Source organism: Ideonella sp., from assembly GCF_044358605.1.
In the GTDB taxonomy this organism is placed as follows: domain Bacteria; phylum Pseudomonadota; class Gammaproteobacteria; order Burkholderiales; family Burkholderiaceae_C; genus Ideonella.
The window spans coordinates 1-54,832 of sequence record NZ_JBIKNQ010000033.1 but is presented as its reverse complement, the minus strand read 5'-3'; the positions used below and the strand labels follow the sequence as shown (position 1 = coordinate 54,832).

Below are 54,832 nucleotides of genomic sequence, written 5' to 3'. Positions count from 1 at the left end.
TCGGTGAAGGTGTCGGCGCCGCGCATAGGTCTCTCTCAGATCGAGATGCTCACATTGTCCTCGCTGCGCCTCGCTCGACCATCACAACCGGTCGGTATTTCAGCAGCCTGTTAGGCGCAATACTTCAATGGCTGAGTCGCGTAGCTTCTTTCCAACGGAAGTTTCGAAAAACACTGTTGCCTCTTGCAGTCGTCGTGCATCTGAAAAATTGGCCTGTACAACTTCAGCGGCTAATTGATTAAATGTGGTCGGGGTTAAATTGGAATTAACGCAAGCATAATACTGCTTATGTGGGCCATCTTGCATCGAATCTTCATATATTACATCCTTCACCAAAAATGCGATGGATTCATCAGCTCGGTATGCAGCCACAAATCTCTTTACGTCACTCTCCAATGGAGGAGCTGCCATAGATGGCGTGGTTAATAACAAAAGAATTACGGCGAGCACTTTCCGAGTTGAAGTTGTTATTGAGTAATTCATGATTTCCATTTCCTTTCGCAACCTATTTAAGTTTTAAATACAAAATTCACAAAGTCGCCGTGTTTTGCTTGGGAATTTGGTGGAGCAACCAACCACACCAAAGTGAATGCGATAGCGTAAATATGCAGCAGCCTGAATGATTCAGCAGCTACCAATGATTCCAAATCAGCTGTTTTAGCCTGCGTGGATTTTAGCAACTATTGCCAAGTGCCACACAGGCAATAGTCAAGACATGACCCAAAATTCTCTCCTTAAGTACCATCTCCGCCGCTTCTGCTTACCGTTGGGGATGCCACCTCGGGCAAATCCAAATCTCTATAAAGTGCGCTCATCACATCACTTACTCTGCCAGCGACTAGGTCGAATAGTTGCGCCGCATTCAGCTCGTTTTCACTATGACCTGAAGCAAGCCACAACTCTAGATTGAATCCGAGCCCCATTTTGCCGAATAGGTCGTCAAAGCTTTTGCGCGCGTTTGGACTAAGGAACAACTCTCGCTCCTCTAAAGCACGAGCAATCGTTTCTCGATGCTGCAGAAGCGACATATTCTCTTCTGTCGACAAAGATTCAGTACGCGACTCAAAATCAGATTCGCTCCGAATTTCGGCACTTCTCGCATTACAGTAACGTCGCAGTGCCAGCAGCTTTGCAGTCAATGCCTTCAGCGCCGCTAGACGCTCCGTATGGAGAAGATCTGAACGACGTTGCTGAGCCTTGAACTCCTCCAAAAGTCTGTCATATTCATGCTTGATGGAACTATCGAGGCGGGACTTCAACCACCAGCGGAGGACCGTAGCTATCGCGCCCATGATTCCAGCGATAGTAATGAAATCTGTTGCGTTCATATGTGTGCTTGAAAAACTGGCTTGCAATGCTCAACGGACAAATAAAGCAATCATTGCATGCGTGCTACTAGGGCAATAAATAGGGAATCACTTGCTTTTCGCGCGGATGCAAAATTTGGGCAGGTTTCAATCCTATACCTCCCAAAGGTTACTCCCGACACATTCGTCGCGCTCAAGCACTCGGCTGACGTACTCAGCCCGAGAACTGCTCGACTTCCTTGGGCGCCGCAGCACACTTGTTCACTGGATTGACAGGGGCCATGGACTAAAGCCCTGACTTCGATAAACCATGAGAATCAAGACCTCAAAGAGCCCGCAATACTTCTCCCAACATCTGGCGGAACGTCGCAACATTCAAGCCTTTTGCCTGCCGTTTTCTAACGATGGGGCCGACGATTTAAGCTGTGACGCGCAAGAAGGCTAGGAGAATTCAATAGACGCCTCACCATACACACCCATGGTAAAAGCTAGAGAAGGTCTCTTCTGCAGCACTCCGAAGCACAGTATATAGCGACGGCGAGAAAAAAGCCCCATGGTCCTTAGCACTAAAAAACATATCATCCCCTTGTATTTCCTCATTCTTCCTGTATTCAACGAAAAAGTTCCTCCGCAGATCGGTTCGGACCATCCAATCGAGATCTACCTCCTCTCCAGTCAAAGGGTGAGGCTCTTCGGAAATTAGCATTCTCTTAGACACCCCTAACAAAGTACATTTAAGGAGATAGGAACAGTGATATGCAACGAAGTCGGCCAGTTGAATTCCTGGAATAACTTTTGAATCGCAATCTGGCATGACAACAACATCGTTGAGTAATCGAGTTCTGCCAAGAATTCCTTGATCTAACTGCACTGATTGCGGAATCTTCAATCTGTTCCGGTGAGTAATCTGTTGTGCTATCTCCGAAATCGCTTGGCGCAGCTCAGGCCGTTCTGAAGTTGGGGCGATGTAGACACCATACCTGCAATACTGCAAGACAATACCCCTCACTTTGTCTCGCAACTCATGCCTACGAGGCGAGTTCGCCATTCGGTAGCCGCTTTTGTATTCGTCGACACCCGGAGTAAGCCCGACATCCTTGATTGCCCCATTCACCAGCCCTGAGGGGTCTTCTTCGCAATGGACGAAGCCGACACAGATGTATCCGAGAGAATCCTGAATGCTTTCGTCCACGAAAATCAATCTCGTGCATCCTAAGGTTTGTAATGATCCACAACGGTACGAATCGGCTCGAACAAGATGACAAACCTCACCGACGGCTGTAGAACTGAAGTTCCCATTGTGGAAGGGAGAGGTCAGCAGCCTTGGCGACGATGCGTATAGCATTGATCGCGTCTTTGTACTCTGATGCGGCCGTAATCTCGGTCCAGTTGAGCTTGTTGCGGTGCGAGGTCTTGGCGAGGATCAGGCGATCTACCGGACAGTGGGGCGGCTCTGCGACGTGCCCCAAACACCAAAGGTACTTCAATAGAAGGTTCAGCAGTTTCTGAGCCACCCCGAACTTGTAGCCGTCGGGGCCTAGCAGCTTGCCACCTTCGGCGGTGGCGAACTCGACGAGGCGTTCGATGTTCGCAATGTGTGCAGCCTCACTGCACCCCGTCTTGTAGCTCGAAAGTAGCTGGGTCTCGATGAAGCTGAGTACGCTTGCTCTGAACGAATCGCTGGCACGATCTTTGGCGGGAATCGCAGAATTGTAGAGGTTCGCGCGCTGGACTGATGCACCCCACGCCAGTATTGCGACTTCGCTGTAGAGGAAGCGTTGTTGCGCATTGCGGGTGAAGGTGGGCATATTTGTGAGGCCAAATCTATAGGTGTAGCGACAAACGAAAGTTTCCCGCAAAGCTCTGTCGCCCCCAACACTCTGGGCGAAACGCCAACAATTGCTTCACCATGTTGACCCATCACGCACCAGGCAGTACGGAAATACAAAATCAACAGATTGGCATCTAGACGCAAGGCTCTAAGCCACTATAGCCACTCAAGCCCTCCACCTCAACGTTCAGTTGAGCAGATCATCATCAGCATGATCCCCTCACCCTCCTCACCCTCCTCGCCCCCCTCACCCAAGCCAAGCTCCGCCACCGCCGCCACATCAGCAGCCCCCGCAGCCACTCATCCGCCGCGTAAGCCAACCACACGCCAACCAGGCCCCAGCCAAGGCCTAGGCCCAGCAGCCAGGAGCCGCCGGCCAGCACGATGAGCATGACACCGGAGCCGACGAAGACAGGGTGGCGGGCGTCGCCGGTGGCGCGCAGGGCGTTGATGACGACGAGGTTGAAGGTGCGGCCGGGCTCGACCAGCACGTGGCACCACATCAGCGTCACGCCCATCTGGATCAGGGCTGGGTCTTGGGTGAACCATTGCAACCACCACGGCCCGGTGGCGGCCATGGCGGCGGCCAGCAGGGTGCTGAAGATGAGGCCCAGGCCCAAGGCGCGGCGCAGCAATTGGTCGGCCTGGCGCAGGGCGCCTGCGCCCACCAGGTGGCCCACCACCACTTCGGCGGCCAGGCCTGCGGCCAAGCCACCCAGCATGGCCAGGGTGCCGAGTTGAAACACAAAGCCGTGCACGGCCATGGCCCCCGTGCCCAGTTGGCCCACCACGGCCATGCTGGCCAAGAAGGCCAGGCGGTAGGCAATGTTCTCGGCGGCGGCCGGGGCGCCAATGCGCAGCACGTCGCGCAGGGGCTCGCGGGGCAGGCGCCACAGGTCAGAGGCGCGCAGGTGCAGGCCCACGCCGCGCCACAGCAGCCAAAGCGCCACCAGCGCGGCGATGCGGCTAACAGCAAAGGCGGCCGCAAAGCCAACCAGGCCAAACTGGCCTGCAGGCATCCACCACAGGGACAGGCCGAGTTGCAGGGCCAGCATCAGCAGCACCACGCCCAAGGTGCGGCGGGCGGCCAGATGGGCGCGCAGCACGGCCACACCGCAGGCCACCCAGGCGTCCAGCAGCATGGCGGGGGCAAGGGCTTGCAGCAGGGGCGTGGTGTGCTGGGCCACCTCGGGCGGGCTGTTCAGCCACAGCGGCCAATTGGCCGCACCGGCCCAGGCCAGCAGCGCCGCCGAGCCACCCAGCGCGGTGGCAGCACCCATCGATGCGCGGGCCACTTGGGCAGCCTCGCCCGCCCGGCCAGCGCCCAAGCGCTGGGCCACCACCACGCCCACGCCAGCCCCGACGATGCGAAACAGCAAGAACAACAAGGCCACCACTTGCATGGCCAAAGAGAAGGCCCCGGCAGCGGCGGGCCCCAGCCGCGCGGCCCACACCGTGCCCAACAGGCCCACGCCCAGGCCCAGCAGCAGCTCGGTGAACAGCGGCCAGGCGATGGGCCAGATCCGGGGGGTGGCGGGCGGTGCGGCGTGCGTGGGCTTCAGCGCAGGCAGGCTCAAGATCTATCCACCCGGCAGGCCGAGGCCTCTTGCACCCACTGCGCCAGTTGGGCGCGCAGGGCTTGGCGGCTGGTCTCGTCGCACAACGCGGGCACTTCCGTGCCCAGCAGCTCGGCCTGTTGCAGGCTGGCTTCGCGCAGCCAGTCTAGGCGCGCCAGGGTGGTGGCGGTGCAACTGCGGCCACTCAAGTCGTCCTGTACGTCGTGCCAGTGGGCGTGCCAGCTTTGGCGCAGGTAGAAGGCTTTGGCAGCAGCGTCGTCGCGGGTGGCGGCGGCGCGCTGGGCGGCCAGTTGCTGCCAGGCGTTCATCACCGGCGCTTGGCCGCCCTTGGCCACCACGGCCATGGCCGCGTGGGCATAGGCTTGGGCCACGGCGGCATTGAAGTGGCGGGCGGCCTCCACCGCAGCGGCCAGGCCACGGCGTTGCTCCAGGTCTAGCCAGGCGCCAGAGAGCCAGCGGGTTTCAATGCGCTCGGCCACATGGTGCGCCGGCAGCTGGCCTGCGGGCAGCACGCCATCACCCGCGCTGTTCAAGCCCAGCCGCGCATCAAAGCGGTAGCAATAGCCCAGGTCAAAGCGCCACACTTGTTGGCCATCATCCAGCAGGTTGCCGGGGCTTGGGTCCCAGTCGAAAAAACCATTCACGGCCAGGGCGCAGCCGCTGTTGAGCACTTGGGTCAGCATGCGGGGGTCGGTGGCCGACGGTGGCTGGGCCCGGGCCACCCAGGGCGACACCAAGAGCCCATGGCGCAGCGAGCCCCACACCGGCAGGTGCACGCCGGTCAGGCGCGCGCCCTGGGCTTGCAGCGCGCGCAGCTCGCCATGGCGCAGCAGCTCGTTCACAAAAGCGGTTTCGCCATCGGCATTGCGCACACGAGATTGCGGCCGGGCCTGCTTGATGGCCCAGCGCCGCCCTTGCTCGTCTTGCCAGCAGCGCACCACCGCCGTCAAGCCGCCATCGCACACCTGTTTGACGCCGGGGCTGTCGTCTTGCAAGGCGGCCAGTTGGGCCACGGGGGCGGGCAAGGCGCGGGCGTCGCCCAGCAGCAGGTTTTCACCAGCCTGGGCGCGGGCCAGCCAAGAGCGGGCCTCGGCCAGACGCTGGGCGTCCAGTCCGGGGGCCATGAATGCATCGGGCGCGTTCACTGGACCCGCTTATAAGTGCTGTAGCCGGTGATGGGCGTCACATCGGGCTGCAGCACGCGCACACCGCCAGGGGGCAGGGTCACCTCCAGCATGGCGGCCAGTGGGTTGGGCGTGGCGCTGCCGGGGGCGAGCAGGTCGCGCAGGGGCGCGTTGCTCATGACCTTGGAATTGGGCAGCAAGAGCACCTCAGTGATGGTCTCGTGGCTGGGGTTGGCGATGACAAACACCGACTCGCCAATGCGATCCGTGTGGCGCTCAAAGGCCAGCAGGCGGGTGGCTTCGATGAGGCGGAAGTCGCCCACGCGCAGCGCGCGCTGGGCCTTGCGCAGGGCAATCAGTTGACGCGTCCATTGCAGATCGGCTTGCTCGTCGTGCACCAGGTCCCAGCGCATGGGGGCGCGCATGCCGGGGTCGTCGCCACCGGTCATGCCCAGCTCCGAGCCGTAATACAAATTGGGCGCCCCCGGCAGGGTGAACTGCAGCAGTTGCGTCAGGCGGCGCAGCGTGGGGTCGGGCACGGTGGTGGCCAGGCGCGGGGTGTCGTGGTTGTCCAGCATCAACCAGCTCTTGAGCAGGTTGTCCACGCCGGCATCGGCAATCAGGCGGTTCAACATGCGGGCGGCGGTGGCCACCGGCAGCTTGCCTTGCACCATGCGCAGGATGATCTCGCGGGTGCTGAAGTTCATCACCCCATCCACGCTGGGGAACCACTCTTGCGGATAGGTCCACAGCTCGCCCACCACCAGCGAGCCGGGCTTTTCGTCATGGGCGTGTTGGGTCAGGTCTTCCAGCACATTGAAGCCGATGTCGTGGCCCACATCCAGGCGCCAGCCGTCAATGCCGTCGCGCAAGTAGCTGCGCACCACAGAGTCTGGCCCGGCATACAAATGCTCGCGGGCGGCCGGGTGCTCCATCACCAGCTCGGGCAGGTTTTGGGCGTTGTACCAGCAGCGCACGCCGCCAGGGTAGGCGGGGTTGAACTCAAACCAATCGCGATACGGGCTGGCCGCATCGGCCTGGGCCTGCTGAAAGATGGGCGCATTGCGGCCCATGTGGTTGAACACGCCGTCCAGCACCAGCTTCATGCCCCGGCCATGCAGGTCGGCCGCCAGGGCTTTGACGTCGTCGCGCGTGCCGTATTCGGGCGACACCTGCTGGTAGTCCAGCGCGTCGTACTTGTGGTTGGTGTAGGCGCTACAGATCGGGTTGAGGTAGAGCACGTCCACACCCAGGCCTTGCACATGGTCGAGGTGGGCGCGGGTGCTGGCCAGGTCGCCACCCCAAAAGTCGATCTCGTGGCTCCAGACCTTTACGTCCTCCAGGTACTGGCCTTGGGTGGGCAGCTCGCTCCAGTCGCGCAGGCGCTTGGGCGCGGGGTAGAGGTGGCGCTTGGCATCCAAGTTGCTGCTGGGCGCAAAGCGGTCCACCAGCACTTGGTAGACGATGGCGCCGTTGCGCCAGTCGGCCTCGCGGGCTTCATAGCGGCCGTGCACGGCGCGGTCATGGCGGTTAGCGCGGGGGTCTTGGGAGGACATAGACGTCATGGGTAATCAAACTCAAGGGGTGCGCTTGTAGGGCGTGTAGCCCGTCACGGGCTCAAACACCGGGCGCAGCACGCGCACACTGCCTGCGGGCACGGTGATGCGCAGCAGGCCGGCATCCAGGCTGGGGCGCTCCGCAGGCTGCGGGCCTAGCAGGTCTTGCAGGCCGGTGGCGTTCATCAGGCTGGAATTGGCGATCATCACCGTCTCAGTCACGTCTTGCTCGCTGGGGTTGGCCAGCACCAGCACGGTGTCCATGGCGCGGTCGGTGTGGCGCTCAAAGGCCAGCAGTTGGTCGGCTTCAACGGCACGCCAATCGCCCACCCGCAGCGCGCGGTGGGCCTTGCGCAGGGCGATGAGCTGGCGGGTGAAGGTGAGCGCGGGGTGGCCCGCCTCGACCACGTCCCAGCGCATGGGGGCGCGCTGCTCGGGGTCGCCGTCACCCAGGGTGTCGATCTCGCTGCCTTGCCACAGGTTGGGCGAGCCCGGCAGGGTGAACTGCAGCACCTGGGCCAGGCGGCGCTGGCGCTCGTCGGGCAGGCGGCTGGCAATGCGCGGCAGGTCGTGGTTGTCCAACAGGGTCCAGCTTTTAAGCAAGGGGGCGATGCCGCTGTCGGCCACCATGCGGGCGATCATGCGCTGGGCTGTGGCGGGCTTGAGCTTGCGCTCGGCCACATCCAACAAGATGCGGCGCAGGGTGAAGTTCATCACCGCGTCCGCCGCTGGGGGCTGCTGGCCCTGGGGCGTGAGCCAGCCGGCAGGGTAGTTGACGATCTCGCCCACCAAGAGCGAGCCGGGCTTCTCGGCGTGCGCGGCCTGGGTCATTTGGCCCAGCATCGTGGTGCCAAACTCAAAGGCCGTGTCCAGGCGCCAGCCGTCCACGCCGTCGCGCAGGTAGCTGCGGATCACCGAATCCCGCGCGGCAAACACATGGTCGCGCACGGCTGGGTTTTCCAGGTTCAGTTCGGGCAGGTTGATGGCGCCCCACCACACGCGGGCTTGGGCCGTCTTTTCAAACTGCGGGCCGATGTAAAACCAATCGCGGTACGGGCTGCGTGGGTCAGCCAGCGCGCTTTGGAACTTGGGCGAGTTGCGGCCCATGTGGTTGAACACGCCGTCCAGCACCAGCTTCACGCCCTTGGCATGCAGGTCGGCGGCCAAGACCTTCACATCGGCGCGCGTGCCGTACTCGGGCGAGACGGCTTGGTAGTCCAGCGCGTCGTACTTGTGGTTGGTGTAGGCCAGGTGGATGGGGTTGAGGTAGAGCACATCCACCCCCAAGCCCTGCACATAGCCCAGCTTGCTGCGCAGGCTGTTCAGGTCGCCGCCCCAAAAGTCGATCTCGTGGCTCCAGACCTTGGCCTCGGGCAAGAACACGCCTTTGGTGGGCAGCTCATGCCAAGCACGCAAGCGCTTGGGCGCGGGGTAAAGGCTTCGCTTGGCCTCTAGGTTGGCCGCCGGCGCAAAGCGGTCCACCCACACTTGGTAGACCACCGCGCCGTTGCGCCAATCTTGCTCGCGCTGCTCATACACCGAAGGCGCGGCGTTGGCGGCCACGCTCACCCATGCAGCGGCCACACTGGCCCACAGCTTGATGCTCATCCCTTGACTCCACCGGCCGTCAGGCCCGAGACAATCCAGCGCTGGGCCAGCAAAAACACGGCAGTGATGGGCAGGCCCGAGAGCACCGCCGCCGCCGCAAAGTCGCCCCACAAATACTTCTGTTCATACAGGTAGTACTTGGAGCCCACGGCCAGGGTCAGGTTGGGCTCTTCGCGCAGCAAGATGCTGGCAATGGGGTACTCGATGATGGTGCCGATGAAGGCCAGCACAAACACCACCATGAGGATGGGCACGGCCATGGGGAGCAGCACCAAGCGGAAGGCCTGCCAATGCGTGGCGCCGTCAACCTTGGCGTTTTCTTCAATCTCGACGGGGATGGTGTCGAAGTAGCCTTTGATCGTCCAGACATGCGTGGCCACGCCGCCCAGGTAGGCGACGATCAAACCGGTGTGGGTCTCGACACCCAACCAGGGCACATGCTGACCCAGGCTGTCGAAGATGGCGTAGATGGCAATCAGCGCCACCGCCACCGGGAACATCTGCAGCAGCAGCATGCTGTTGAGCAGCCCCGCCTTAAATCGGAACTTGAGCCGTGCAAAGGCATAGGCGGCGGTGGTGGAGATGGTGACGATCAACAGCGAGGAGATGGTCGCTATCTTGATGCTGTTCCACAGCCACAGCAGCACTGGAAATGGCGGCTGCACCACCACGCCATCGGCGCGCGTCCAAGGGATGCCCAGCGCCAACGCCCAGTGCTCAAAAGTGATGTCGCGCGGGATGATGTCGCCCGTCGCAAAGTTGCCTGGCCGCAGCGAGATGGACAGCACCGCCAGCAGCGGCATCAGGGTCAGCGCAATCAAGGCCCACAAGGCCACATGCGTGGCCCAGACGCGAATGCGTTGGCGTTTACCAGTGACGATGGCCATTTATTTGGACGCCTTGGTGAGTCGCAGGTTGATCAGCGCCATGGCCGCCACGATGATAAAGATCATGGTGGAGATGGCGGCCGCCAGGCCAAAGTTGGCGCCAGCGTCGGTGAAGGCAATGCGGTAGGTGTAGCTGACCAGGATGTCATTGGTGCCTGCGGGCAGCTTGGAGTTGAGGATGTCCGGGCTGCCATTGGTCAGCAGGGCGATCAACACAAAGTTGTTGAAGTTGAAGGCAAAGGCCGACACCAACAGCGGCGTGAGCGGCTTGATGACCAAGGGCAGCGTGATCTTGAAGAAGTTGGTCAGCGGGCCCACACCGGCCAGGGCGCTGGCTTCATACAAGTCGGCCGGGATGGCTTTGAGCAGGCCCGTGCACAGAATCATGATGTAGGGATAGCCCAGCCAGGTGTTGACGATGAGCAGCATCGCCTTGGCCAAGAAGGGGTCGGAGAACCAAGCGGGGCGGATGCCGAAGAGCGCATCGAGCACGGCGTTGATCTCGCCAAAGTTTTGGTTGAACAAGCCCTTGAACACCAAGATGGAAATGAAGCCCGGCACCGCATAGGGCAGGAACAGCAAGGTGCGGTAGAGCGTGCGGTGGGCCAGGGCCTCCCAGTTCAGCGCCACGGCCAGGGTCATGCCCAGCGCAGTGGCAAACAGCACCGTCAGGGCTGAGAAGACCACCGTCCAGATGAAGATCTGCACAAAGGGGCCACGGAAGTCCGGGTCGCCCAACATGCGGGTGTAGTTGGCCCAACCCACGTCCACCTTGAAGGCGGGCGAGAGGCGCTCGCCGCTGGCAGCATGCTCAAAAAAACCTTCGTCGCGGTTGACGCCAAACAGCAGGCCATCGGCTTGGCGGGTCAGGCTGCCATCCTCTCCCGCCACCCATAGCGGCCGCAGCGGCGCAAACTCACCCACGCCGGCATAACGCCAAACATCAGCCGAACCCGGTGCTTGCAGGCTCAGGGCCATCAGGCCGTCGCGCTGGGCGATCTGCTCACGCAGCGGCAGCGCAGCACTCGGCAAGGCGGCGCCTTCAGCGCGCGGCTCCAGCGTCACGGTTTGCGCAGGCCCCAGCTTCAGCGCGGGCGTTTGCCAGCGGGCCACGCCGTCAGGGCCGCTGAGCACCAGGCGGTGCTGCCCGCCTTCAGTATGCAGGGTAAAGCGCTGCAAGTGCGCCTCGTCCACCTGGGTTTGGGCCAGCAGGTAGGCGCGGGCGCGCTCTTCGCTGAGCAGGTGGGTGGCCGAGTAGTTGGTAAAGCCAATGCGCACCGTCAAGACCAGCGGCAAGGCCACAAACAGCAGCATGCCAGCCACGCCGGGAAAGAGGTAGCGCGCCGCCAGGGTCTTGGGGGAGAGATAGATATAGCCCGTGACCATGCCGCCCACACCGGCGGCCACGGCCCAGATGGGCTCACCCGCGAGGTGGATGCGAAAGACCAGCCAGGCCCAGGCCAGGGCGCCCAGGGCGGCCAAGGCCCAGCCCAGGGCTTTGGTGAGAGAAAGAGATGAAGATGCAGCAGTACGCATGGTGATCAGCGTTTCTCCATGCGGGCGGCCGCGCCCTTGAGCGCGTCGGCCGGGCTTTGGCGGCCTTGGGTGATGGCCTCCAGCGCGGCGTCCATGGCGGGCCAGAAGCGGCCCGTCTCGGGGATGTTGGGAATGGGCTGGCCCAGGCGCGCATTGGCCATGGTGGCGGCAATGGCGGGGTCGGCAGCCAGCTCGGCGTAATAGGCTTTGTTGGCCGGCGTGCCCAAGGGCACATCGGCGGAGACCACCTTCAGGCTCTCGACCTTGAGCAGGTGGTTCTCCAGGAACTCGCGGGCAATGTCCTTGACGGGGCTGGGCGCGGCAATCATGCAACCCAGCACGCCCACAAAAGGCCTGGAGGGTTTGTCGGCACTGAGGCCCGGAATGGGGGCGACGGCAAAGTTGATGCCGGCCTTGCGGGCGTTGTCCCAAGCCCAGGGGCCGGAGATCATCATCGCTACCTGGCCCTTGGCAAAGCTGGCCTCCATTTCGGCATAGCGTGCCCCACGCGCCATCACGCCATCGTCCAGCAGGCGGCGCAACAGGGTGGCCCCCTTCAAGGCGCCCTCGTTGGCCACGCCCACTTGGCTCGGGTCCAGCTCACCTTTGGCGTTAAGGCCAAAGATCTCGCCGCCCGCCCCGGCCAGCAGGGGCCAGGTGAAGAAGCTCTTGTTGTAGTCCCACAGAATGGCCTTTTTGCCTTGGGCACTCAACTGTTTGTCTAGCGCGATGACCTCGTCGAAGGTCTTGGGCACTTTGGGCACCAGGGCGGTGTTGACGATCAGGCCCACGGCCTCGATGGACAGCGGATAACCCCAGACCTGGCCTTTGAAGGTGAAGGCTTGCCAAGCGGCCTCGTCAATGCCTTCGCGCACGGCTTTGGAGGGGCGCAGCGGCACGATCAGGCCGCTGCGGGCCCATTCGCCCGTGCGGTCGTGCGGCCAGCACATGATGTCTGGGCCTTTGCCCGCACCAGCGGCCGCCTGGAACTTGTCGGGGGCGCCTTCAGGGTGCTGCACCACCACCTTCACGCCGCTCACCGCCGTGAAGGCATCGCCCACTTTTTGCAGGCCGTTGAAGCCCTTGTCGCCGTTGATCCAGACCAGCAATTCAGGCGGGGCAGCCTGGGCGGTGCCCTGCAGCGCGCACAGCAAGGCGGCTGCGGCGGTGAAACGCTTGCGCATCATGCGACCCGCGCTTGGCGCATGGCCCCGGCGCTGGCGGCCAGGCGGTGGTAGGCCAAGCCTTCTGCATTGAAGAGATAACACCACTCGGGCGGCACTTCAAAGGCCAAGGCCTGGCCGGCGGCCAAGGGGGTGCGGCCGTCCAGCAGCACCGAGAAGGGCTCGGGCGTGTCGGTGCCCACAGCGCAAGTCGCCACGTCTACATAGGCCTGGGTGCTGCTGCCCAAGGCCTCCACAAAGGTCACCGGCGCTGTCAGGGTTTGCGCGCCGCTGGCATCGGCCCCCGCCAGCGCCAAGTGCTCGGGGCGGATGCCCAGCGTCACCTTGTCACCCGGCTTGGCGCCTTGCGCATTGACGGTGGCGTGCAGCACCTCGCCGGTGCTGAGCTTGACCCGCGCCCCGGCGGCATCGGCCGCAACGATCTCGCCGACCAAGAAGTTCATCTTGGGCGAGCCGATGAAGCCCGCGACGAACAAGTTGCAAGGGTGCTCGTAAAGCTCGATGGGCGCGCCCACCTGCTCCACCTTGCCTGCGCTCAGCACCACGATGCGGTCGGCCAGGGTCATGGCCTCGACCTGGTCGTGGGTCACATAGATCATGGTGGTCTTGAGCTCGTCGTGCAGCTTGGCAAACTCATAGCGCATGCGCACGCGCAGGGCGGCGTCCAGGTTGGACAGCGGCTCGTCAAACAAAAAGACCTGGGGCTTGCGCACGATGGCCCGGCCAATGGCCACGCGCTGCCGCTGGCCGCCCGAGAGGTCTTTGGGCTTGCGGTCCAAGAGGTGGTCGATGTGCAGCACTTTGGCGGCGCGGTGCACGGCGTCGTGGATCTCTTGCTGGCTCATGCCCGCCAACTTCAGGCCAAAGGCCATGTTGTCGAACAGGTTCATGTGCGGGTAGAGCGCATAGGACTGAAAGACCATGGCGATGCCGCGCTCGGCCGGGGGCACGTCGTTGACGCGGCGCCCGCCAATGGACAAGTCACCGCTGGTGATGTCTTCCAGCCCGGCGATGGTGCGCAGCAGCGTGGACTTGCCGCAGCCCGAGGGGCCGACAAAGACCATGAATTCGCCATCGCGGATGTGCAGGTCCACCCCTTTGAGAATGGTCACATCGCCATACGCCTTGCGCACACCAGAGAGCAACACCTCAGCCACAGAACTTCCTTTCAAGCCCCCAGCCCTCGGGCGGCGGCGTATGTTTTGGATTGACGCAAAGGCGCAGACAGACCACGGGTACGGCAAGCCGAAGTCACGACGCCATGCCCGCTTCGCGTCAGTCCAATGTAGATTAAGTACAGCGATAGATGGCATTTCACAACGAAACAGCCCAGCAAATCAAGAGGTCATTCCCCGCTGAATCAATAACTTATTGGACACTCCGGGAATACCAGATGTAGTCAAACTACATTTGGACTACACAAAGCGGAGCGAGACACCGATACTTCCGTCTGTCCACTGAGGAGTCCCCCCCTGCCATGTCATCCATGACCTCGACTGCCCCCGTTGCCGCTGCGGCCAACCCGCTGGTGCCCGCCTTCCATGCCGCCTTGCAGCGCGTGCTGGCCCAACAGACGTCTCAGGGCAGCGCCACGGCCCCGGCCGCGTTCTCGGCCGCAGCGCTGGCTTGCCGCGATGTGCTGATGCAGCGCTGGGCCGACACCCAGGCGCAAGACGCCCAAGCGGCCACGCCCGGCGCCGTCACCACCTCGCGCCGGGTGCATTACCTGTCGATGGAGTTTTTGATGGGCCGCGCCCTGGGCAATGCCGTGGCCGCCCTGGGCCTGACGCCTGCCCTCGACGAAGCCCTGGCCCAAGAAGGCTTGAGCCTGGGCGACGCGCTGGAGCGCGAGCCCGACGCCGCCCTGGGCAACGGTGGCCTGGGCCGCCTGGCGGCTTGCTTCTTAGACAGCTTTGCCGAGTTGGGCCTGCCGGCCTTTGGCTATGGCTTGCGCTACCGCTTTGGCATGTTTGCCCAGCGCATTCAAGACGGCCGCCAAGCCGAAGTGCCCGACGACTGGCTGCGCCTGGCCGACCCCTGGGATGTGCCACGCCCCGAGCTGCGCTACACCGTGGGCTTTGGCGGCCGCATGGTGACGGAAGGCGGCTCGCGCCGCTGGGTGCCAGCAGAGCGCGTGGTGGCCGAGGCCCATGACTTCATCGTCCCAGCCCACCACAGCCAGCGCGTAGCCACCTTGCGCCTGTGGCAAGCCAGCAGCGCCGAGCCCATCGACCTGCAAGCCTTTTGCCGCGGTGACCATGCCGCAGCCGGCCGCCACCAACTGGCCGCCGACACGCTCAACTGGGTGCTCTACCCCGACGACAGCACCGAAGCCGGCCGCCTGCTGCGCCTGAAACAAGAGGCCTTCTTGGTCAGCGCCTCGGTGCAAGACATGGTGGCCCGCCACCTGCGCCAGTACGGCAGCTTGAACCAGCTCGGCCGCTCGGAGGCCATCCACCTCAACGACACCCACCCCGCGCTGGCCCCGGCCGAGCTGATGCGTGTGCTGCTGGATGAACACGGCCTGGGCTGGGACGAGGCCTGGAAGATCACCCGCGATGCGGTCTCTTACACCAACCACACCCTGATGCCCGAGGCGCTAGAGACCTGGCCCGTGCGCATGATGGAAGCCTTGCTGCCGCGCCATCTGGAGGTGATTTACGAGATCAACCACCGCTATCTGCAAGCCGCCCGAGCAGCCGGCGCCGACGAGGGCATGGTGCAGCGCATCTCGTTGATCGACGAGCAGGGCGAGCGCCGCGTGCGCATGGCCGCGCTGGCGGTGGTGGCCTCGCACCGCGTCAATGGCGTGTCGGCCTTGCACTCAGAGCTGATGGTGCAGACCTTGTTTGCCGACTATGCGCGCCTGACGCCTGAGCGCTTTCACAACGTGACCAATGGCGTCACGCCGCGCCGCTGGCTGGCCCAGGCCAACCCCGGCTTGAGTGCGGTGCTGGACAAGCATGTGGGCAGCGGCTGGCGCCAAGACTTGGCGCAATTGCAAACCCTGGCACCTCTGGCCAAGAAGGCCAAAGTGGTGGCCGAGGTGCAAGCCGCCAAGCGCGCCAACAAGCAACGCTTGGCCGAGCGCATCCGCCGCGACTTGGGGCTGGTGGTCAGCCCTGACAGCCTGTTTGATGTGCAGGTCAAGCGCATCCATGAGTACAAGCGCCAACTGCTGAACCTGCTGCATGTGGTGGCCCGCTATCAGGCCATCATTGCCAACCCTGATGCGCCCTGGGTGCCGCGCACCGTGGTGCTGGCGGGCAAAGCGGCTTCGGCCTATCACGCTGCCAAGGGCATCATTGCGCTGGCCCATGACATTGCCCGCGTGGTCAACAGCGACCCGCGCGTGGGCGACAAGCTCAAGCTGGCTTATCTGCCCAACTACGGGGTGAGCTTGGCCGAGATCATCATGCCGGCGGCTGATTTGTCAGAGCAAATCTCCACCGCAGGCACCGAGGCCTCGGGCACCGGCAATATGAAGTTCAGCCTCAATGGCGCGCTGACCATCGGTACCTGGGACGGTGCCAACATTGAGATGGCCGAAGCCGTGGGCGAAGAACAGTTCTTCATCTTTGGCCTGCGCACGGAAGCCGTGGAGCAGCTCAAAGCCCTGGGCTACGACCCGCGCCTGTATGTGGAGCAAGACCGCCGCCTGCAGCGCGTGCTGGCCGCCATTGGCGACGGCACGTTCTCGCAGGGCGATGCTGAGCGTTATCGTTGGCTGGTGGACAGCCTGCTGCAGCGCGACACCTACTTGCTGATGGCCGATTTTGCCGACTACCTCGCCGCCCAAGAACGCGTGGATGCGCTCTATGCCAACCCCGCCGAGTGGGGCCGCAAGGCCGTGCTGAACATCGCGGGCATGGGCAGCTTCTCCTCAGACCGCACTGTGGCTGAATACGTCGAGCGGGTGTGGTCGGCCAAGAGCTTGCCTGCGGGTGCTTGAAGACTGTTTTTTGAAGACCGTTTCGAAGACCGCCACAGAGGCACAGAGACACTGAGGAAACACAATGAGACAACGGCCATTGACGCTGCGCAGAAGCCCGTACTCGCCATCAGGCTGCGGTGGCCCTTGTTGAATTTCTCTGTGCCTCTGTGTCTCTGTGGCTAAGTATTCATGCCCCCCCCACATGCCCGCACTCACCCCTGACGCGCTCACCGCCCTGATCCAAGCCCGCCACCCGGACCCCTTTGCGGTGTTGGGCATGCATGCTGACGAGCAGGGCTATTTGTGGGTGCGCACCGTGCAGCCCGGCGCTTTGGGGGTGGAGGTGCTGAACGAAGCTGGGGACAAGGTGCTGGCGGCACTCAGCAGCGTGCAGGCCGAGGGCGTGTTTGAGGCGCGCTTGCCCAAGACACGCGCCAAACTCAGTTCATCAGGCCACAAGCCTGCGTATCTGCTGCGCATCACTTGGCCCAGCGCCAGCGGCCCGATCACCCAGACCCTGCCCGACCCCTACGCCTTTGGCCTCTTGCTTCATGAAACCGACTTGATTGCCTGGCGTGAGGGCCGCCTGCTGCGGCCTTGGACGGCGCTGGGGGCTCACCCCATGAGCCTGGCCCCGCTGCACAGCACGCGGGCCGTGGCCGGCGTGCGCTTTGCCGTCTGGGCGCCGCACGCCCAGCGGGTGAGCGTGGTGGGCGACTTCAACGGCTGGGACGGCCGCCGCCACCCCATGCGCCGCCGTGTGGAGGCCGGTGTCTGGGAGGTCTTTGTGCCGCAGGCCGAGATCGGCCAAGCCTATAAATTTGAGATCGTCAGCGCCCAGGGCCAACTGCTGCCCCTGAAGGCCGACCCCTTTGCCCGCGCGGCCGACCTGCGCCCAGCCAATGCCAGCCGCGTGGCCCCCGCGCTCACGCCGCCCGCGCCCCGCTGGCCCGCCGCCGCCCGTGCCCAAGCACCGCAGGCCGCGATCAGCATTTATGAGGTGCATGTCGGCTCTTGGCGCCGGAGAGATAACGGCGAGTTCTATGACTGGGACCGCCTGGCCGCTGAGCTGCCCGGCTATGCCGCCAGCCTAGGCTTCACGCATGTGGAGCTGATGCCGATTGCCGAGCACCCGTACGACCCCTCTTGGGGCTATCAGTGCCTGGGCCTGTTTGCGCCCACCGCGCGCTTTGGCGATGCCGCCGGTTTCGCTCGCTTTGTGCAGGCCTGTCATGCGGCAGACCTGGGCGTGATCTTGGACTGGGTGCCCGCCCACTTCCCCACCGACGCCCACGGCTTGGCGCTGTTTGATGGTGCGCCGCTGTTTGAATACGCCGACCCGCGCGAAGGCTTTCACCGCGACTGGAACACCGCCATCTATGACTTTGGTCGCAACGAGGTGCGCAACTTTTTGTGTGCCAATGCGCTGTACTGGCTGGAGGTGTTTGGTGTGGATGGGCTGCGTGTGGACGCGGTGGCGTCCATGCTCTACCGCGACTACTCCCGCAATGCCGGTGAGTGGGTGCCCAATATCTATGGCGGGCGCGAGAACCTGGAAGTGATCTCGCTGCTGCGGCACATCAACGGCACGCTGCGCGCGCTGGTGCCCGACGCGATCGTGGTGGCTGAGGAGTCCACCGCCTTCCCAGGTGTGACGGCACCACCCGAGCAGGGCCTGGGCTTTCACTTCAAGTGGAACATGGGCTGGATGAACGACACCCTGGCCTACATCCACGAAGACCCGGTGTACCGCCGCTGGCATCACGACAAGATGCGCTTTGGCCTCACCTACGCCTTCTCTGAAAAATACGCCCTACCCATCTCGCATGACGAGGTGGTGCACGGCAAGGGCTCGCTGCTGGGCAAGATGCCGGGCGACGAGTGGCAACGCTTTGCCAATGTGCGCGCCTACCTGGGCTTTATGTGGGGCCACCCGGGCAAGAAGCTGCTCTTCATGGGCCAAGAGTTTGCGCAAACCCACGAGTGGCGCAGCGATGAAGCCCTGCCTTGGGAACTGCTGCAACAGCGCACCCACAAAGGCGTGCAGCACCTGCTGCGCGACCTCAACCATTTGCTGCGCCATGAGCCCGCACTGCACCAGTGCGACGACAGCCCGCAAGGCTTTGAGTGGTTGGTGGTGGACGACGATGCGCAAAGCGTTTACGTCTGGCTGCGCCGCGACACGCAAGGGCGGCCGCTGATGGTGGTGTGCAACTTCACGCCCGTGCCGCGCGTGGGCTACCGGATCGGCTTGCCAGGGCCTGAGGAAGGTAGCGCCAGCGCCTGGGTGGAAGTGCTGAACACCGATGCCGGGCTGTATGGCGGCAGCGACACGGGCAATGCATCGAGCCCGCAAGCGGTGCAGGCCTTGCCCTCGCACGGCCGCTCGGCCTCGCTGGTGCTGACCTTGCCGCCGCTGGCCACGCTGTTCTTGAGTCCGGCCTCTTGAGTGGCTGAGGCTTGTTTGTTGTGACGCACTCCTCTACCCCCACCACTGCGCCTGGCTTGGCCGCCGTGCTCGCCTGCCCGCAGCTCTTGGAGGGACGGCCCGAGCCCCTGGGCAGCACGCCCCTGCCCGGCGGCGTGAACTTTGCGGTGTGGTCAGACCATGCCCAGCGCATCGAGCTGTGCGTCTTCAGCGCCGATGGCCGCACCGAGCTGCGCCGCTGGCCGCTGCATGGGCCGTTCGCCGGTGTGTTCCATGGCTTTTTGCCCGGGGCCGCACCGGGCTTGGTGTATGGGCTCAGAGCCCACGGCCCCTGGGCGCCTGACCACGGCCACCGCTTCAACCCCGCCAAGCTTTTGTTGGACCCTTGGGGCCGCGAGATCATCGCCCCCACCGAGGGCTTTGCTTGGCGCGAAGAACACCTGGGCCATGCTGCCCACCACACCCAGCAGCGTGATGAGCGCGACAACGCGGCCTGGGCCCATAAAAGCCGCGTGGCCGCCCCGGCGGCCGATGCGCCCGGCCACCTGAACCGGCCCCATCGTGCGCCGCATCAGCGCGTCTTGGCCGAGGTGCATGTCAAAGGCTTCACGGCCCAGCACCCCGACGTCCCCCCCGCACTGCGCGGCACTTATGCCGGCATGGCCCACCCGGCGGCCATTGCGCACTGGCAGCGCCTGGGGGTGACCACCTTGTCGCTGCTGCCAGTGCAGCAGTGTTTGTCGGAGCCGCATTTGCAGCCACTAGGGTTGCCCAATTACTGGGGCTACAACACGCTGGGGTTTTTCAGCGCGGACCCGCGCTGGTCCACCACACCGCATGACCCACGCGCGGCGGCCAGCGAGTTTCGCGCCATGGTGGCCAGCCTGCATGCGGCCGGGCTGGAGGTGGTGCTGGACGTGGTCTACAACCACACGCCGGAGGGCAGCGAACAAGGCGCCACCTTGTGCTGGCGTGGGCTGGACCACCGCCAGTGGTATGCCCACGAGACAACCGCCGCCGCGCATGACCCCACGCGCCTGCGCAACCTCACCGGCTGCGGCAATGCGCTGAATGTGGCCCACCCCATGGTGAGCCGCTTTGTGCTCGATTCTCTGCGTTACTGGGTGCGCGAGATGGGCGTCGATGGCTTCCGGTTTGATTTGGCCCCGGTGCTGGGGCGCGACCGCAGCGGCCGCTTCAACCCCGAGGCGGCCTTCTTCACCGCGCTGCGCCAAGACCCGCTGCTGAGCCAAGTGTTGATGATTGCCGAGCCCTGGGATGCCTCGGGCGATGGCTATCAGTTGGGCCAATTTCCGCCACCCTTCATGGAATGGAATGACAAGTTCCGCGACACCATGCGCGGCTGGTGGCTCAACACTGCCGTCAACAGGGGCCAGATGGCTCAACGCTTTTGCGCCAGCAGCACGGTGTTTGGGCCCAGCCAGCGCAGGCCCTCTGCCAGCATCAACTTCATTGCCGTGCATGACGGCTTCACCACCCACGACGTGGTGAGCTATGCCGGCAAGCACAACGAGGCCAACGGCGAAGGCAACCGCGACGGCCGCGACGGCGAGCTCTGCCAACCCTTTGGCCCCGAAGGCCCGAGCGCCGACCCTGCCGTGCAGCAGCGCCGCGAGCGCACTCGCCGCGCCCTGTTGGCCAGCCTGCTGTTGGCCCACGGCACGCCCATGCTGTGCGCGGGTGACGAGCTGGCCAACAGCCAAGGCGGCAACAACAATGCCTACAACCAAGACAACCCGACCACCTGGCTGGAATGGGCCCAGGCCGACCACGGCTTGATGCAGTTTGTGGTCGAGGTGCTGGCCCTGCGCCAGCGCCTGCCCGCCCTGCACACCGACCTCTGGCCCCGCCCCTGGCATGCGGCCGACCCCGCCCCGCAGGCGGCCAGCCGTGTGCACTGGCGCCACCCGGCCGGGCATGAGCTAAACCTGCACGAGTGGCACCACCCGGCCCACAGCCCCGGCGCCGCATTTGCCGGGGTCTACACGCCCCCCGGCCACAGCCAGCCTACGCTGCTGCTGGCCTTCAACCCCGACGACGAGCCTTGCACCCTGCACCTGCCCGACGACGCCCTTTGGCGGGTGGCGCTGTGCAGCAGTGGCGAGCCCCAGCCCAGCGCTGTGCGCGGCACCTTGCACCTGCCCGCGCGCAGCCTGCGGGTGGCCGAACACAGCACCTCCTGACCCCAACACCCCCCACCCTTTGGCGAGACCCTGCTATGGCATCCTCCGCACCCGCAGCCTCCAAGGCTTCTTCCGCGTCCACAGCCCTGCCTGCACTTCAGACCTCTACACCCCGCCTGCCCATGAACCTGTCCACACGGCGCTCCGGTGTGCTGCTGCACATCACCTCCCTGCCCGGGCCGCATGGCACGGGCGACTTTGGGCCCAGCGCCCGGCACTTTGTGGATTGGCTGGCCAGCGCCCAGCAAACCATTTGGCAGTTGCTGCCCACCACGCCCATCGGCCCGGGCGACAGCCCTTACCAAAGCGTGTCGGCCTTTGCGGGCAGCCCGCTGATGGTGGCGTTTGAGCCGCTGATGGCACGGGGCTGGATGAACGCCCCGGTGCTGCCCGAAGGCGGCTTTGAGGCCCAGCGCACCGACTTTGCCAAAGTGGTGCCCTGGCGCATGGCCCAGCTGCGCCAAGCCCACGCCGGTTTTGGGGCCAGCGCCAGCAAGGCCGAACAAGCCAGCTATGCCGAGTGGTGCCAAGCGCAGGCCTCTTGGCTGGACGACTACGCGCTGTTCATGGCCCTGGAAACAGCCGCCAACGGACAGCCCTGGTGGACCTGGTCCAAGCCCCTGGCCACCCGCGACGCCAAGGCCCTGGCCAAGGCGCGCAAGGAGCATGCGGCCGAGATCCAGTTCTGGCAGTTTGTGCAGTGGTGCTTTGACTGGCAGTGGGCCGACATCAAGGCCTATGCCAATGGCAAGGGCATCGCCATCATGGGCGACCTGCCCATCTTCATCGCCCACCACAGCGCCGACTGCTGGGCCCGCCCTGATCTCTACGAGCTGGACGCTCACTTCCAGCCGCGCGAAGTGGCCGGCTGCCCGCCCGATGACATGGGCCCGCTGGGCCAGCGCTGGGGCAACCCGCTCTACAACTGGGAGAAGATGGCCGAGGAGGACTATGCCTGGTGGTCGGCCCGCATGGCCCGCGCGCTGGGGCAGGCCGATGTCTTCCGCATCGACCACTTCCGGGGCTTTGCCGGCTACTACGCCATTCCGGCCAGCTCGCCCGACGCCACCGTGGGCACCTGGCGCACCGGCCCCGGCAAGGCCTTGTTTGAAGCCATCGAGCGCGCCCTGGGCCCGCTGCCCATCGTGGCCGAAGACTTAGGCTTCATCACCGAGGACGTGATTGCGCTGCGCGACGCCTGCGGCTTCCCCGGCATGAAGATTTTGCAGTTCGGCTTTGGCGGCGACGGCACACATGAGTTTTTGCCGCACAACTACACCCCGGCCAGCGTGGTCTACACCGGCACCCACGACAACGACACCGCACGCGGCTGGTGGGACAACACCACCGACGCCGAGCGCGACTTTGCCGGCACCTACTTGGCCTGCGGCGCCCACGACGTGCACTGGGCCATGATGCGCGCCGCCTGCAACTCGGTCTCGGCCATGGCCGTCTTCCCGCTGCAAGACGTGCTGGGCTTGCCCAGCAGCCACCGCATGAACGTGCCCGGCACCATGGGCGCACCCAACTGGGCCTGGCGCTTCACCTGGGACATGGTCGGCCCTGAACCCGGCCGCGTATTGGGCCTGATGGCCAAGACCAGTGGGCGGGTGGGCTGACCAAAGCCCGCGCAAGGACGTAGTCCAGTTACATCGCGATTACGGGGGAACGGGCCGCACCCCGCCCCCTAGGACAGTGCTCTCCCCTATAGAGCACCGGGCCGGGGCTTTGGTACCATTGCGCGCGTACCTAAACTACATCGGGACCGTGGCCACTGCTGGCCCGGCGAAGCTGGACCTCATGAACATGCTCGGCGCTCTGGAGCCCCTCTTTCCGCGACTGGTCGGCGATGTCGGCGGCACCAATGCGCGCTGGGCCTGGCAGGCAGCGCCCGGCGCCGCCTTGAGCCATATGGCCACCTACCCGTGCGCCGACTATCCGTCCATGGCGGCGGTGATCCAGCACTATCTGGCCGAGCACCAACACCCCACGCCGGCGGCTGTGTCTTTTGGCATTGCCACCGCCGTGACCGGCGATGAAGTGCGCATGACCAACCACCATTGGGCCTTCTCCACCACCGCCTTGCAGGCCGAGTTGGGGGTGCAGCGTCTGGTGGTGCTCAATGACTTTGCGGCCCTGGCCTCCAGCCTGGACGTGCTGGGCCCGCAAGACCGCCGCGCGGTGGGCGGCGGCCAGCCCGTGCTGGGCCAGCCGATTGGCGTGCTGGGCCCCGGCACCGGCCTGGGCGTGGCCGGGCTGGTGTGTGGCCGCGATGGCCACTATGTGCCCGTGGCCGGTGAAGGCGGCCATGTCACCCTGGCCGCCACCGACGAGCGCGAAGCCGCCGTCTTGGCCGTGCTGCGCCAACGCTTTGGCCATGCCTCGGCCGAGCGCGCCGTCTGCGGCCAAGGCCTGGTCAATCTGTACGAGGCCCTCTGCACCCTGGACGGCGCCCCCACCCTGCGCCTGAGCCCAGCGGATGTGACCGAGGCCGCGCTGCTGCGCTCCAACCCCGCCTGCGTCGAGGCCGTGCACCTGTTCTGCAGCTTCTTAGGCAATGTGGCCGGCAACCTGGCCTTGACCCTGGGCGCACGGGGCGGCATCTACGTGGGCGGCGGCATCGTGCCTCGCCTGGGCGACGCCTTCGAAGCCAGCGCCTTTCGCGAGCGCTTCGAGCAAAAAGGCCGCTTCACCGATTACCTGCGCCAGATCCCCACCTGGGTCATCACCGCCCACAACCCGGCGCTGATTGGGGCGGGGCATTCCTTGGATGATTGAAGTGCGGCCGCGAGGTCACAAGCTGTGATCTCAGACAGCGGCTACGGCGACCTGTCATAAGCGCTCTCGCCATGAGGCTCGGCCATGTCGTATTCACCTCGCCCCGTCCTTGGTCCATGATTTCTTGAGCAGCATCAGCTACTCAGTCTGGACTGTTCCGTCGAGATTCCAGTATCGCCAGTGACCCAGCTCAACGCCGTCCCGGTACTCGCCCTCGGCTGCGAGCTGCCCGTTCTCGTAGAAATCGCGCCAGACTCCCTGCTCGCTTCCGAGTACGTAGGTTCCTTCAGAGATGACTTGACCGCTCCTGCCGTACTCACAGAATGGTCCATGGCGAATCCAACTCGAACCGTCAACTGATCGGATCCTGGCATAGCGAAATCTAACTTCACCGGTTTCATAGAGAACCTCAGCGATGTTTAGCTCTGCTGTCATTGGCGTGCCTTGATGTGCGCCTCTCAGGCAAGTACCTTCAACCCATGCTTTTGCACCACCGCCAGCAGCTTCAGCGCCATGCCACTGGGGTGTTTGGCTCCGCTCTCCCACTTCTGGACGGTGGACTCCGTGGTGTTGAGAAAGCGAGCAAAGACGGGCTGGCTCACGTTGTGCATTTCGCGGATCTGCTTGATCTGCGCAGGCTCGATGGACACCGGAACCACCAAGCAAGACTCATCGAAATTTCGGAGCGTCGCTTTGTCGATTGCTCCGACCTTGAACAGCGCTTGGGCGGACGAATGAATGGCCTCGTGGGCATCAGTTTTGAACTTTGACTTAGCCGTCACAGCAAATCTCCAGCAGGTCTTGGTCTCTCAGCAGTTGCTCAATCTGCGCCTCTGACAGGCCTGCATAAGCCTTGGCCAGGACGCGGAAACTTGCCAATTCATCGTCTGCGATATTGGCTCTGTCTTTCTTGGCGAATAGGTACTCGTACACCCAATGCCGGCCACCTTTAGCCAGGATGATGGATCGGTGCTGGTTGTCGTTCAAACGTTTCTTGAAGACACCACCACCCAAGTCATCTGCCTGTCCCTGCATCACTTGCTTGATGGCGGCACACAAGATCGCGTCTGAGATGCGCACTTTCTTCGCACCTCGGGAAAACCAAGCCGTCTTGAAAACCCGAGCCCGCATGGGATTGTGTGCTTTCACCGTCATGCACAATGGTAGCACCAGGTGCAACCGAATGAGAAGTGTGAATGTGACATGGAAGCGACCATCTGCGCCAAATCCCGACTTGGGTCATCACCGCCCACAACCCGGCGCTGATTGGGGCGGGGCATTCCTTGGATGATTGAGCCGGAGTCCGCAACTCCAGTCGGATGTCAAAACGACTTACGGGTCTGAGAGAGCGACCACGTCAACGCACCAGGCTTTCCCTTCATGAGGGCTTCGGCCTGAAGAACGATAGAAGACAGCGACTCAACGTTCATCAAGCCCGAGCGCTTGGCCACGACCTTGAAGTCGGTGACCTGCCGAGTCTCGCCGTTCATGCTGACGGATAGCGCCAATTCGAAGCCCTGACGGACCAGAAACGCCTTCAACTCTGGCGTAAACGCCTCGGGCTGCGCGGCTTTGAACTCAAACCTCACCTCGATCGGCTTGGCAAAGCTGAGACCGTTGGCTTGTGCTGCTGAGACGATGGCGGGAGGCACAACGGGCTCTGCCGCTGCAACGAACAGCGGCATCAGCAGAACCCAGAGAAAGTGCTTTGGCGACATAGGCATCTTGGACGCGGCGTTGAAGATCACAATGATCAATGCCAGCAGTCTAGCGGTCTGATGCGGACCGCCTGAGACACTGCCTCAAGCCTTCACCCGATAAATCGCGCACAGCTTGTTCCCATCCGGGTCGCGCACATAAGCCAAGTGCATCGCGCCCATGCTGCCCGAGCGCAAGCCTGGGGGCTGCTCAATAGACTGGCCGCCGTGGGCCACGGCCACGTCGTGGAAGGTTTGGACTTGTTCGGGGGAGTGGCACTTGAAGCCGATGGTGCTGCCGTTGGCGAAGGTGGCGGGCTCGCCGTTGATGGGCTCGCTGATGCCAAAGGTGCTGCCGTCGTGGCGATAGAACAGGCGCGTGTGGCCAGAGGGGGCTTGGTTGCGGAGGGCTTCACCGGCGCCCAAGACACCGAGGATGGCGTCGTAAAAGCGCTTGGAGCGCTCGATGTCGTTGGTACCGAGCATGACATGATTGAGCATGGTGTTCTTTCAGTTCGGGTTTGGGGCTTTACCTGGGGGCGGCGTCACTCAGCGTGTGAGCATGCAGAGATTGGCGACTTCGTCATTGTGGGCATCGATGTCGTCGGGAACTTTAAAGAGCCCTTTGGCCACGCCCAAACGTGTCCCGACGGCCAGGGCTTCTAGCGGCACGAGCTTCGCCGCTGGCCGGCCACGGCGAGTGATCACAAACTCCCGCTCTTGACCCCGCTCTATGGCCTCGACCAAGCGTGAAAGCGTGGTCTTGGCTTGCGTGATATGGACTGATGGCATGACAGCCCTCCGGCTTCAGGTTGAGGTTTGCGACATGGTGCCAGACTAAGGCCTTTTCGTGCCGCAGGCCGAGGGCTGGAAACCCTCCCCCTGGCCATGAACAAATCACCGACCGCAGCAGCGACAATCCCCCCATGAGCGCCTATGACAGCCCCCGTCTGATTGCCGACATTGGCGGCACGTTTGCCCGCTTTGCGTTGGAGACCGCGCCGGGCCACCTGGAGCAGGTGGCGTCGCTGCGCTGTGCCGAGCACGCGGATTTTTTGAGCACGGTGCAGGCCTATCTGGCCACGTTGGAGGAGCCCACGGCCATCCGCCATGCGGGCATTGCGATTGCCAACCCAGTGGACGGCGACTTGGTGCGCATGACCAACTACCACTGGCAGTTCTCGATCGAGCAGACGCGCGAGCAACTGGGTTTTGAGACCCTGGTGGTGGTGAACGACTTCACCGCGCTGGCCATGGCCGTGCCGCGCCTGGGGACCGATGAGCGCCGCGCCATTGGCCACGGTGTGCCGCGCGAGCCTAGTGTGGTGGGCGTGCTGGGTGCCGGCACGGGCTTGGGTCTGTCGGGCTTGATCCCAGCCTCAGGCGGCTGGGTGGCGCTGGGCACAGAAGGCGGCCACGGCAGCTTTTCGCCGCGCGATGAGCGCGAGATCGCCATCTTGCGCCATGCCTGGAAGCAGTACGGCCATGTCTCGTTTGAGCGCCTGTGCTCGGGCCCGGGCTTAGAGCTGATCTACCGCGCGCTGGCCGAGCAAGGCGGCCAGAGCCTGCCGCCGCTGACGGCGCCGGACATCACCCAGCGCGCGCTCAGCGGTGTGGATGCTTTGTGCCGCGACACGGTGGACACCTTTTGCGGCATTCTGGGCACGGCGGCCTCTAACTTGGCGGTCACCCTGGGCGCCTTTGGCGGCGTCTATATCGGAGGCGGCATCGTGCCGCGCTTGGGCGATTACTTCGAGCGTTCGCCCTTCAGAGCCCGCTTTGAAGAGCGCGGCCGCTTCAGCGACTATGTGCGCGCCATCCCAACCTATGTGATCACGGCCAACAACGCCACCTTCTTGGGCGTGTCGGCCATTTTGGATGCGCAACTGCGCACGCTGGAAACGCGCGTGGGCGGGGCCATCTTGGAGCAAATTCGCCGCTCGCTGGACAAGCTCTCACCGGCCGAGAAGCGCGTGGCCTCGCATGTGCTGGCTCACCCGCGCGCGGCCTTGAACGCGCCGATTGCCGACATTGCGCGCGCCGCCGATGTCAGCCAGCCCACGGTGATCCGCTTTTGCCGCTCGCTGGGCTGCGAGGGCCTGTCGGACTTCAAGCTGCGCCTGGCCTCGGGCCTGACGGGCACCATCCCCATCACCCACACCCAAGTCACTGGGCAAGACAGCACGGTGGAGCTGGGCGAGAAGGTGCTCTCCAACACGGCGGCCGCCATCTTGCGTGTGCGCGAACAGCTCAACCGCGAGGCCATCGAGCGGGCCATCACTTTGTTGGACGGCGCGCACCGCGTTGAGCTGCATGCGCAAGGCCACTTTGCGATGGTGGCGCAAGACGCGCAGTTCAAGTTCTTGCGCTTAGGCCTGCCCACCAGCACCTGCACCGACCCGCGCGTGCAAAGCCTGAGTGCCGCCGTGCTGGAGCCCGGCGATGTGGTGATTGCGATCTCGGGCAGCGGCACGCTGCAAGACCTGCTGGACATGGTGGAGGTGGCGCACCAGCGCGGCGCGCAGGTGATTGCCATCACCTCCAGCCACTCACCCCTGGCCAAGAAGGCGGATGTGGTGCTGGCGGTGGACCATGAAGAAGATGTCTCAACCCATCTGCCCATGGTCAGCCGCGTCTTGCAACTGCTGGCCATCGACATCTTGGCCGTGGGTGTGGCGCTGCGCCGCAGCGGAGAGAACCCCACGTTTAACGGGGGCACGCCGGTGGCCCCGAAGTCGGTGCAGCCGGGCGTCTCGGCCTCTTTGCCGCTGGCCCGGCTGACCACGCACAGCCGCTGAGCGGCGCTGCGGCTGCGCTCGCGCGCTCAGCGCTTTTCGTAGCTGAGCGTGCCCAGCTCGTCAGCGGAGATCACCCGGGTTTGGGCGGTGAAGCTCTCAACCCTGAACTTGACGGTCTGACCATCCACCTTGACGGTTAAGGTCTTGTTGTCGGGCGACAGCATCCAGGTGCCGCGTGCGCGCTGGTCACCCACCACGCCCTCAAAGCCATTCGGGGCCGAGAAGACTTGAAACACCTGCTTGGTGCCCAAGGCTTGCTCGATGTTCAGCGTATTGCCCTTGGGGTCCTTCAGGCCCACCAATTGCCATTTGCCCACCAGCTCCGTGGCGGCTTGGGCCCAGCCTGTGCTGGCCACAGCGCACAGCGCCAGCGTTGTCAACAGTTTCCGCATCGACGTCTCTCGTTTGAATGTGACGAACAGCCCCCTGCCCAAGCAGGATGCATCGGGGCTGATTTTGCGGAAGGTGCCGACACGGTGGCTAAAGGCAGACTCAAGGCCCGCTCAAGGTTGGCCCTGCGGCCCACAGCCTGAGACAGTCAGCCCGCGAGATGGGCGGCAAACGCAGCCGGCGTGAAGCCCACGCTGACCTGGCCAGAGGGCCACTCCACCACAGGCCGTTTGATGACGCTGGGCTGCTCTTGCATCAGCGCCATGGCACTGGCCGCGTCCACCACGCTGGCTTGCAGCTCAGGCGCCAGCTTGCGCCAGGTCGTCCCCTGGCGGTTCAGCAGCTTTTCCCAGCCCACGGCCGCCACCCAAGCGGGCAGGCGGTCGGCCGGGACACCGGACTTTTTGAAGTCGTGAAAGCTGAAAGCCAGGTCCTGCTCGGTCAAGTAAGCACGCGCCTTCTTGACCGTATCGCAGTTGGGGATGCCGTAGAGAGTGGTCATCAATGCGAGTGAGAGAGCTTTTCGCCTGCCTTCAGGCGATAGACCGTGCCGCAATACGGGCACTTACCTTCGCCGTTATGCGAGAGGTCCACAAAGACGCGCGGGTGGGTGCTCCACAGCGCCATTTTGGGGTTGGGGCAGGCGATCACGCCGGGGCCTTGCAGCTCGGCGGCGGTGACTTCAACAACAGATTGTTCGCTCATGGCAGCAGTCTCTTGAATGGGGTGGAGTCTCAGGCGACCAGGGTCAGCCAGTGGGCGTATTTGTCGTTGCGGCCGTTGACGATGTCAAAGAAGGCCGCTTGGATCTTTTCGGTGATGGGCCCGCGCGAGCCGCAGCCGATCTCGATGCGGTCCAGCTCGCGGATGGGCGTCACTTCAGCGGCGGTGCCGGTGAAGAAGGCCTCGTCGGCGATGTAGACCTCGTCGCGGGTGATGCGCTTTTCCTTCAACTCCAGACCCAAGTCTTGGCAGATGTGGAAGATGGTGTTGCGGGTGATGCCATTGAGCGCACCGGCCGACAGATCGGGCGTGTAGACCACGCCGTTCTTGATGACGAAGAGGTTCTCGCCCGCGCCTTCAGAGACAAAGCCCGACGGGTCCAGCAGCATGGCTTCGTCGTAGCCGTCGTCCGTGGCTTCCATATTGGCCAGGATGGAGTTGGTGTAGTTGGACACCGCCTTGGCCTGGGTCATGGTGATGTTCACATGGTGGCGGGTGTAGCTGCTGATCTTGACGCGAATGCCGCGCTTCAGGCCTTCCTCACCCAGATACGCACCCCAGGGCCAGGCCGCCACCATGCAGTGGATGGTGTTGCCCTTGGGGCTGACGCCCAGCTTCTCAGAGCCGATCCAGGTCAGCGGGCGCAGGTAGCAGGTCTCCAGCGCGTTCTCACGCACCACGGCTTTTTGCGCCTCTTCCAATTGCTCCACCGTGAAGGGGATCTTCATGCGCAGGATCTTGGCCGAGTTGATCAGACGCTCGGTGTGCTCGCGCAGGCGAAAGATGGCCGTGCCCTTGGGCGTCTTGTAGGCGCGCACGCCCTCAAAGGCACCGCAGCCGTAGTGCAGCGTGTGGCTCAGCACGTGGATCTTGGCATCACGCCACTCCACCATCTGCCCGTCCATCCAGATCTTGCCGTCGCGGTCGTCCATGCCCATGATGCGTCTGCCCCTTGAAAAAGTAGAAATTGCTTCGATCGGGTCGAAAGCGTGGATTTTAGGCGCCGGGCTGAGCCGGAGCTTGCGCCTCGCCTTCAGCCGCCGCCGCCCGGATCAGTTGCCACTGCGTCAAGCGCCCGTTGTCTAAGGTCACCTCCACCCGGTCGCCATTGGCGTCTGTCCACGCAAAAGACTCTTGAGGTGGGTCGGAGAGTTTTTGCCCCAGGCTGCGCGTGTGCGGCAGGATCTCCAACAGCGTCATGCCCTTATTCAGCCGCGCATGCAGCATCACCGCATTCGCCACATGCCCCACCGGTGCAGCACCCGCCGCCTGCATCACCCGCAGTGCGCGGTAGAACTGCAGCAGCAGCCAAAACACCACCACCGTCAGCGCCAGCACCACGCCGTAGCCGCCCCACTGCCACCAGCCCACAAACACCGCCAACGCGGCCAAGGCCCAACCGACTCGCTTATCCATCGCTTCCTCTAACTTTCCTTCTCGCGCTCTTGTCTTGATCTGTCACTCTGTCTTTGCAGGGAGCCGTGAGGCTTGATCAGCTTCAATCGGGGCGAAACGCCTCTGCCGGCGCCTGCCCAGACCCAGCCTCCCAGGCATAAGCCCGCTCCACCTTGGTGATGCGGGTCTCGTAATGGCTGTACCAGCGCGCCCGGCCATCGTTGCGGGCGTCCGTGTGCTCGGCATGCTTGCGCCACGCCGCAATGTCTTCCAGGCTGCGCCAGTAAGACACCGTGATGCCCAAACCATCCGCCCCACGCGCGCTCTGCACGCCCAAATAACCCGGCTGCTCAGCGGCCAGGGCCACCATGCGCTCAGCCGTGTCGCCGTAGCCCTCGTCCACCGCAGTGCGTTGGCTGGTGAAGATGACGGCGTAGTAGGGTGGGGGTGGGGTTTGCATGGCGAGGCGAAGCAACTGCGGCGAAGTCAGCATTCTTGCCCAAGCGACGGCCTCTGGCGCACAGCCTCGCACCACCCAGCACCTGCAGAGACTTGACACTTGCAATTCATTTGCAACACACTTGCCGTATGAAGACTGCCATCCTCCCGCAAGTGCGCGTTGAGCCTCAACTGCGCGCCGACCTTGAAGCCGTTCTGCGTGACGGCGAATCCCTGTCGGATTTTTTGGTGGCGACGGTGCGCCAAGCGGTGGACCATCGGCGCATGCAGGCTGAGTTTGACGCCCGCGCGGACGCTGCTTGGGCACGGTTCCAGCAGAGCGGCGATGGCATCCCTGCACAAGAAGTGATGGACGAGATGCGCGCTCGATTGCAGGCCCGTCGGCATGAACTACAAGGCAAGCGCCGGCCTGCTTCCGCATGACATTCCGCGTGCTGGTCGATGCCGAAGCGCAAGCGGATGTGCTGAGGCTGTATGAATACCTGCTGCAACGCGCTGAGTTTGTCGAAGACTTGGACATCGCAGATCGGGCACTGCAGGCTTTAGAAGCAGCGATCGCCTCTTTGTCTCGGGCACCGTTCTTGTACCGCAGGGACGCAGGCTCACGCAGCCTCTTGCGCCGTGAGTTGGTCGTGCCCTTCGGGGCTTCTGGCTATGTCCTGAAGTACGAGATTGCGTCGCGTGATCTGGTGGTGGTGCTCGCGGTTCGGCACCAGCATGAAGCGGACTATCCCTGATCACATGACACATCGCATCATTGTTCAAGCCATAGCTGAGACGATTCGGTCGCGCTACGTGTTCGCAAACACTGCGGAGCGCGTCGCATCGCACCTGCTGCAACAAATGGACTCGGGGGCTTACGACACCACCGATGCGACCGCTCTCGCGACGCGACTCACAGACGACCTTCGCCAAGCTTCGGGTGATCTTCATTTGCGAGTGCGCCACGCCGCAGAGCCGCATGTCCCAGAAACGCCCGGAGATACGGTTCGGGAGCAAAACGACCGTGCCGAGCACTGCCGCAAGATGGGATTTGGCATTGCGTCGGTGCACCGGCTAGACGATGACATCGCTGTCATAGACATCAGGGAGTTGGTAGAGCCCGAGCTCTCTCGCTCGGCCTTTGAGACCGCGTTGACATCCGTCGCCGACGCCTCCGCCCTCGTCATCGATCTACGGAGGTGCGTAGGGGGAGACCCGAGCACCGTCGGGTTGATATGCGCTCACTTGCTGGACCACCGAACTCAACTCAGCAGCATGGTGCCGCGCTCAGCGCCTGAAGAGCACTTCTGGGCCGACCCGACACCCTACCCGCATCGCTTCGGTGGCAAGAAGCCTCTCTACATTGCCGTCGCCAAGTTCACTTTCTCTGGCGCAGAAATGCTGGCCTATGACCTGCAAGCCATGGGACGCGCCGTTGTTGTCGGGGAAACCACTGGCGGCGGAGCTCATGGCTGTCTGTTTCATTGGCCATCACCGCACTTCAGCCTTCTGCTTGCTGAGGCCAGGCCCGTCAATCCCATTACTGCCGACAATTGGGAGCGTGTTGGCGTGACGCCCGATGTGCCTTGCTCTGAAGAAGATGCCCTCAGAGTGGCCGCCGCATCGGCTCTGCGAGCGGCGAAGTGAGGCCGTTCGTTCGCCGAAGCGGACCTGCACCGGCCATCGACAGGGCTCACCATCAGGGTGACATCCCCCCTCAGCGCCGCCCCTTCGCGCTGCCCGCCGCCCCACCCCGCCCCTGCTGCCCCTCCAGCCACATCAGCGTTTCGGTGTGGGTCAAAAAGCGGCGCAGGTAGTCGGGGGAGAGTTCGCGCAGCAGGCCCAGGGTGCGCAGCACTAACATGTGGGCATTCAGGGGCCCGGCGTTTTGCGGGGCTTGGATAGAGGCCTGCTCCACCACCTCTTCGGCGCACAGCACGGCCCAGCTTTCGCGAAAGCGTTGGGCACTTTTCAACTCAGGCCTGGCCTGGCCTGCGCCCGCGCCGCCGGGGGTGGCTTGGGCAGCGGCTGCCGCCACGGCTTGGTTGAACTGGGCCAGGGCGCTGGGGGGCGGCTTGAGTTTGGCCTTGCCGTGTGGGGTTGCTGGCGCACTTGGCGCCAGCCGCGCTTGGCAGTCGGCCACGCCCGCCTGCAGCTTGGCCTGCAGCAGGGCTTGCTGAGCCGGTGGCGCGCTGTGCAAACGCTCGGCCAGCGAGGCCACATACTGCCAGCGCAGCGGCTCGCGTCGCGGGGCTCCGGCTTGGCGCAGGGCTTGCAGGGCGGCCTCTACAGAGGCTGCCATTGCAACGGGGTTGTCCGCCTCGCCAGAAGACGCTAACGCATTCATGGCGCTGACGCTGCACTGGCCGCGGTGGCCACAGGCTGGCGCACCACGCGGGGCACAGGGGCCATCTCCACGCGGCGGTTTTGGGCGCGGCCTTGCGCGTCGGCATTCGAGGCCACGGGCTGCTCAGCGCCAAAGGCGGCACTGAAGACTTGCGAGCGCGGCATGCCCTCTTCGATCAAGGCACGGGTCACCGTCAGGGCGCGCTGGGCGGAGAGCTCCCAGTTGTCGGCAAACTTCTTGTTGCCCTGCTGCACGCCCTTGTCGTCGGTGAAGCCGCTGACCATCAGCATCTCCTGGCGCTCGCCCAAGTAAACCTTGAGGGGCGGCACCAGGCTTTGCAGCACTTGCCGGCCTTCGGGGCGCAGCTCGTCGGAGCCCAGCGCAAACAGCACCGCGCCGCTGATGCCGATGCGGCCATCGTTCAGGGTGACCCGCCCGCTTTGCAGGGGGCCGGCCAGGGCCTTTTCCAGGGCCATGCGGCGGGCTTCTTCTTGCTCGCGCTTGTGAACCTCGGCTTGCAGGCTGGACACCAAATCCATCTGCACCACCATCACCCCCACCAGCACCAGCACAAACACGCCCAACAAGCCTGACATCAGGTCGCCAAACACGGCCCAGATGGGCGCATTCGTGACGTCGTCGTCGGTGTCGTCCAGCGGGCTGTCGTGGCCCGTGCCGCCCATCATCCTTCAACCCCCAGGGGCAGCGGCGCTTGGGTGCCACGGGCCGGGCGGAGTTGGCGCAGGTCTTCAACAATGCTTTGTTGGGCACTGAGGCTGAGGTCGATGACCTCGCGCGCCTGGGCCACGTAATAAGCCAGTTGCTCGTCGCTGCGCGACATGGATTGCGCAATGGCGCTCTCCACGCGCTGCAAGCTGGCCATGAGCTGCTCGTTGCTGCTGCCGAACAGCATGACACCTTGGTGGAAGGCGTCGCCCAGCGCCGCCAACTCGGCCGCACTGGCGCCCACTTGCGCGGCCAGCGCTTCGCTGCGCTCGGCCTGGGCGCCCAAGGTTTGGGTGAACTGCTGGCTGGTTTGCTGCAAGACGGTAGAGGCCGAGCCGACCAGGGTTTCGATGGCGTCGCGCTGCTGCGCCGTGGTGTCTTGCACGCTGGTCAGCAGGGCGCTGATCTGCGCCACCAGGCTGTGGCGCTCTTGCAAGGTGTGGTTGTCGCGCTCGGCCAATTGGCTCATTTCTTGGCGCAGTTGGGCAATCACCTCGGCGGCGGCCTTGGGGGCTTCGGAGGCGGTGTGCATCAGGCGCGTCATCGGCGCTTCCAGCGCGGCGCCCAGGGTGGCCAGTTGCGTAGACACATGGCCCGCCAGCTCGGTTTGCAGCGTGCCCAAGCGTTGCACCGCTGCTTGGCCGCGCTGGTCTTCTTGCTCGCGCAGCGCCGCCAGCTCGCTGCGCCACAGTGTGGCCAGCTCGTCCATCTGCTGCCGCTGGCCTTGGGCCCACTGGGCCTCAGACGCGGTGCGCGCTTGCACCAAGCCTTCAGACTGCTGCAGGAGCTGGGTGACCTGCGCCAGCAGGTGCTGCGATTGCGCTTGCGCTTGCGCGCTGAGCTGCTGCGCCGTGTGCGCGACAGCGTCGCTGGCCTGCTGCTGCTGGGCCAGGGTGTGCGCGCTGAGTTGCTGCCACTCAACTTTGAGCGCCTGGGTCATGGCCTGCAGGCTGTCCGTCCAAGCCTGCTGCTGCTGAGACTGGGCTTGCGCCTGCTCGGTTTGAGCTTGCGACCCGGCCGTCTGCAACTGCGTCAGCAGGGCCGTGGCGCGCTCGTCGAAGTGCGCCGTCCAGCGGGCTTGTGCGGTCTCCAGCCCCGCCAGCATGCTGCTGCTGCCGCGCTCTTGCTGCGCCTGGGCGCTCACCCAAGCCTGTTGCAGCGCCTGCAAGCGGCTGTGTTGCTCGACCTGGGCCTCGCTGGCTGCGCTGTGCAGGTGGGCCACCAAGGCCTGAGCCCGCTCTTCAAAGCTACCGGCAAAACGGGCCAAGGCAGACTCCAAGGCCTGCTGCGTCTGGGCGCTGCCCTGCTGATGCTGGGTGAGTGTTTGCGCCAAGGCCTGGCTGGTTTGTGCGGTGCTGTGGCTGAACTGCTGAGCCAAGCCCTCCAATTGGGTTTGCACGGCCCCATACACCCGCTCATGCAGGCGCTGTGACTCGCTGGCCATCTGGGCCAGGGTCTCTTGCAGCATGGGCTGCAAGGTCTGGGTGGCGGCTTGGGCCGTGGCCTGCAGGTTCTGGTGGGCGGCCTTGGCTGCGGCGTCGATGCTGTGGCTCAAGCTGTGCTGTACGCTGTGCGCCAAGCCGCTGTAGGCTGCGGTAGCCTCTTGGTGAAATTGCGCTTGGCGCGCCAGCAGTTGCTCGTCCATCTGCTGGCTGCGTGCGGCCATTTGGCCCATCAAGGCTTGCACCTGCTGGGCCACCTGGGGCAAAGCTTGCAGATGCAGCGCCAGCTCCGGCAAGGCTTGCATTTGCCGGGCCATGTCGGGCAGGGCTTGGGCTTGCTGCTGCAGGGCCAAGAAGGTGGCCTCGCGCTGTTGGGCCAAGCTGAAGGGCCGCAGCGTGGTGGCGGCGGCGTCGTCCAAGGCGCGCACCGCTTGCGCACGGTCGCGGCGGCTGAGGGTGGCCATCACGCCCAGCAGGGCCGAACCCGCCACGCCGGCCACCGAGCAGCCAAAGGCCAAGCCCAGGCCTTTGATGGGCTCGGCCAGCGCGGCGCGCATGGCGGCCAAATCGGCCGAGCCTTCCAACGCAAATACCGTGCCCTTGAAGGTGAAGACCAGGCCCAAGAAGGTGCCCAGCATGCCCAGCATCACCAGCAGGCCAATCAGGTAGGGCGTGAGCGCCAAGCCGGGGAGTTGGCCGCGCTCTTGGGTGACGCGCTGGCGCACCGCCGCTTGCAGCGCAGGCGGCACGCGCTGCAGCCAATCTTCCAGGCGCGTGAGCGAGGGCGGCATGTCTTGCAGCGCTTGGCTCAAGCCCTGGGTGGCGTGGGCAAAGCGCTTGACCTCCAAGGCGCCCAGCACATACACGCCAGCAATCACCAGCGTCATCACCAGGCCCAAGGGGCTGGACGTAGCCAGCGCTGCCGCCACGCCCAAGATGGCCAGCAGCCCCACGGCAAACATCAGGGCAAGAAGGTGTCGGTTCATCGAAGAAGGAGCATGCATATCAGGTCGGGTCGGGTGTGGCCACAGGCTCGTGGCCCAGGGCTTCCAGCATGCCAAGCACGGGCTGCAAACGCAGGTCCAGCTCGGCGAGCAGGGTCTGCTCAAATTCGTTCACAAATTGGGCCAGCCAAGCGGCTTGCGGGTTCACCGGCACCAGGGCTTGGGCAGGGCCATCGGCTGGCGAAGGCTGATGTTGAGTGCGCAGCTGGTGATAACGTGTTTTTAAGAACCCCGGCACGCCCGCCAACAAGCGCTGCTCGCGCGGCAGCAGCATCTGGCCGAGCATGGTGTCCATGGCCACCAACTGCGCCAAGCGCGGGTCGGATTGTGCAAGAAGCCCTTGGCGCACATGCTCGCGCAAAGCCTGCACGCTCATCTCCATGCGGCGCTGCTCGTCTTGGTAGCGCTGGTGGTAGAGCGGGTACTCGGTGTCCAGGGTCTTCTCGCGGCGGGTGACGCTGGCGCGCAGGGTGTGGCGGGTGCGCTCCAGCGCCTGCTGCAGGCTGGCCGGGGTGGCCGGGGCCTTGGCGCGCACAGGCAAGGCCTGGGCAGGACCCTGGGCCACGCTTTGGTGCGCCGCATGCAAGGTGATGGCATCGGCCACATTCAGCCACTGCGCCACGCGCTGCGCCACGCCAGGGTCGGCAGGCGCAGCGGCCGGAGGGGCCAAGGTGCTCAAGTGGCGCACCAGTAAAGAGTCATTGAAGCGCAAAAATCATCCTTCGCCCTGCGGCTGCAGAGCCCATATGGGTCATGTTCTTCAAAGGGGGTTAAGCCGCTGGGTCAGCGTGGTGGCGCTAAGGGCCTCGCCCGCGCTCAAAAGCGCAGCATTTTGCCCGGCCCACAAGGGGGTGAAGTCACTGCGTCCTTGGGCCTCGGCCGCAGCCCGCAGGGGTGCCAAGGCCGCCGTGGCCAGAGGGAAGTCCGGCGCCAGCGTGCTCATGGGCTCGTCTTGCATGAAGGCGTTCACGATGCCCCGCGCAGGCCGCCCCGTGAAACGGTTGGTCAGCGCAGTCTGCTGGGCAGCCGGGCTTTGCAAAGCCTGGCGATGCAACGCAGACGTGGTGGCTTCTGGGCACAGCAAATAGGCCGTGCCGATCTGCGCCGCCACCGCCCCCAGGGCAAGCACTGCCGCCACCCCGGCAGCGTCGGCAATGCACCCAGCAGCCACCACCGGCAGCTCCACGGCGGCCAGCACCTGGGGCAGCAGCGCCAAAGTATTGCGCTGCAGGCTCAGGTCATCGCTCAAAAAGTGGCCTCGGTGGCCACCGGCCTCTAAGCCTTGGGCAATGACGACATCAGCGCCGTGCGCCTGCAGCCAACGCGCTTCTTCAACCGTGGTGGCCGAAGACATCACCACCGCGCCCGTGGCCTTGACGCGGGCCAGCAGCGCGGCCGGTGGCAGGCCAAAGTGAAAGCTGACCACGGGCGGGCGAAAGGCCTCGACCAAGGCCGCTGACTCCGCACTGAAAGGCTGGCGCGCGGCGCTCAGCGGCAGGGCCGGGGCGCTCACTCCCCAGGCCGCATAGTGCGGCGCCAAATGGTTGAGCCAAGCGGCTTCACGCGCCGGCTCGTGGGCGGGTGGCGTGTGGCAGAAAAAGTTAACCGCCCAGGGGCGGCCGTGCGCGCCGTCGGCCAGGGCCTGCATCTGTGCGGCAAGCGCCTCGGGCGCCAACATCGCGGCCGGCAGCGAGCCCAGGCCGCCGCCGTCCATCACCGCGAGGGCCAAGCGTGCGTCTTGCACCCCTGCCATGGGCGCTTGGATGATGGGCGAGGCCAAGGCCACGCGGCCGAGCTGGGTCACAGCAGCCCCCGCAGCACGTCAATGGCTTGCTCTATCCGGTCGACGGGGTGAATGGTGAGCCCTTCAATGGGCTTTTTGGGCGCATTGGCACGCGGCACCACGGCGACAGAGAAGCCCAGCTTGGCGGCTTCTTTGAGACGCTCTTGGCCGCGCGGCGCGGGCCGCACCTCGCCCGCCAAACCGACCTCGCCAAAGGCGATGAAGCCGCGCGGCAGCGGCTTGCCGCGCAAGCTGCTTTGAATGGCCAGCAGCACGGCCAAGTCGGCTGCGGGCTCGGTGATGCGCACGCCGCCCACGGCGTTGACGAACACGTCTTGGTCGGCGCAAGAGACGCCCGCATGACGGTGCAGCACCGCCAGCAACATGGCCAGGCGGTCGCGGTCCAGGCCCACACTCAGGCGACGCGGGCTGGGGCCGCCGCTGTCCACCAGGGCTTGGATCTCCACCAGCAAGGGCCGCGTGCCTTCGAGTGTGACCAGCACGCAAGAGCCGGGCACGGGCTCGTCGTGGGTCGATAAGAAGATGGCGCTGGGGTTGGACACTCCTTTGAGCCCGCGCTCGGTCATCGCAAACACGCCGATCTCGTTGACGGCGCCAAAGCGGTTTTTGATGGCCCGCACCAAGCGGAAGCTGCTGTGGGTGTCGCCCTCGAAATAGAGCACGGTGTCGACGATGTGCTCCAGCACGCGCGGCCCGGCCAGCGCGCCTTCTTTGGTGACATGGCCCACCAGCACGATGGCGCAACCCCGGGCCTTGGCCACACGCGTCAGTTGCGCCGCGCATTCGCGCACCTGGGCGACCGAGCCGGGTGCGCTAGAGAGCTGGTCGGAGTAGAGCGTTTGGATGGAGTCAATGACGCAAAAGCGGGGCTGCTCGGTCTCGATGGTGGCCAGGATTTTTTCGAGATGGATCTCAGCCACCACGCGCACGTGCTGGCCGGACAAATCCATGCGCCGGGCGCGCATCGCTACTTGCGCGGCGGACTCTTCACCCGTGACGTACAGCACGGGAATGCGGGTGCTCAAGGCCTCTACGGCCTGCAGCAAGAGGGTCGATTTGCCAATGCCGGGGTCGCCGCCGATCAGCACCACGCCACCTTCGACAATGCCGCCGCCCAGCACACGGTCCAGCTCGTCCAAGCCTGTGGGCGTGCGCTCCACATCCGAGGCTTCGATGGCCGCCAGCGTGGTCACCGGCTGCGAGCTGGCCAGCGCGGTGAAGCGGTTTTTGGACGGCCCGGCCGCAGGCTCCGCCACGCCTTCTTCCAGCGTGTTCCAGGCCTTGCAATGGGGGCACTGGCCCAGCCATTTGGGGCTGGTGCCGCCGCACTCGTTGCAGGTGTAGAGGGTTTTGACGCGGGACATGACGAAAACGTAAACAGGTGTGAAGCCGCCAAGAAGGCGGGCAAAGTCCGCGCCATTCTCGCAGCAGTGGGCAGCGTTCTTTGTCACAGTGGAGCCTCAGCACTTTGTCGGTTTAGCGCCTCCCTTGTGGGGCGCATTGAACAAGCCGCCGTTAGACCCCGTGCCCTCTGCCATGCCACACACTCCACTCGCCACCCTTTGCCCGCGCCCCACTGCCACCCGGTGGACTCGCTTGGCTTGGCTGATGCTGTGCGTGGGCTTCTTGGGCTTGCAGGCCTGTGGCGGCGGGGGCAGCAACCCTGACCCCATTTCCGGGGGGCCGACCCCAGCACCGGCGCCCGCGCCCTCTCCCACGCCCGCTCCGGCACCCTCCCCCACGCCGTCGCCCGCTCCTGCGCCCGCTCCAGCCCCGACTCCAGCCCCGGCCCCCACCCCGCCGCCCAGTGCCGTGGTGTGGGTCGGCCCAGCCAGCGGCGCACCCGCAGGCGCCACGGTGCGCGCCAGCTTGCAGGCCGTGCCTTGGGCCACGCTGCCCGCTGGGGCTTTGATCGTGGTGGGGCCGGGCGCCCAGGTGGGGCCTGTCACCATCACCAGCCAAGGCACGGCCGCCCAGCCCATTGAAGTGCGCGCCGCCGATGCCAGCAACCCACCGGTGGTCAACAGCTCGTTCGACTTTCAAGGCGCGGCCCACGTGAAGCTCAAAGGCTTTGTGGTCAGCGGCTCGCCTTGGGGCGCGGTGGTGATCCGGCGCGGCAGCCACCACATCACCATCGAAGGCAACACGCTCAAGCAGTCGTACATGGGTGTGAACATCAGCGATGGCGCGGACGAAGGCCTGCAGATCCTCGACAACCTGATTGAAGACAACGAAACGCACGGGATTGCGATTGCACTGGAGAACACCGCGCAGGCCGCGACCTCGCGCGTGGCGGGCAACACCATCCGCCGCAACGGCCACCATGGCATTGAGATTCAAACCTCGCATTACGTGATTGAGCGCAATGTGGTGAGCGAAAGTGGCCGTGGCATTGGCGGGGCCTCCGGCATCCACCTCTTCAGCCGCAATGCGGCCGAGAACACGGGCGACAACAACGTCATCCGCTACAACTTCAGCTTCAACAATGTGGACCAGTTGCTGCACTGGGACGGCAACGGCATCCAAGCCGACCAATGGTGCGACGGCAATGTGATTGCCTACAACGTGGCCTGGGGCAATGATGGTGCGGGCCTGATCTTGTTTGACGCCGTCAACAACGTGGCCCACAACAACACCTTGATCGGCAATGCCCAAGACCTGGGCCGTGCAGCCAACGCCACGGGCGACCTCATCCTCAGCAGCTCCGCCGCAGGCGCCTTCCGCAATGCCAACAACCGGGTCTACAACAACCTGATCGTGCCGCTGCGCAGCGGTGCAGCCGGGCTGGCCATCGACGCAGCGACCGCCGCCAATGCCAACAGCATCGGCCCCAACCTGTGGGCTCCGCACCCGGAAGCGACCGCCGTGGTGCGCAAGGGCAGCAGCACCGCACGCAGCGCGAATGAGGTGGACGCACTGCTGGGCAGCAGTGGCAATGGCGTAGAGGCGCTGGCCTTCAGCGACCTCAGTGCCCCTTTAAGCCACGGCCTGAAGCTGACCCGCAAGCCAACGCGCAGCGGCCTCACGCCCACCGGCAACGACCTGCAAGGCACGGCCCCGCAAACGGGCTACAGCTTCTTTGGCGCCTACTACACGGCGCCCTGAGCCCGGCCACACCCTACAATCGCAGCTCCTTCCTTGGTTGATGCGAGTGTGCGATGAGCTTTGATGCATGGTGGCCCTTCTTCGTGGCCACGGTTTTGATCAGCCTCTCCCCAGGCCCCGGCGCGATTGCCGCCATGGGCGCTGGCTTGAACCACGGTTTTGCCAAAGGTCAGCGGATCGCGCTGGGCCTGATGCTGGGCGTGTGGACGCAGCTCTTGGTGGTGGGCGTAGGCCTGGGCGCGCTGCTGGCCACCTCCAGCTTGGCGTTCAATGCGGTCAAGTGGCTGGGCGTGGCCTACTTGGTGTGGTTGGGCATTCAGCAATGGCGTGCGCCCGCCAAGCCCTTGGTCGAAGCCGCACCGGGCGCCACGCCCAGCGGTAGCTTGATTTTGCGCGGCTGGTCCGTCAACGCCATCAACCCCAAAGGCACGGTGTTCTTGCTGGCGGTGATGCCGCAGTTCTTGGACACGAACGCGCCCCTGCTGGCGCAGTACCTCACTATTGGCGCGACCTTCGGCGTGGTGGAGTTTGCAGTGATGACAGGCTATGTGGCGCTGGCCTCCAAGCTGCTGAGCCTGTTGCGCTCGCCCCGGCAAATGCAATGGATGAACCGTATCTTCGGCAGCCTGTTCATCCTCGCCGGAGTGGCCCTGGCGCGCTTTCATCGGCACACCTGAAAGCAAACGTAACCAAACACAGGGGCGTGATATACGCCTACCCGGAAGGGTTCCTGCACAGGCATAGTCGCGCAGACTCGACGACTCATGTTTTGGGAGGCTGGGCGACGAGCTAACCTTAAGTTGGGAGTTCGTCGTGCGCCCTGCCTCACCCTTTGCAGCCCCTCGGACTGCTTCCGCCCCATGGGCGGCCATTCGCTGGCCTCTGCTGGCCTTGTTGATCTCGGCACTCGCAGGCTGTGGTGGGGGTGATGCCCCCGACACCACGCAAGCGCTGGCGCAGAGTGAGCGGGCACAGCCCCAAGCAAGCGATATTGCGCCGCAGACCACCGCCCTGGTGTGGGTGGGGCCGGCCAGCGGCGCCCCAGCAGGCGCCAAGATTTACAGCAGCCTGCAGGCCGTGCCTTGGGGCAGTTTGGCTGCGGGCACCTTGGTGCAGGTCGCGCCCGGCACTTATGCCGGCCCGGTGACCATCACCAGCACCGGCACCGCCAGCGCGCCCATTCAGATTCAGGCCGCCAACCCTAGCATGCCGCCGCTGGTCACCAGTTCGTTTGATTTCCAGGGCGCAGCGCATGTGCGCCTCAAGGGCTTTGTGGTCGATGGTTCACCCTGGGGCGCGGTGGTGTTGCGCCGCGGCAGCCGCCACATCACGGTGCAAGGCAACAGCCTGCGCCGCTCTTACATGGGCATTGATGTCAGCGACAGCCCCGGAGAAGCGCTGACCATTGATGGCAATGTGATCGAGGACAACCTCACGCATGGCATCTCCGTGGCGCAGGTCACCACGCCCACCGCCGTGCCCTCTCGCATCATCAACAACACCATTCGCCGCAACGGCCACCATGGCGTAGAGCTGCGCAGCTCACGTTGGGTGATCGAGCGCAACGTGGTGAGTGAACATGGCAGCGGCATTGGCGGCGCCACGGGCATCCACCTCTACAGTGCCAGCCCCACAGAGGACAGCGGCGACGACAACATCATTCGCTACAACTTCAGCTATGCCAACCGCGACCGCATCCTGCACTGGGACGGCAACGGCATTCAGGCCGACCAGTGGTGCGACCGCAATGTGATCGCCTACAACGTGGTGTGGTCCAACGACGGCTCAGGCATTGCCCTGTTCGACGCGGGCAGCAACGAGGTTTACGGCAACACCGCCTATGACAACGCGCAAGACACCGCCCGGCCCGCCAGCAACACGGGCGAGATCACACTGAGCAAGTCCGCCAGCACGGCGACGAACCGCACGGCCAACAACAAGGTCTATAACAACACCTTGTCGATCAGGCGCAGCGGCGCCACCGCACTCACGGTGGACAACGCCGCTGCCACCGGCAACAACACGCTAGGCCCCAACCTCTATGCGCCGCATCCCTTCGGTGGTGCTGTGCTGCGCAAGGGAGCGCAATACGCCAAGACCACGGCTGAGGTGAACACAGTCAGCGGGCTCAAGGGCAACAGCGTAGAAGCCGTGGTCTGGAAGAACCCCTTCAACCCTCTCAGCCACGGCCTAGCCTTGGGCCAAGCCCCCACCAAGACGGGGCAGAAGCCCAGCGCGCCGGACATGCTGGGCGTCACACCCAGCTCAGGGCTGCGCTACTTCGGCGCGTATTACACGCCCCGTTGAACAGGCCCTCAGCCCTCTAGGCTGCCACTCGGCACCAGTTGGTCGTCGGCCGAGCTGGCCACCAAGGCCGGGCGGCCCACGATCAGCGGGTCCGCCGGGCCAATGGTGGCCAAGTCGCGCTGGGTGTAGGGCATGCGGTGCAGCACAAAGCGCATCGCGTTCAAGCGCGCGCGCTTTTTGCAGTTGGACTTGATCACCATCCACGGCGCATCCGGCGTGTCGGTGTGCAAGAACATGGCCTCTTTGGCGCGGGTGTAGTCATCCCACTTGTCCAGCGAGGCCATGTCAATGGGGCTCAACTTCCACTGCTTGAGCGGGTGGGTCTTGCGCTCTTTGAAGCGGCGGCGCTGCTCTTCGCGGCTGACCGAGAACCAGAACTTGAAGAGGTGAATGCCCGAGCGCACCAACTGCCGCTCGAACTCGGGTGCCTGGCGCAAGAACTCGTCGTACTCAGCATCGGTGCAAAAACCCATCACCCGCTCCACGCCTGAGCGGTTGTACCAACTGCGGTCGAACATCACGATCTCGCCCTTGGAGGGCAGGTGCTGGATGTAGCGCTGAAAGTACCACTGGCCCTTCTCGGCATCACTGGGCTTTTCCAGAGCCACCACGCGGGCACCGCGAGGGTTCAAGTGCTCCATGAAGCGCTTGATGGTGCCGCCCTTGCCCGCCGCGTCACGGCCCTCAAACAAGATCACCACACGCTGGCCGGTCTCTTTGACCCAGGCCTGCAGCTTCAGCAGCTCCACTTGCAAGCGGTACTTCTGCTTCTCATAGCTGCGGCGCGAGAGCAAGTGTCTGTAGGGGTAGGCGCCATCGCGCCAGCCGGGGGCGAGCTCGGTGTCTGGGTCGCTGCTCACCGTCTTGTCCGCAGCCTCTACAGGCGCCTGCAGTGCACGGCGCAGCGCCCGCTGCTCGTCGGGTGACGCGCCATCAAACAGCGCTTGAATGCGCCCCACCAACTCCGCCGACTGTTGCCCTTGAAGCGCATCTTTGAGCGCCTCAACGCGCACGACAGAGGCGGCGGTGGCTGCTTTGGCTACCGCATGTCCCTCTTGTCGTTTGGCGCGCGGCCGAGCCGCTGGGGCTGGCGCAGGCACCGGCGCCAGTGCTGCCGCACGTGCTTGCCTACCGGCGGTGGAATCGGCTGCGGCCTGCCGATTGGCGGATGTCGTTGTTTTGCGAGTGGCCATGGTGGTTCTCCGTATCAAGCAACCGTCCATGATGAAACGATACGGAGCGGCCGTCTTGAGCGAGATCAAGAAACTGCGGTGCTCTCATGGGCTATGGGACACTTGAACGCCATGAGCGCTGCATTTCTCTCCGCTTGGGCCGAGGTGCCCGTGAGCCGACTCCAAAGCATCCGAGGCGTGCTGACCGATATCGACGACACCCTCACCCGAGATGGCGAGATCGAAGCCGCCGCCCTGCAAGCTCTGCACGATTTGGCCGCTGCCCAGTGCCCCGTGATCGCCATCACCGGCCGCCCAGCGGGCTGGAGCGAACCCTTTGCCCAAGCTTGGCCCGTGCGCGGCATCGTGGCCGAGAACGGTGCCGTGCTGCTGACGGCGGCACAGGGCCAACTGCACCACTTCACCCAAGACCAAGCCACCCGCGCCGCCAACGCCCTGCGCCTGCAGGCCTGTGCCGCCGCTGTGCTGTGCGAAGTGCCCGGCAGCCACCTGGCCAGCGACAGCGCCGGTCGCCTGACCGACATTGCCATCGACCACAGCGAGCATCACCACCTGAGCGCGGCGCAGATTGGGCAGGTTGTTTCGGTAATGCGCGCCCACGGCCTGACCGCCACGGTCAGCTCCATCCACATCAACGGCTGGATCGGTGCACACAACAAATGGACAGCCGCCCAATGGGCCGTGCCGCTGCTATGCGGCTTGGCGTTTGCCCCTGAAGAATGGCTGTATGTCGGCGACTCCAGCAACGACCAAATCATGTTCCAGCACATGCCCCTGAGCGTGGGTGTGGCCAATATTGCGCGCTTTGTGCCCCAGCTACAGCACGTTCCTACCTATGTGACGCAGGGCGAGCGTGGGCACGGGTTTGCGGAGGTGGTGGCGGGCGTGCTGGCGGCCAAGGGTGGTGACTAGGGTGACTCGGACGAAAGGTGCCTGATGGCATCGCTAGCGGGCCACAGGCGATGTGAGGGGTAGGACACTGCCTTTCGCGATGCGCAACTCATGTGTGTCCCTACCCGCTCTGAGGTCCCCGACGTTTGCAGAGAACACAGTGTCATCGAGAAACTCCAGAGACTCCATGGCCGGCCGTCCTCGATCCATGCCGACTTTGAGTTGAGCGCGAGCACCGCCTTGGCGTTTGGTGTACATACTCGCTGACTGCAAGTCATACCACTCCCAACTGAATCCGTCGTACTGGTCTAGCGAAAGCTTGCTCGGCCGTCGCTTGATCCAACAGCCAAAGCCCTTTGGGGCAGGCTCCCCGTAGTCCGAACATCCAACGGCCCATCCACCAGGCAAGCGCAGCTCACGGTAAACCACCCCTTTGGACGTCGGTTTTTCATAGGCGCTAGCAAGCTCGACATTGGACTTCAGGTCAATCGAGCCACTCGCTATGACTCGGTGATGCTGCCTTGATACATCGACCAATTCGAATTGAACGCCTGTGCGAACGTCGCAGGCGAGAAAGCCATCATGGTCGCGAGAAGGCAGGTTCGGGCAAGGGTATTCATGTCATGACCACAGTTCGTCGGCTCAATGAAGTCATCCAAGCATTGCAAGCCCGGCCGCCCTGAAGGTAGCCGGTTGCGTGGCTGCTGATGTGATATCCGACGCTATCTGCAACATCAGCGATATCACTCCTGGGATTGATCGTTGCCACGCCGCAAAGGCGCAAGCCTCCTCTGGGTCATGGCGCATTGGACGGGATGGCACCCCTCAATCAAGCCAGCGACGGGCGTCCTTCAAGAGCAGCAGCAACTGTTGCTCACGCAGCGGTGACGCGATGAACCCGAACCGGCTGTAGAACTGTGCCGCCTCTGCATCTATGGGGTGAGTCAGCATGGCACGGATGCCGGCCTGCTCGGCAATCAACATCGTGCGGCGTATCGCGTCCTGTAGCAGACCAAAGCCAATGCCTCGACCCTGATCAGGCTGCGATACAGCGAGTCTCGCCAAGATCACCACGGGCAACGGGTACTGCCCCATCCCCTTTCGCAGGCGTTCCGGTGCGTCCAGCGTATCGACCTGCCCCACGGTCAGACTGAAGTAGCCCGCCACTCGGCCATCGTCCTCAGACACGACGAAGGTCTTGGCCGAGCCACCGCCCTGCGCCTGGCGAGCATGGCGCAACAGCCAGTCGTTCAGCGCAGGCTTGCCGCAATCAAAACCCTCTAAGCGATGCTCCGCGGCCAGAGGCGCCGGTGCGCGCAAGCTCACTTGGCGTCCCAGGGCGCCTGACGGGCAAACAACTCGCGCAGACCCTCGTTGGTCTGTTCAGGGCGATCCAGCAGATCCATCAGGGCCTGGTACTGGCTGCCCGAGACCATGAACAGTCGCTGATCGAGCAGCGTCTGCTCGGCGGCTAGGCAAGCGCTGTCAAGAATAAAGTCGGTCAACGATTTGTGTGCCACCTCGGCGGCACGGCGCAGCACCGCCTCTTGTTCGAGCGTGGCGCGCAAGCCCAGTCGAGCAGAGCGGGCGGAAGGCGACGATGCAACAGCAGCCATGGCAGCACCTGTGATGTGAAATCAATGGTCGTAATGTTAGTACAAACGACGCACATAGTCCAACTGCACGGGCACGCAGACCTTGGCAGGCTCTCTGTTCGTCCACCCCCATCATTGAACTCACCTTCGACGGGCCCAGCTAGGACAGGGGTCGCGGAGGTGCTGGCGGCGAAGGGCCACCCTTAGCGTGAAAGGAAGGCTTCCTACACGACTTTGAAACTCTATAGCCGCGACTATCCGGTGGTGATGAATGAGAAACGATGCACTCTTTGGGGAGACTCGAAAACGGCAACAGCCCAAGTGGGGGGCAGTTGAACTCACTTGAAGACCCAGTGCTTCTGGGCTCGCACTTCAGGGGCTCTTCCCGAGGAAGGTCTGGCCCTAGAACTGCGACCGGGACGCCGCTTTCGAACCTTACTCGGAACTCGATCTTTGTAATGCCACCGTCAACAGACCACAGTGACTGACAGCCATTGAATGAAGGTGTGATTTTTGGCGGCGCCGGATAGACGCGCGCAAGAACACCCATGAACTCAAAGTAGCCAGACTCGATAGGGACCGAGGTGACTGAGCAGGTGTTGGCTTCTTTGTCGTCCTTGGCGAGAGAGAGCGCCGGCAACAGCAGGGTGGCAAGAATGAGGGTGTTGAAAACGAGGTGCATGACGGTCAGCAGGTGATCTAACGAAACTGTCCGAGCGACGCTTTGGCATCCGCCGCCGTTCTGGGCTCGCAACATGTAGTTAGCCACAATTTCGGCGTGCCGGGCCTTTTCATCGGTAGGGCGGAAGAAGGCCATCTCGGCAAAGAGCCCTACGCTGTGCCCAAAGGCAGTAGATGCCATATGTGACGCCGCACAACAGCATGAACCACGCATTGGCTTTGGTCATTGGCGGCCATATGAACGCGAACGGTATTGCAAAGACTCCTCAGGCAAGTAAGGAAGGAACTCAGACGAAGAAAATTCAATACGCCACATGGTGAAGTTTTCGCGAGATGGAATCGCAACTTCGGGAGGCCCTGGGCGGCGGCATTGCCACGCTAATCGAATGCCCCGCAGTGTCACCTCATCATTGAAGCTGAAAGCGCCCTAAAGGCAATGAACAACAACAGTAGATTGACTCAACGGAAAGCCTCACCAGAGAAAGATATCAGCTCTCCGTCTTGAAGCGTACGGCCTTGATAGCAGCCTCTGCCTCCAGATAATTTGCAGAGGGGGCCGTCGCTAGATCCTGAACATGCAGGCTGACAATTTTGGTGCCAACGATGACGCAGTACATGCGTGCCATGTGCCTTAGCACCTTCGAGCATGCCTGACCAGCTTGCCACAGAAGCCGGAATGCCGCCGAGTGTCACGCGCCGAGGGGCCGTTGCCGTGTAACTTGAACGCCGACGCTCGATGCCCGCGAGAAACTGCGGTAAGTACTTATCGGCCAATGCCCCGAGCTGTTCCTTTGGCGGTGACGCGCTCGCTCCGGGGTTGTAGGTGGTCACCTGAAGGAGCGTACTCGTCGACGCGCCTGCGTGCGCTTTCGTGAAGGCCACAACCGTTGATTGATCATCCATCTTGCCAAAAATCGGGCCACCAAAGCCCGAGGGAACATCCAGGCGAAAGACCTCATTCTCGAAGGGCGCAGCCCAAACAAGTGAACTGGCAGCTAAAAGTATGAGCGCTACGAGTCGCTGAAAAATGTGCATGATGAATGAACCATGTTAGGTAGAGAAGGCGCCTGTCGCCCAAGAAGCTCGGTTCACCGCGAAGAGCTTAAAGGAAAACTCATTGAAGCCGAGGCAGGGTCCAGTGAACCACCAGCACAGCCAAGCTCCCCGCCGCTGCCCCCACCCATAGGTCTCTAGGCACATGCCTTTGCAGCACCAGGCGCGACCACGCCACACCACTGGCCAGCAGTGCACCCAACCCGAGAGCTACAGCATTGGGCCACATCAAACCCGCCGCAAGGCAGGCAAAGCCCACGTGCAGCGACAGCTTGCACCTGCGCTGCAGTGCCAGGGCCATCAGCAACAGGCTGGCACTGGCGACCAAGCCCAGCGCCAAGGCGAGCGCACCGTTCAGCCAAGCCAAGGCCGACGAGGCCAACAGCACCGCCCCGACAAAACGATTGAGTTGCAGCCGCTCGGGCCGCTGCGACGCATCCACATGCGCCCAGGCGCCGCGCCGCACTTGCCACAGGCTGTAGAGCACCACCAGCGCAGTGACGCCCAGTGCCACGAACAGGGCCGCATTAGCCGCCGACCCTACTTGGCGTGACATCACCATCAAGGCTGCAGGCATCACCACGCCGGGGTGGCCGAGGATGGACAGGGCGCGGGCTATCGCCACCTTCTTGCTCATGGCAGCACATAGAGCACATCGGGGCAGCGCTCTTCATTGGTGGATCCATCACTGAAGGCCACGGCCTCAAAGCCGTGCCGCTCGTAGAAGGCTCTGGCTCCCCTATTGGCCTGGAAGCAATACAAACAGATCGGCCCGGGCAGATGCGCCAGCACGTGCAGCAACAAGCGCGAGCCTACACCGCGTCGCAACTGGCCTGCATGAACATAGAGCTGATCTATCCAAGCCTCGCCTGGCTGCGAGCGGGTGGCGACAAAACCTAAAACATGATCACCGTCACGCAGCACATTCACGCCGCCTGAAGGCAGCAGCACGTCGCGCACCCACTGGCGAACGTCTTGATCGGAGTGGGCCAGGGGCGCGTAGGGCATGCAGGCCTTTCGCGTCGCCAGCAGCAGCGTTGCGATGTCCGTCGCGTCTTCAAGGCGCGCAGTCCGAATGCTCATCGGTGCGCCCTTGCGCTGGCCTGACGGCCCTCTTGGCCCGTCAACGTGATGGTGCGGGGATAGCAGCGGCATAGCTCGCGAGGACCGCCAACCGGGTCGGGCTGCATGCGCTTAGATGGCCAGGAGACACAGGTATGCCATGCCAAGCACACCTCTGTACCCTCGAAAGTACCCCGTCTGCTGGCGGCGAACCTTTTCCAGAACTGCCGCGTAGTCTGGATGGCTTGGCGGGTTCTTCGCCAGCCATTCGGCATATCGGGCGGTGTAACCCGATTCAAAGTGATCCCACTCGTCTTGGCTTGCCTCGTGAACCTGTGCGACTGCGAAGCCACTGCTCCAGGCAAGCTCAATGAGGTCGGGTAAGAAAATGAATTCGTCGAGTCGTCCAGCAAGCGGCGCTGCAGCCTGCTCAGTCGGCGGTGCACTCCAAATGGCCTCGCCATAGACCACTGGGGAGCCGGTATCGACGAGCTGCCGCAACGCCGTTAACGCCGCCCCATAGTCCAACGGCCTATTGGCTTCGGCATGCTGGCTCCACACTTGGGTGGCTCCGATGCAAACCGCGCCCTGCGTTGAAGCGGGCATGGGGGCCTTTGCGTCGCCCCCGATCAATTGAAGGCGGTCGGCGACGCCACGGGCCGCAGCGACCTGTTTTGCATGTTCAAACCCGTCGTCTTGCAGGTCTATACCGACACCACGGATGGCGCTGGATTTCTCAAGGATACGGACCAGGAGCGATGCCCAGCCACACCCTATGTCGACGACAGTTTCACCAGCATGCGTGGAGACGAACTGAGCGAGTTCGTTGGCGCGCAGGTCCGACAGTGGGGACATGAACTCCAAATGACGGTGAGCGGGGCTGAAGTCTGTTTGCATGTATGGGTTGAAGGGGTGGGTTATTCGTCTTACGTTGGAATTCAGTAGGCCAGCCAGCGTAGCTGGCGCAGTTCGGCGGCAATGAGGGGTTAGCCATCTCTTGCTACCTTCGGACTCGATTCAGCTCGCTAAGGAATGAGCCTGGCGCCTGTGGCAACTCCTTGCCGTCTTTCAGAACTCCGATCAAATTCCCGTCCACAACAGCTTGCAAGCCCGCTGGAAGCGCGAAGAACTTCACCAGATCAGGGCGATCAATCGCCAGCTGATAGAGCGAAATTTTCGTGTAGTTCTTCGGTTCGTGTGTGGTGCTCTTCTCGTTCAGATCGGACAGCCACCATCCAGAGTCCGCGCCATCGGGCGCCGCGCGGTCAAGGGCAAGGCGCTTGGTTGTTTTGTAGTTCACATGAACGACTGCGCTTTGCGTGATGAATGGGAAAGACAGCTGATCTGACGGCATGACGCTTTCCACCGTGTCTTTCTGTGATCGCAACTGCCTGAGTGTGTTGTCAATAGATCTAACAAACTTGATTGGGATCGACTTCATGTCAGGCTCGGTTACATGAAGAGCACCGTCCGGATCGGGCTCTAGCTTGGTCAGCATCCAACCAATCTGGATAGTCTCGCCCCCTTTGAATCGCTCTCCTGCGGCAACTCTCTCTTCAAGGCCATGAAGGATCCCTTCGACATCGTTGATTGGCACCGCTTTGCTTGCAACTTGAATGCGGAACTCGGGTTGTTGGAAGAGCTTGCACCTTGAGGTTGTGTATGTTTCCGCGACTGCTGCCTGCGCCAACCCTGCCGCCAAAAGTGAAGAAACAAATGCTCGAATGGACACGATGCCTCCTTGAGATGGCTAACGCCCGCACTCAGGCGCGGTCGGGCGAAGCGAGAATGTCGCTTGTAGTGCGATGTTGGGCGGCAGTGCCCTAGGTGGACGCGTACTCAAGGACATTCTCCTGAATGTGCTTTCCCGTCCGCTCGAGCCAGAGCAGGTCCTGCTCTTGGATCAGCCTCGTAAGGCGATTGACCTCCTCGTCGTTGTCCGAGGGTTTCTTGGAGCTCGGGGTTAGCTTGATCTCCTTGCAGAGTTGCAGGGCAGGTGGCACTTCGGGTGCATAGACAGCAAGACTTTGATCGAAGGCTAGCGCCAAATCTCCCTCGCCGAGCGATTCAAGACCTGACCGCACCGCGTTCATTGCCTTTACAGCTTCAGCCTCATCGCGATGCGGGCCATCGAAGAAGTAACTATCAGAGCCGCCACGACACACGCAGGCCACCCATTCACGTATTGCCAAGATCTCGCGCAGGCGGTTCTGGATCTGTTTTTCAGGATTAGCAGAAACGTACGTTTGAATCGCGTAGATCACTTCTTGAGGGCGGAGCTCCTTGAGCAGGCTGGCGGGCAAAGCGCGCTTGAACATGAACATGGGGAGTCGTCCGTGAATGTCGCGCGGCACTTGAGTGATAGAGGTGACGTTTTGGTCTTCTCGCAAATAGCTGATGACGGGCGTTGCACTTCTCTTTAAGGCGAGATCCATGTTCAGTACCGGCCCAGCCTGGCTATTCAGAGAGGCCTTTCTCAAGGCAAACGCAGCATGGCTGAACTCAGCTGGCATGTTCAGATCCGAAAAATCCAGCGCCGATCCAAGCATTCGCGACACGCTGCCGGAGGGGCTGAAGCTGCCGTCGTCAAATTCGAGCTTCAATCGTAGTTCAGCCCAATTCCAGGGCAACGCGGCACGCAAAGACTTAATGAGCGCCATCTCAGCTTCGTCAAACTTCACTGCCATCTCCACCTGTCACTCAACGTTCACGTTGAGTGGCCAGTAACGGCAAAGTCCTGCGCTGCTGAAATTGAAATGTGCAGCAGCGCAGGCCTTTGCCGTGGAGGGTCCGATCAAACAAAAGGTTAAACGGAATCACGCTCAAATCTCGCAAGCAGTGGTTTTGGTTTCAGCGCGTAGGCATCGAGTAATCGCTTGGCGTTGGACTTTGAGAAGTGTTTCAGAGTCGCAGTCGACAACACCTGCTCTGCGCTATGCCACGTGCGCTGTAGTAGGAGAGAGAAAGCTTCGTCGCGATATGCCTGAGTTGCATCATCGGCGTGTTGAAGAGACATGTAGGCAATGGCGATGTGCTCCCAAATCCGAAGTTCACGTTCGGGGGACTCATCGCGCATGAAGCCCTCAAGCCAATGGGTCTGCTCCACCGGGTTCAGCTTCTGAAGAATACGGAAAATAATATTCGCCCGATCAGACTCCTCTTCCGTCAATGATGCAACTCGAATTGGGCTCTTAGATAGCTTCCGGGGATCCAGATAAAAGACAGGGCGACCGTCAGTTTCATCAGGCTGCACGTCGTTTTGATCGACCAAGACAGGCGCACTGACGACGGCAGTAAACGAAATACGTTCCGGTGTGCCAGCCGACAATTCCCGATTCACCTGTACGCATGATTCGAATGCAACACTCGTTCCGACCTCAAGTGGCACCCGGAAAAACTCTCTTCGAAGATTTAGCCGGTATGTCCTGAGCCGCCTGTGCGCCAATGACTCGGCCCGCTTGCAATCCGCCACTGAGAACGCTTCGGCGACATCAAATGGAAGTGGGACACCTGTGGCACCTCGATAGATCTCCCGGGCACGAATATCCGGCGCGCGCGTCGATAGTCCGATTTTCAAGACATTCGCGCCAAACGCTTTGTTTTGCAGAACGTAGACAAATCCAGACGCCATGACCCGTGCCGTTTAACGTCGGAGTTCAGCGGGCGCCGCAGGCGCTCCGATGGAGCGACCTGTTATGCGGATGCCTACCATTCGCGCCACTCTTCGGTGACATCGCCATTTACTTCGAGACCAGCCAAAGAGGCCGCGTTAATGATCAGTTCGCAAATATCTTCCCGCTGGTCCGTTTCAATGAGGCTGTGCTCACATTCCTCATTTAAGTCATTGAGATCAATGACAGCCGCTTTTACTGCCGCCATGATTCCATCTCTGTTACCGCGCATCGATGGATCGAGCACCGAAGATAGATACCTATCCAATATCGATGCACATTTTTCGACGTCATCCTTCGAGTAATCGTCGAAATCATCCTCTCCCACTTCGCGCTCCATGTACGAGAGCATGCCTTCGAGGACTCGCTCCTTGATGTTGCGAAGCTCACCTGGAATCTGAGCACTCATTTTTTCCTCTTGTATCTACCTGATTAGGCATGAAGCTCAGCAAGGCTCATCTGGTGAGCCTGTAGCCTGAGAAGCTGGCGGTGTTCTTTCAAGGAGCCGCCACCATGTCGATCAACCGAGTGCAGTTTCAGAGTGGGATGTCGA

The 54,832-nt window shown here is 63.3% G+C and carries 54 protein-coding genes; 14 read left to right on the top strand and 40 right to left on the bottom strand.

The window, feature by feature from the left end; translation table 11 throughout:
• Positions 1–99 precede the first annotated feature (99 nt).
• Positions 100–483 carry a hypothetical protein gene (locus ACIQ3Q_RS12960; RefSeq protein WP_396269508.1) on the bottom strand — a complete coding sequence of 128 codons (384 nt, stop codon included), beginning with the start codon at positions 481–483 and terminating at the stop codon, positions 100–102.
• 251 nt (positions 484–734) lie between these two features.
• Entirely contained in the window at positions 735–1,328 is a 594-nt protein-coding gene (locus ACIQ3Q_RS12955; RefSeq protein WP_396269507.1) for a hypothetical protein, read from the bottom strand.
• A gap of 289 nt (positions 1,329–1,617) precedes the next feature.
• On the opposite strand from ACIQ3Q_RS12955, the gene ACIQ3Q_RS12950 reads away from it, so the two are divergent.
• Positions 1,618–1,752, top strand: coding sequence for a hypothetical protein (locus ACIQ3Q_RS12950; RefSeq protein ID WP_396269505.1), 135 nt, complete (start codon positions 1,618–1,620; stop codon positions 1,750–1,752).
• Positions 1,753–1,770: 18 nt separating this feature from the next.
• On the opposite strand, the gene ACIQ3Q_RS12945 is transcribed toward ACIQ3Q_RS12950, so the two are convergent.
• The 10 genes from ACIQ3Q_RS12945 to ACIQ3Q_RS12900 form a co-directional block, all read right to left on the bottom strand.
• On the bottom strand, positions 1,771–2,499 hold the full coding sequence (locus tag ACIQ3Q_RS12945; protein WP_396269504.1) for a hypothetical protein: 729 nt from the start codon (positions 2,497–2,499) through the stop codon (positions 1,771–1,773).
• A gap of 76 nt (positions 2,500–2,575) precedes the next feature.
• Positions 2,576–3,115, bottom strand: a complete 540-nt coding sequence (locus ACIQ3Q_RS12940; RefSeq protein ID WP_396269502.1) for a hypothetical protein — start codon at positions 3,113–3,115, stop codon at positions 2,576–2,578.
• Positions 3,116–3,344: 229 nt separating this feature from the next.
• Positions 3,345–4,715: an MATE family efflux transporter gene (locus tag ACIQ3Q_RS12935; protein ID WP_396269501.1), complete on the bottom strand. Its 1,371-nt coding sequence runs from the start codon at positions 4,713–4,715 to the stop codon at positions 3,345–3,347.
• Positions 4,712–5,839 (bottom strand): hypothetical protein, encoded by a 1,128-nt coding sequence (locus ACIQ3Q_RS12930; protein ID WP_396269499.1) that lies wholly within the window; start codon positions 5,837–5,839, stop codon positions 4,712–4,714. The genes ACIQ3Q_RS12935 and ACIQ3Q_RS12930 overlap by 4 nt, the downstream gene beginning before the upstream one ends.
• Before the next feature lie 17 nt (positions 5,840–5,856).
• Complete coding sequence (locus tag ACIQ3Q_RS12925) at positions 5,857–7,395, bottom strand: alpha-amylase family glycosyl hydrolase (protein WP_396269497.1); 1,539 nt, start codon at positions 7,393–7,395, stop codon at positions 5,857–5,859.
• Between the two features lie 21 nt (positions 7,396–7,416).
• The gene (locus tag ACIQ3Q_RS12920) at positions 7,417–9,003 is read right to left on the bottom strand and encodes an alpha-amylase family glycosyl hydrolase (protein WP_396269495.1); all 1,587 of its coding nucleotides are present in this window, start codon (positions 9,001–9,003) and stop codon (positions 7,417–7,419) included.
• A complete protein-coding gene (malG, locus tag ACIQ3Q_RS12915) occupies positions 9,000–9,890 on the bottom strand; it encodes a maltose ABC transporter permease MalG (protein WP_396269494.1) in 891 nt (296 codons plus the stop codon). The genes ACIQ3Q_RS12920 and malG overlap by 4 nt, the downstream gene beginning before the upstream one ends.
• Positions 9,891–11,426, bottom strand: coding sequence for a maltose ABC transporter permease MalF (gene malF, locus ACIQ3Q_RS12910; protein ID WP_396269493.1), 1,536 nt, complete (start codon positions 11,424–11,426; stop codon positions 9,891–9,893).
• 5 nt (positions 11,427–11,431) lie between these two features.
• Positions 11,432–12,610: a maltose/maltodextrin ABC transporter substrate-binding protein MalE gene (gene malE, locus ACIQ3Q_RS12905; RefSeq protein ID WP_396269492.1), complete on the bottom strand. Its 1,179-nt coding sequence runs from the start codon at positions 12,608–12,610 to the stop codon at positions 11,432–11,434.
• Entirely contained in the window at positions 12,610–13,767 is a 1,158-nt protein-coding gene (locus ACIQ3Q_RS12900; protein WP_396269491.1) for an ABC transporter ATP-binding protein, read from the bottom strand. Before ACIQ3Q_RS12900 ends, malE begins: the two co-directional genes overlap by 1 nt.
• A gap of 329 nt (positions 13,768–14,096) precedes the next feature.
• On the opposite strand from ACIQ3Q_RS12900, the gene ACIQ3Q_RS12895 reads away from it, so the two are divergent.
• From ACIQ3Q_RS12895 to ACIQ3Q_RS12875, 5 genes are all read left to right on the top strand, one after another.
• Positions 14,097–16,562 (top strand): glycogen/starch/alpha-glucan phosphorylase, encoded by a 2,466-nt coding sequence (locus ACIQ3Q_RS12895; RefSeq protein WP_396269490.1) that lies wholly within the window; start codon positions 14,097–14,099, stop codon positions 16,560–16,562.
• Between the two features lie 184 nt (positions 16,563–16,746).
• Complete coding sequence (gene glgB, locus ACIQ3Q_RS12890; protein ID WP_396269488.1) at positions 16,747–18,993, top strand: 1,4-alpha-glucan branching protein GlgB; 2,247 nt, start codon at positions 16,747–16,749, stop codon at positions 18,991–18,993.
• Positions 18,994–19,013: 20 nt separating this feature from the next.
• Positions 19,014–21,176 carry a glycogen debranching protein GlgX gene (gene glgX, locus ACIQ3Q_RS12885; protein ID WP_396269487.1) on the top strand — a complete coding sequence of 721 codons (2,163 nt, stop codon included), beginning with the start codon at positions 19,014–19,016 and terminating at the stop codon, positions 21,174–21,176.
• Between the two features lie 35 nt (positions 21,177–21,211).
• The gene (malQ, locus tag ACIQ3Q_RS12880) at positions 21,212–22,795 is read left to right on the top strand and encodes a 4-alpha-glucanotransferase (RefSeq protein ID WP_396269486.1); all 1,584 of its coding nucleotides are present in this window, start codon (positions 21,212–21,214) and stop codon (positions 22,793–22,795) included.
• 181 nt (positions 22,796–22,976) lie between these two features.
• The gene (locus ACIQ3Q_RS12875; protein ID WP_396269485.1) at positions 22,977–23,954 is read left to right on the top strand and encodes a glucokinase; all 978 of its coding nucleotides are present in this window, start codon (positions 22,977–22,979) and stop codon (positions 23,952–23,954) included.
• A 138-nt stretch (positions 23,955–24,092) separates the two neighbouring features.
• Here ACIQ3Q_RS12875 and ACIQ3Q_RS12870 read toward each other — a convergent pair whose 3' ends face one another.
• The 6 genes from ACIQ3Q_RS12870 to ACIQ3Q_RS12845 form a co-directional block, all read right to left on the bottom strand.
• Positions 24,093–24,389, bottom strand: coding sequence for a toxin-antitoxin system YwqK family antitoxin (locus tag ACIQ3Q_RS12870; protein WP_396269484.1), 297 nt, complete (start codon positions 24,387–24,389; stop codon positions 24,093–24,095).
• A 23-nt stretch (positions 24,390–24,412) separates the two neighbouring features.
• Positions 24,413–24,736 (bottom strand): helix-turn-helix domain-containing protein, encoded by a 324-nt coding sequence (locus ACIQ3Q_RS12865; protein ID WP_396269483.1) that lies wholly within the window; start codon positions 24,734–24,736, stop codon positions 24,413–24,415.
• Complete coding sequence (locus ACIQ3Q_RS12860; protein WP_396269482.1) at positions 24,726–25,085, bottom strand: type II toxin-antitoxin system RelE/ParE family toxin; 360 nt, start codon at positions 25,083–25,085, stop codon at positions 24,726–24,728. The genes ACIQ3Q_RS12865 and ACIQ3Q_RS12860 overlap by 11 nt, the downstream gene beginning before the upstream one ends.
• Positions 25,086–25,276: 191 nt before the next feature.
• Positions 25,277–25,711 carry a hypothetical protein gene (locus ACIQ3Q_RS12855; RefSeq protein WP_396269481.1) on the bottom strand — a complete coding sequence of 145 codons (435 nt, stop codon included), beginning with the start codon at positions 25,709–25,711 and terminating at the stop codon, positions 25,277–25,279.
• A 45-nt stretch (positions 25,712–25,756) separates the two neighbouring features.
• Positions 25,757–26,152 (bottom strand): VOC family protein, encoded by a 396-nt coding sequence (locus ACIQ3Q_RS12850; RefSeq protein WP_396269480.1) that lies wholly within the window; start codon positions 26,150–26,152, stop codon positions 25,757–25,759.
• 48 nt (positions 26,153–26,200) lie between these two features.
• Positions 26,201–26,443, bottom strand: a complete 243-nt coding sequence (locus ACIQ3Q_RS12845; RefSeq protein WP_396269479.1) for a type II toxin-antitoxin system Phd/YefM family antitoxin — start codon at positions 26,441–26,443, stop codon at positions 26,201–26,203.
• Between the two features lie 134 nt (positions 26,444–26,577).
• Here ACIQ3Q_RS12845 and ACIQ3Q_RS12840 point away from each other — a divergent pair, with 134 nt between their 5' ends.
• Positions 26,578–28,449, top strand: a complete 1,872-nt coding sequence (locus tag ACIQ3Q_RS12840) for a glucokinase (protein ID WP_396269477.1) — start codon at positions 26,578–26,580, stop codon at positions 28,447–28,449.
• A 26-nt stretch (positions 28,450–28,475) separates the two neighbouring features.
• Here ACIQ3Q_RS12840 and ACIQ3Q_RS12835 read toward each other — a convergent pair whose 3' ends face one another.
• The 6 genes from ACIQ3Q_RS12835 to ACIQ3Q_RS12810 form a co-directional block, all read right to left on the bottom strand.
• Positions 28,476–28,841 (bottom strand): hypothetical protein, encoded by a 366-nt coding sequence (locus ACIQ3Q_RS12835; protein ID WP_396269476.1) that lies wholly within the window; start codon positions 28,839–28,841, stop codon positions 28,476–28,478.
• A gap of 146 nt (positions 28,842–28,987) precedes the next feature.
• Positions 28,988–29,341 carry an ArsC family reductase gene (locus ACIQ3Q_RS12830; protein ID WP_396269475.1) on the bottom strand — a complete coding sequence of 118 codons (354 nt, stop codon included), beginning with the start codon at positions 29,339–29,341 and terminating at the stop codon, positions 28,988–28,990.
• Positions 29,341–29,544 (bottom strand): zinc-finger domain-containing protein, encoded by a 204-nt coding sequence (locus ACIQ3Q_RS12825; protein ID WP_396269474.1) that lies wholly within the window; start codon positions 29,542–29,544, stop codon positions 29,341–29,343. The genes ACIQ3Q_RS12830 and ACIQ3Q_RS12825 overlap by 1 nt, the downstream gene beginning before the upstream one ends.
• 29 nt (positions 29,545–29,573) lie before the next feature.
• A complete protein-coding gene (locus tag ACIQ3Q_RS12820; RefSeq protein ID WP_396269473.1) occupies positions 29,574–30,500 on the bottom strand; it encodes a branched-chain amino acid transaminase in 927 nt (308 codons plus the stop codon).
• A gap of 58 nt (positions 30,501–30,558) precedes the next feature.
• Entirely contained in the window at positions 30,559–30,978 is a 420-nt protein-coding gene (locus ACIQ3Q_RS12815) for a hypothetical protein (protein ID WP_396269472.1), read from the bottom strand.
• A gap of 82 nt (positions 30,979–31,060) precedes the next feature.
• Positions 31,061–31,417: an antibiotic biosynthesis monooxygenase family protein gene (locus ACIQ3Q_RS12810; RefSeq protein WP_396269471.1), complete on the bottom strand. Its 357-nt coding sequence runs from the start codon at positions 31,415–31,417 to the stop codon at positions 31,061–31,063.
• A 128-nt stretch (positions 31,418–31,545) separates the two neighbouring features.
• Here ACIQ3Q_RS12810 and ACIQ3Q_RS12805 point away from each other — a divergent pair, with 128 nt between their 5' ends.
• From ACIQ3Q_RS12805 to ACIQ3Q_RS12795, 3 genes are read left to right on the top strand one after another with little or no spacing between them, the layout of a single operon-like run.
• Positions 31,546–31,839, top strand: a complete 294-nt coding sequence (locus tag ACIQ3Q_RS12805; protein WP_396269470.1) for a YlcI/YnfO family protein — start codon at positions 31,546–31,548, stop codon at positions 31,837–31,839.
• Entirely contained in the window at positions 31,836–32,153 is a 318-nt protein-coding gene (locus ACIQ3Q_RS12800) for a type II toxin-antitoxin system RelE/ParE family toxin (protein WP_396269469.1), read from the top strand. Before ACIQ3Q_RS12805 ends, ACIQ3Q_RS12800 begins: the two co-directional genes overlap by 4 nt.
• A gap of 4 nt (positions 32,154–32,157) precedes the next feature.
• Positions 32,158–33,045, top strand: coding sequence for a S41 family peptidase (locus ACIQ3Q_RS12795; RefSeq protein ID WP_396269467.1), 888 nt, complete (start codon positions 32,158–32,160; stop codon positions 33,043–33,045).
• A gap of 70 nt (positions 33,046–33,115) precedes the next feature.
• Here the strand turns inward: ACIQ3Q_RS12795 and ACIQ3Q_RS12790 are convergent, their stop codons facing one another.
• The 6 genes from ACIQ3Q_RS12790 to radA are packed head-to-tail and all read right to left on the bottom strand — an operon-like array spanning position 33,116 to position 40,085.
• Positions 33,116–33,745: a DUF2894 domain-containing protein gene (locus ACIQ3Q_RS12790; protein ID WP_396269466.1), complete on the bottom strand. Its 630-nt coding sequence runs from the start codon at positions 33,743–33,745 to the stop codon at positions 33,116–33,118.
• Positions 33,742–34,428: an OmpA family protein gene (locus ACIQ3Q_RS12785; protein ID WP_396269509.1), complete on the bottom strand. Its 687-nt coding sequence runs from the start codon at positions 34,426–34,428 to the stop codon at positions 33,742–33,744. Before ACIQ3Q_RS12785 ends, ACIQ3Q_RS12790 begins: the two co-directional genes overlap by 4 nt.
• Positions 34,428–36,899, bottom strand: a complete 2,472-nt coding sequence (locus ACIQ3Q_RS12780; protein WP_396269465.1) for a DUF802 domain-containing protein — start codon at positions 36,897–36,899, stop codon at positions 34,428–34,430. Before ACIQ3Q_RS12780 ends, ACIQ3Q_RS12785 begins: the two co-directional genes overlap by 1 nt.
• A gap of 19 nt (positions 36,900–36,918) precedes the next feature.
• Positions 36,919–37,629, bottom strand: coding sequence for a DUF3348 family protein (locus ACIQ3Q_RS12775; protein ID WP_396269464.1), 711 nt, complete (start codon positions 37,627–37,629; stop codon positions 36,919–36,921).
• A gap of 48 nt (positions 37,630–37,677) precedes the next feature.
• On the bottom strand, positions 37,678–38,721 hold the full coding sequence (locus tag ACIQ3Q_RS12770) for an NAD(P)H-dependent flavin oxidoreductase (RefSeq protein WP_396269463.1): 1,044 nt from the start codon (positions 38,719–38,721) through the stop codon (positions 37,678–37,680).
• A complete protein-coding gene (gene radA / locus ACIQ3Q_RS12765) occupies positions 38,718–40,085 on the bottom strand; it encodes a DNA repair protein RadA (RefSeq protein ID WP_396269462.1) in 1,368 nt (455 codons plus the stop codon). The genes ACIQ3Q_RS12770 and radA overlap by 4 nt, the downstream gene beginning before the upstream one ends.
• 172 nt (positions 40,086–40,257) lie before the next feature.
• Between radA and ACIQ3Q_RS12760 the strand changes: the two genes are divergently transcribed.
• The 3 genes from ACIQ3Q_RS12760 (at position 40,258) to ACIQ3Q_RS12750 (ending at position 44,133) form a co-directional block, all read left to right on the top strand.
• On the top strand, positions 40,258–41,826 hold the full coding sequence (locus ACIQ3Q_RS12760; protein ID WP_396269461.1) for a nitrous oxide reductase family maturation protein NosD: 1,569 nt from the start codon (positions 40,258–40,260) through the stop codon (positions 41,824–41,826).
• Between the two features lie 53 nt (positions 41,827–41,879).
• On the top strand, positions 41,880–42,503 hold the full coding sequence (locus ACIQ3Q_RS12755) for a LysE family transporter (RefSeq protein ID WP_396269460.1): 624 nt from the start codon (positions 41,880–41,882) through the stop codon (positions 42,501–42,503).
• Between the two features lie 136 nt (positions 42,504–42,639).
• Positions 42,640–44,133, top strand: a complete 1,494-nt coding sequence (locus ACIQ3Q_RS12750; RefSeq protein WP_396269459.1) for a nitrous oxide reductase family maturation protein NosD — start codon at positions 42,640–42,642, stop codon at positions 44,131–44,133.
• A gap of 8 nt (positions 44,134–44,141) precedes the next feature.
• On the opposite strand, the gene ppk2 is transcribed toward ACIQ3Q_RS12750, so the two are convergent.
• Positions 44,142–45,326: a polyphosphate kinase 2 gene (gene ppk2, locus ACIQ3Q_RS12745; RefSeq protein ID WP_396269458.1), complete on the bottom strand. Its 1,185-nt coding sequence runs from the start codon at positions 45,324–45,326 to the stop codon at positions 44,142–44,144.
• Between the two features lie 111 nt (positions 45,327–45,437).
• Here ppk2 and ACIQ3Q_RS12740 point away from each other — a divergent pair, with 111 nt between their 5' ends.
• Positions 45,438–46,238: an HAD-IIB family hydrolase gene (locus ACIQ3Q_RS12740; protein WP_396269457.1), complete on the top strand. Its 801-nt coding sequence runs from the start codon at positions 45,438–45,440 to the stop codon at positions 46,236–46,238.
• An 804-nt stretch (positions 46,239–47,042) separates the two neighbouring features.
• On the opposite strand, the gene ACIQ3Q_RS12735 is transcribed toward ACIQ3Q_RS12740, so the two are convergent.
• From ACIQ3Q_RS12735 to ACIQ3Q_RS12695, 9 genes are all read right to left on the bottom strand, one after another.
• Positions 47,043–47,543, bottom strand: a complete 501-nt coding sequence (locus tag ACIQ3Q_RS12735; RefSeq protein ID WP_396269456.1) for a GNAT family N-acetyltransferase — start codon at positions 47,541–47,543, stop codon at positions 47,043–47,045.
• Positions 47,540–47,833, bottom strand: a complete 294-nt coding sequence (locus ACIQ3Q_RS12730; RefSeq protein ID WP_396269455.1) for a DUF1778 domain-containing protein — start codon at positions 47,831–47,833, stop codon at positions 47,540–47,542. Before ACIQ3Q_RS12730 ends, ACIQ3Q_RS12735 begins: the two co-directional genes overlap by 4 nt.
• Before the next feature lie 1,774 nt (positions 47,834–49,607).
• A complete protein-coding gene (locus ACIQ3Q_RS12725; protein ID WP_396269454.1) occupies positions 49,608–50,183 on the bottom strand; it encodes a hypothetical protein in 576 nt (191 codons plus the stop codon).
• Positions 50,180–50,629 (bottom strand): GNAT family N-acetyltransferase, encoded by a 450-nt coding sequence (locus ACIQ3Q_RS12720; protein WP_396269453.1) that lies wholly within the window; start codon positions 50,627–50,629, stop codon positions 50,180–50,182. Before ACIQ3Q_RS12720 ends, ACIQ3Q_RS12725 begins: the two co-directional genes overlap by 4 nt.
• 111 nt (positions 50,630–50,740) lie before the next feature.
• The gene (locus ACIQ3Q_RS12715) at positions 50,741–51,505 is read right to left on the bottom strand and encodes an SAM-dependent methyltransferase (RefSeq protein WP_396269452.1); all 765 of its coding nucleotides are present in this window, start codon (positions 51,503–51,505) and stop codon (positions 50,741–50,743) included.
• Between the two features lie 103 nt (positions 51,506–51,608).
• On the bottom strand, positions 51,609–52,340 hold the full coding sequence (locus ACIQ3Q_RS12710; RefSeq protein WP_396269451.1) for a hypothetical protein: 732 nt from the start codon (positions 52,338–52,340) through the stop codon (positions 51,609–51,611).
• A 91-nt stretch (positions 52,341–52,431) separates the two neighbouring features.
• The gene (locus ACIQ3Q_RS12705; RefSeq protein WP_396269450.1) at positions 52,432–53,289 is read right to left on the bottom strand and encodes a hypothetical protein; all 858 of its coding nucleotides are present in this window, start codon (positions 53,287–53,289) and stop codon (positions 52,432–52,434) included.
• Positions 53,290–53,414: 125 nt separating this feature from the next.
• Positions 53,415–54,239 carry a GIY-YIG nuclease family protein gene (locus ACIQ3Q_RS12700; RefSeq protein WP_396269449.1) on the bottom strand — a complete coding sequence of 275 codons (825 nt, stop codon included), beginning with the start codon at positions 54,237–54,239 and terminating at the stop codon, positions 53,415–53,417.
• Positions 54,240–54,313: 74 nt separating this feature from the next.
• Positions 54,314–54,688 (bottom strand): hypothetical protein, encoded by a 375-nt coding sequence (locus tag ACIQ3Q_RS12695; protein WP_396269448.1) that lies wholly within the window; start codon positions 54,686–54,688, stop codon positions 54,314–54,316.
• Positions 54,689–54,832 lie beyond the last annotated feature (144 nt).

Coding starts and splice junctions, on each gene's coding strand:
- ACIQ3Q_RS12925 (WP_396269497.1), bottom strand. CDS start 7,395: ATGTCCTCCCAAGACCCCCGCGCTAACCGCCATGACCGCGCCGTGCAC.
- ACIQ3Q_RS12800 (WP_396269469.1), top strand. CDS start 31,836: ATGACATTCCGCGTGCTGGTCGATGCCGAAGCGCAAGCGGATGTGCTG.
- ACIQ3Q_RS12825 (WP_396269474.1), bottom strand. CDS start 29,544: ATGAGCGAACAATCTGTTGTTGAAGTCACCGCCGCCGAGCTGCAAGGC.
- ACIQ3Q_RS12920 (WP_396269495.1), bottom strand. CDS start 9,003: ATGAGCATCAAGCTGTGGGCCAGTGTGGCCGCTGCATGGGTGAGCGTG.
- ACIQ3Q_RS12700 (WP_396269449.1), bottom strand. CDS start 54,239: ATGGCGTCTGGATTTGTCTACGTTCTGCAAAACAAAGCGTTTGGCGCG.
- malG (WP_396269494.1), bottom strand. CDS start 9,890: ATGGCCATCGTCACTGGTAAACGCCAACGCATTCGCGTCTGGGCCACG.
- ACIQ3Q_RS12840 (WP_396269477.1), top strand. CDS start 26,578: ATGAGCGCCTATGACAGCCCCCGTCTGATTGCCGACATTGGCGGCACG.
- malQ (WP_396269486.1), top strand. CDS start 21,212: ATGGCATCCTCCGCACCCGCAGCCTCCAAGGCTTCTTCCGCGTCCACA.
- radA (WP_396269462.1), bottom strand. CDS start 40,085: ATGTCCCGCGTCAAAACCCTCTACACCTGCAACGAGTGCGGCGGCACC.
- ACIQ3Q_RS12950 (WP_396269505.1), top strand. CDS start 1,618: ATGAGAATCAAGACCTCAAAGAGCCCGCAATACTTCTCCCAACATCTG.
- ACIQ3Q_RS12895 (WP_396269490.1), top strand. CDS start 14,097: ATGACCTCGACTGCCCCCGTTGCCGCTGCGGCCAACCCGCTGGTGCCC.
- ACIQ3Q_RS12875 (WP_396269485.1), top strand. CDS start 22,977: ATGAACATGCTCGGCGCTCTGGAGCCCCTCTTTCCGCGACTGGTCGGC.
- ACIQ3Q_RS12715 (WP_396269452.1), bottom strand. CDS start 51,505: ATGCAAACAGACTTCAGCCCCGCTCACCGTCATTTGGAGTTCATGTCC.
- ACIQ3Q_RS12870 (WP_396269484.1), bottom strand. CDS start 24,389: ATGACAGCAGAGCTAAACATCGCTGAGGTTCTCTATGAAACCGGTGAA.
- ACIQ3Q_RS12850 (WP_396269480.1), bottom strand. CDS start 26,152: ATGCTCAATCATGTCATGCTCGGTACCAACGACATCGAGCGCTCCAAG.
- ACIQ3Q_RS12720 (WP_396269453.1), bottom strand. CDS start 50,629: ATGAGCATTCGGACTGCGCGCCTTGAAGACGCGACGGACATCGCAACG.
- ACIQ3Q_RS12780 (WP_396269465.1), bottom strand. CDS start 36,899: ATGAACCGACACCTTCTTGCCCTGATGTTTGCCGTGGGGCTGCTGGCC.
- ACIQ3Q_RS12955 (WP_396269507.1), bottom strand. CDS start 1,328: ATGAACGCAACAGATTTCATTACTATCGCTGGAATCATGGGCGCGATA.
- malF (WP_396269493.1), bottom strand. CDS start 11,426: ATGCGTACTGCTGCATCTTCATCTCTTTCTCTCACCAAAGCCCTGGGC.
- ACIQ3Q_RS12835 (WP_396269476.1), bottom strand. CDS start 28,841: ATGCGGAAACTGTTGACAACGCTGGCGCTGTGCGCTGTGGCCAGCACA.
- ACIQ3Q_RS12960 (WP_396269508.1), bottom strand. CDS start 483: ATGAATTACTCAATAACAACTTCAACTCGGAAAGTGCTCGCCGTAATT.
- ACIQ3Q_RS12820 (WP_396269473.1), bottom strand. CDS start 30,500: ATGGGCATGGACGACCGCGACGGCAAGATCTGGATGGACGGGCAGATG.
- ppk2 (WP_396269458.1), bottom strand. CDS start 45,326: ATGGCCACTCGCAAAACAACGACATCCGCCAATCGGCAGGCCGCAGCC.
- malE (WP_396269492.1), bottom strand. CDS start 12,610: ATGCGCAAGCGTTTCACCGCCGCAGCCGCCTTGCTGTGCGCGCTGCAG.
- ACIQ3Q_RS12860 (WP_396269482.1), bottom strand. CDS start 25,085: ATGCGGGCTCGGGTTTTCAAGACGGCTTGGTTTTCCCGAGGTGCGAAG.
- ACIQ3Q_RS12785 (WP_396269509.1), bottom strand. CDS start 34,428: ATGGGCGGCACGGGCCACGACAGCCCGCTGGACGACACCGACGACGAC.
- ACIQ3Q_RS12730 (WP_396269455.1), bottom strand. CDS start 47,833: ATGGCTGCTGTTGCATCGTCGCCTTCCGCCCGCTCTGCTCGACTGGGC.
- ACIQ3Q_RS12940 (WP_396269502.1), bottom strand. CDS start 3,115: ATGCCCACCTTCACCCGCAATGCGCAACAACGCTTCCTCTACAGCGAA.
- ACIQ3Q_RS12810 (WP_396269471.1), bottom strand. CDS start 31,417: ATGCAAACCCCACCCCCACCCTACTACGCCGTCATCTTCACCAGCCAA.
- ACIQ3Q_RS12760 (WP_396269461.1), top strand. CDS start 40,258: ATGCCACACACTCCACTCGCCACCCTTTGCCCGCGCCCCACTGCCACC.
- ACIQ3Q_RS12695 (WP_396269448.1), bottom strand. CDS start 54,688: ATGAGTGCTCAGATTCCAGGTGAGCTTCGCAACATCAAGGAGCGAGTC.
- ACIQ3Q_RS12815 (WP_396269472.1), bottom strand. CDS start 30,978: ATGGATAAGCGAGTCGGTTGGGCCTTGGCCGCGTTGGCGGTGTTTGTG.
- ACIQ3Q_RS12795 (WP_396269467.1), top strand. CDS start 32,158: ATGACACATCGCATCATTGTTCAAGCCATAGCTGAGACGATTCGGTCG.
- ACIQ3Q_RS12740 (WP_396269457.1), top strand. CDS start 45,438: ATGAGCGCTGCATTTCTCTCCGCTTGGGCCGAGGTGCCCGTGAGCCGA.
- ACIQ3Q_RS12790 (WP_396269466.1), bottom strand. CDS start 33,745: ATGAATGCGTTAGCGTCTTCTGGCGAGGCGGACAACCCCGTTGCAATG.
- ACIQ3Q_RS12805 (WP_396269470.1), top strand. CDS start 31,546: ATGAAGACTGCCATCCTCCCGCAAGTGCGCGTTGAGCCTCAACTGCGC.
- ACIQ3Q_RS12755 (WP_396269460.1), top strand. CDS start 41,880: ATGAGCTTTGATGCATGGTGGCCCTTCTTCGTGGCCACGGTTTTGATC.
- glgB (WP_396269488.1), top strand. CDS start 16,747: ATGCCCGCACTCACCCCTGACGCGCTCACCGCCCTGATCCAAGCCCGC.
- ACIQ3Q_RS12930 (WP_396269499.1), bottom strand. CDS start 5,839: ATGGCCCCCGGACTGGACGCCCAGCGTCTGGCCGAGGCCCGCTCTTGG.
- ACIQ3Q_RS12830 (WP_396269475.1), bottom strand. CDS start 29,341: ATGACCACTCTCTACGGCATCCCCAACTGCGATACGGTCAAGAAGGCG.
- ACIQ3Q_RS12845 (WP_396269479.1), bottom strand. CDS start 26,443: ATGCCATCAGTCCATATCACGCAAGCCAAGACCACGCTTTCACGCTTG.
- ACIQ3Q_RS12725 (WP_396269454.1), bottom strand. CDS start 50,183: ATGAGCAAGAAGGTGGCGATAGCCCGCGCCCTGTCCATCCTCGGCCAC.